The organism is Coprococcus sp. RTP21281st1_F1_RTP21281_210402, from assembly GCF_040915325.1.
Lineage (GTDB): Bacteria > Bacillota > Clostridia > Lachnospirales > Lachnospiraceae > Coprococcus > Coprococcus aceti.
On record NZ_JBCPDQ010000015.1, the window covers coordinates 1 to 43,228 of the forward strand.

Here is a 43,228-nt window from a genome sequence, read left to right on the forward strand (position 1 = left end):
ACCTGTACAATACAGGATAGCATCCATGTGTTCAGCCTAGTTCATAAATATGTGTCCAGGATTCTGGGTACATATCACAGGAAACTATCTGTTCATTGCCGTTTTTATTACGATGAAATAAGAAAAACAGTGAAGTATACAAATGAGAGTGTTATACTTAAAAATAAAATAGATGTAGTATAGAAAAAGAGGAGGAAGAATAATGGGAGATGATGCTGAACTCTATACGGATATGCAGGAGCCGTGGTTTTGGGATTGGGTAGAAGGCAGTAATGATGATTATGAAGATGATTATGAGCTTGAATTGGTATATGATCGCTATTTTTTTGTTGATTATGAAAATGTTAATCGGGAAGGACTCAATGGAATTTCAAAGCTTGAAGAGACGGATTGTGTAAGAATTTATTATAGCGATGCAGCTGATACTATGACTTTTGGATTACATAGAAGGATTAATGCATCAAAGGCACATTTTGATTATATAAAAGTTCAAATTCCGATAAAAAATGCAGTTGACTGTCAGATATTATTTGATATTAGGGATTTTGCCAAGCAGAATCGTATTGCAAAGTATTATATTATTTCAAAAGACTCTGATTTCGATCAGGCTGTTAAGTCATTTGCGTCTAACAAGATAAAAGTGCAAAAGGCAGAAGAGATATGCAAATTGACAGGGAAAAATGCCATTACACCCAATACCTCTGTTACAAAGGAAAAAGTTTCGGCAGACAAGGGTGGAAAAGAAATGCAAATAAGGTCTTTTTTGAATCAGAATTTCAAAGAAAAAGAATTTGTAGATAAGAAAGAAAATGTGGTGCAATTGTTATCAATTGCTACAACAAGGCAGCAGGTAAATAACGATTTGCAAAGAATCTTCTCTAATGATAAAGTTGGGGCGGTTTATAAGAAAATAAGGCCACTGATAAAAGACCTTCCGGGAAGATAGTATGCTACACATAGTCTGAAACTATGACGAGCCTCAAAATAATAGTATTTTTCATGGACAGTCTATCCTGCTAGAATATCCTCAAGTTAAGAAAACGAGAAAACACGACGGAGGATAAAGACATATGAGCAAATTACAGACACCTTTCAGATACGATTTTGTAGGAAGCTTTCTGAGACCACAGGCACTCAAGGATGCGAAGGCGGCATACAGGGACGGAAAGATCACCAAGGAGGAGTTCGACAAAGTTGTTAATGAGGAGATTACCAAGGTCGTTGAAAAGCAGAAGGAACTTGGATTCCATGCGATCACAGATGGCGAGTTCAGAAGAACATTCTGGCATCTTGACTTTATGTGGGGATTTGATGGAGTTGCCCATGAGAACACTGGAAATGGTGTGAAATTCGATGCAGAGCTTGCGGTTCTTGATGATACGTATCTTGTAGGTAAGATAAAGGCAAAGGCTCATCCATTTGTTGAATATTTCAAGTTCTTAAAGCAGTTCGAGGATGAGAATACTGTTGCAAAGTATACGATACCGGCTCCTGCACAGACATTTCAGCAGATGATAGTACCTGACAATATTGCAAACACAAGGAAGTTCTATCCTACAAATGAGGAGCTTATCCAGGACATTGGAAAGGCTTATCAGGATGTTATTAAGCAGTTTTACGATGCAGGCTGTCGAAATCTTCAGCTTGACGATTGTACATGGGGCGCCATAGTGGGGGATGCAGCAAAGCAGAGATATAAGTCACTTGGAATATCACTTGAGGATGTCAAGAAGGAGCTGCTTGCAGTGAACAACCTTGCTTTGGAAGGAAAGCCGGAGGATATGGTCATCACTTCACATATCTGCAGAGGAAATTACCACTCAACATTCTTCACAAGCGGTCCTTATGACACAGTTGCGGATTATGTATTTGCAAATGAGAATGTAGATGCGCTGTTCCTTGAGTATGACGATGAGAGATCAGGCGGATTTGCACCTCTTGCAAAGGTTTCAGAGAACAAGAAGGTCGTGCTCGGACTCATCACAACAAAGTTTCCGGTTCTTGAGGACAAGGAGAAGGTCATTGCAAGGATCCATGAGGCTGCAAAGTATGTACCACTTGACAGATTATGCCTGAGCCCTCAGTGTGGATTTGCATCGTGTGAGATCGGAAACAAGCTGACAGAGGAAGAGCAGTGGGCAAAGCTCAAGCTCGTTAAGGAGATAGCAGAGGAAGTCTGGTCATAAAATAGAGTATTATAGAAGTGAAGTGGCGGCGAACAGAAGCAAGAATCTGTTCGCCGCTTTTTGTGTTATGAAATCTGTTATATACAAGCCTGATCGATATATGATACTATTAAGAAACGCGGAATCCTTGCGGGAGTTATATTCCCAGTGTTTTTGCTCGTGAGGATACTTCTTCTGAGAAAGAAGAATGCTAAAGAAAATGTATGTTAAAAAGCAGAAATATAGATATAGTTAGGAGTTAGATTCATGAAAAAGATTGTAGAGATGTGGAATAGGGTGTCGCTGATCGCGAAGATATTGGTTGGAATAGTGATCGGTGCGGTGCTGGGACTTCTGGTGCCGGGGGCAACGGGAATAGGCCTGATCGGAACCATGTTCGTCAGGGCGCTCAAGGCAATTGCGCCGATACTGGTGTTTGCCCTTGTCATCAGCTCAATTGCAAATGCAGGAAAGGGAAATGGCCAGCAGTTCCGTATGGTGACGATCATGTATATGCTCAGCACGCTGTGCGCAGCGATAGTGGCGGTGAGCGCAAGTTTTATTTTCCCTGTAACCATGACACTGGACCTTGAATCATATCAGGCGGATGTCGTCCCATCGGGAATCATGGAGGTCCTCCAGAATCTTTTGCTCAACATCACCGATAATCCCGTAAATGCGATACTCAACGCAAATTATCTCTGCATACTTGCATGGGCACTTTTGTTTGGACTTGCCATGCGACGGACAAGCAAGTCTATAAAATCTGCACTTGTATCCATATCGGATGCGGTATCAACCGTCGTGAGGTGGATCATCGGGTGCGCACCATTTGGAATCATGGGACTTGTGTTCACGACAGTATCGGAGAGTGGATTGTCGATATTCAAGGAATATGGCAGATTGCTGCTTGTGCTTGTGGGCGCCATGCTTATGGTTGCATTGATCGTAGATCCGCTCCTTGCGACTATCGTCTTAAGGAGAAATGCATATCCACTTGCGTGGAGATGCCTCAGAGAGTCAGGTGTGACGGCGTTCTTCACCAGAAGTTCTGCGGCAAATATCCCAGTGAACATGTCACTTTGCAAAAGACTTGGACTTGACCCGGATGTGTATTCGGTATCCATACCGCTTGGCGCGACCATCAATATGGATGGTGCCGCCATCACTATAACTATAATGGCGCTTTCCGTTGCAAATACCATGGGAGTGTCGGTTGACGTTCCGACAGCACTCATGCTCAGTCTTATGGCAACCCTTGGCGCGTGCGGTGCCTCAGGTGTTGCGGGAGGTTCGCTGTTGCTCATTCCTATGGCGTGCTCGCTGTTTGGAATCCCACAGGATATATCCATGCAGGCTGTTGCTGTCGGAATGATCATCGGAGTGGTCCAGGATTCACTTGAGACGGCAATCAACTCATCGGGAGATGTACTCTTTGCCGCTACAGCGGAGTACAGACAGTGGCAAAAGGATGGCAGAGAGTTTAAGATAGGCGCCATCGTGAATCCAGATGAGTAGGATATTCCCATATAAAAAATAATCGGGCATGTTCAGGAAGAAACATACCCGGTTGTTTTTGTCTTTATATTCCTCGTATCCCTGATTCTACAATTCCATTTGAATCTTTAGAGATTCCCTCAAGAATATGCGGAATTACCAACATATCCGTTCCGCATTTAGGACATGCTGCAATTCCCAGCAGTTCGCTGGTGCTTTCCAGACGATATTCAGACTGATATTCTATACCATCTTTCTGCCACATAAAAATATGTCCGCATTTGTAACACTGCACTTCCCTAAATGTATTTCCCATAATAAATAATAACCTCCGTTGCTGTTTAGTCGTATTTTTAGTTTAACTCATTGCTATTAACAATGAAAGAAACAACAGGTTTATCTTCATTAAATGCAATATTAAACACAAACAGTATTCATTATTTACAGAAACTTGTCCAGCTCCGCATCCACATTCTTCCTCTTCTTGATCTTTGGGTGGTCGATGATGTTTCCCTTGGTGATGACCATCTCAAGATTCCTGAGAACGCGCAGATCGTCAAGAGGATTTCCTGCGGTGACTATCATGTCTGCATATTTGCCCTTCTCGATGGATCCGGTGAGCTGTCCAATCCCGGCAAGCTCTGCACTCCGCTTTGTCGCGGTGTACAGTGCAAATGAGTTGGATACCCCGACGTATTTGTGGAAGTAGTATAGCTCACGCCAGAAGTCATACTGTGTGATCCATGGACAGCCGACGTCATTTCCCAGTACAACAGGGATGTCATTTGCCAGGGCTGCCTTTGAACAGTCAATGATTCCCTCAAATACGACATTTCCATTGTACTGCTCGACCTCAGTCGCATTCGTGAGGGTGCGGTCAAACAGGGCATATGGAAGAGCCGGAGAGATAGTGGTGCAGAGGAATGCCCCGCGTTCCTTGAAAAGTCTGATCATGTCATCGTCCATTTTAGCGCCGTGTTCGATGGAATCAACTCCGTTTTCCAGAGCAACGCGGACACCTTCGGGAGATTCGACGTGTGCGGAAACCATGTATCCGTCTGCATGAGCCTTGTCGCAGACTGCGCTCACCATGTCAGGAGACATCTTCAGTTCTCCAGGGACTCCCTTTTCCTTTGCATCAAGCACTCCACCGGTGATCATGAGCTTGATTATGTCAACCTTTTCTTTCTCACATTTGTTCAGGTGGGCAAGGGCTTCATCTATGTTTGCAGCAGCGATAGCTACAGATCCCGCCATATGTCCCCCGGGAACTGAGATTCCCTGATTGGCGGCAAGGATACGCGGCCCCATCTTGGTGCCTGCTTCGATCTCGTCACGCAGTCTGGTGTCAAAGTTGCCAAGGTCGCCAACAGTTCTTATGGTAGTGACACCGCTTAGCAGTTCGTCCTTTGCAAAGCCCGCCACCATGTTGTATGCGATGGCTCTGGTAAGCGCCGAGCCCATGATGGTATTTACAAGTTTTTCATTGTCGCGCTGCTTCTTCTGTGGTTTTCCGCTTCCCGCAAGATGTACATGCATATTGATAAGACCCGGCAGAATGTAATGTCCTTGAAGGTCTATGATCTTATATCCGTCAAGATCAGCAGTATCCTTTATGATGTCATATATTTTGCCATCTCTGACCAGGATACAGAGCCCGGTCTGTATCTGCATATCTTTAGTTCCGTTTAATATTTTTCCATTTGTAAATGCATAATTCATAGTCATCCCTCGCTTATAAAATGTGAATTCCCATAGCTCAAATATACAATATCCTAAACATGGTTTGCAACAGATGAAGAACTTTTATATAATTGTAGATAATATGCGGAAATTAAGATAACATATGAGAACTGAAAGAAAAACGGGAAAATGAACACTATGAAGAATGAGCCATTGTCTGGCAGATCAAAGACAGAGACAGGGAATAGCAAAACTGAATACAAGGCACATTACCATCTGCCCGGACTTTTTGAATTCTACGAGCTGTACAAGGTGTTCCTGCCACTATATCGTGAGCACAGGGAATATTTTTACGACTGGTGTGATATCGGTTCAGTGTATGGCGCACCGGGTGACTGCCTCTGGGGCGGTGGCAGAGTGGGATATGGTGACAGCGGTGCCGGAGATGTGCTGGAACTTATGAGTGAGTATGGAATATCGGCGAGGCTGACCTTCAGCAACTCACTACTGAGACCGGGACACCTTGCTGATAAGCAGTGTAATGACTTGTGCAGGGCGTTTGAGGATGGCAGGGCTGTTGCAGATGACACCCGAAGCAGGAGTATCATGCTAAGATCTAACCAGGCAGAAGGCAAGGCATATGTTCAAAATGGCGTCATAGTCCATTCGGAGCTGCTGCTTGATTATCTGCAGGAGAATTATCCGGGACTATATATGGTTTCATCGACAACAAAGGTCATTACGGACTTTGATCTGTTTTCAGCAGAGCTTGACCGGGATGAATTCCGATATGTTGTGCCGGATTTTCGGCTGAACAAAGCATTTGACAGGCTGGGTGCGTTTACGCAAAAGAAGAAAGACAAGGTGGAATTCCTGTGCAACGAATGCTGTTGGTTCTCCTGTCAGGACAGGAAAGACTGCTATGAGGATGTGAGCCGTATGGCTCTCGGAGAGAAGTCCATTCACCGCTGTACATCGCCGAACGCAGCAGGTGGCTATCGTTTCTCAAAAGCGATGGAGAATCCGGGATTTATAGGTATAGATGATATAAAGAACATTTACCTGCCGCTGGGGTTTTCAAATTTCAAGATAGAGGGAAGAAGTCTTGGAAGTGCCATAGTGCTGGAATTTCTACTATACTATATGACAAAGCCAGAGTACCAGCTGAGGGTAAGAGAAGAGATATATCTTGACAATACGCTGGATTTGTTCTAGGCGTGCGCGGGCAGTAGTCAGGGGCTGCGGATAGCATGGGAGGATAATATAGGCAGTCGATATGTATTTGAAATCTGCAGAGTATGTTTCGCAGCTCGTGGAGATAACAGAAAATTCCTGATCGAAGGGGGAAATGTATATGGAGAGAATAAAGAATTTATCCAGGACGCAAAAGGTTCTGATGAGCATTATAGTGGCAATGATCATAGCATTTTCCATAATTTATCCGATTATAATGTCCATAAAGGGAATAGAATTCAGGGGTGACTTTCTGACCCGAAAAGAAGAACAGGGAAATGTGACATATACAGATGGACATACAAGTATCATAGTATATGATGACCAGAGCATAGAATTTAAGTGTTATCATCGATTTACAGGAGATGGGTATAGAGACGTAACATATGGACCATATAGCTGGATGGAGGATCATTCTGCCATACCGGCAGGGACGGAGAACGGCATGTTATCATCTGATGATTATATCGGAGTAAAGATCATGGCGGGTGATAAGGTGTTTTTTAGAGGCGCTGTCTCAAAAGATGGATACATGGTATACAATGCGGACGGCACGATGACCAACGAGTTTGATGTGGTTTTAGGAGATTATTATGCAAATCCGCCGGATATTTATGAAATAGTGAAGTTTATTAATGGTCCGCAGACAACAAACAGAGGAAATATAGTATTATATATATTCGGAATCATTATATGCATCATTGCGGTCGTAAGTATGCTGTTTCCAGATGAACTTTTCAGATTGGCCATGTGGCCCAGGGTGAGAAACCTGTATGATGTTGAGCCGTCTGACTGGGAACTTACAGTCCGTGTTATCGAGTGGTATGTGCTTACGATTGGTGCATTTGTGGTATTTGTGATCGGACTTACGATGGGCAGTGTGACGTGACGACTCCGGACGAGTGATAGACAAAAGCGCTTAGCATATAGACAAATAGATGAAAGGATAACTTGAACAATATGGCATACACACCTAATGATATATATGATTATATAATTGAGAATGACAGGGAATCAGAATTCCTGCAGGCGATAACACTCCATAAACAGAACTTTTCCATAGGAGAGATTACAGACAGGCGTTTTCTCGTAAAAGAAGACAAGACGGTAAAGTTTATATCAAAGATGTATAAGATAAATATACAGATCACGGATGACGACATCATAACAGCGGTCATGAATGGACTCTATGTGAGTGCATTTATCTCAAGACAGGGCGATGCCTACAATGTGCATTTTCTCGTACATGCGTATCCGGAAAATATGAAGTCGCAGTTTGACGAAGAGATATTAAAGGAAGTCCTGCGATACATGATCATGATGACTATTGTACGGCTGAGACTGGATACGCCGGAGAAGGTGGAAGAATATCTGGGGAGCAGGGAGTAGCACTTTATGTAAATAAAGCTTATAGTCGCACCCCCTGGCTTTTTTATGAATAATATTTGGCTGTTATAAAGTTAGTTTTGATGAAACAAAAAAGCTGTCTGAAATAATTCAGACAGCTTCTGTCACGTGCGCAAGAGGATTCGAACCCCCGACACCTTGGTCCGTAGCCAAGTGCTCTATCCAGCTGAGCTATGCACACATGTTGATTAACAACATCAGTTATAATACAACAGGTTTGAGCAAATGTCAAATAAAAAGTTGCAAATATTTCAATTTTTTCATTCTCCCTGTGGTTGAAAAAATATCAGTAGGAGAAAAATAACTGTAATTATTCTTTAGGTGATTCTCTCTTAAGTTCAGGAATATATCGCTGACCATAAATGCTGTTCTTGATGGACTGCATCTCAAGGTCTGTTGCGGATATCACATCTGCGCATTTCTTAAGTCTTGCGGATATCATGTCCACGTTCGGGATATCCTTCTTATATCTGAGCTGGTGATCCAGGCTCGCCCAGAAGTCCATCGCGATTGTTCTGATCTGTACCTCCACACGCATATTCCTTGTGTGGTCTGCGAAGAACACAGGAATCTCGACTATGACATGCAGACTGCGGTAGCCATTTGGCTTTGGATGCGATATGTAGTCTTTTGCCTCGATCAGGGTGATGTCGTCCTGACTTATGAGCTTTTCTGCCACCATATATATGTCGTCGATGAATGGGCAGATGACCCTTATTCCGGCGACATCATCCAGATTGTTCAGTATACTTGCACATGTAACCGGACAGCCCTTGCTTGCAAGCTTTTTGGCAATGCTGACAGGCTTTTTGATCCTTGACTGTATGAATTCTATAGGATTTCTCTTATATCTTACGCTGAAATCATCGTTCAGCACTTCAAATTTTGTCTTCACCTCTCTGATGGCACATGAATACATCATCATGATCTCCTCAAAACTATGCATCTCCTGCATGAAAGGATTTTCCTCCGGGCGCAGGAGTGAATTGATGTATTTGCTGTTCAGAGCGTTTGTCTGTATTGATTCCATAACTCCTCCAAAATGTAAAAAAACTGGAATGGTGTGTCCTGTTGCACAACTATGTGTATTATACTACATTCCACTTGTGCTTAAAAATAAAATTTTATAAAATACCTGTGAATGATCAATAAATACTGACAGGCATAACCATTTTGCTTTATTTGTCAGTTCACAGAGTCAGGAGAAGACAATGAGCTATTTTGATGAGATGATCGCCACGGAGCGTATACCGGATTCCTATGTGGGATGGGAACAGTACAGACGTGAGGTGACGGAATATATAGAAAATAACTGCCGGGTAAAAAAAGAATCCGGGCAGGATGCAGATGCAGCGAATTCAAAGCCTGTGCTTGCACTGTGGGGAATAGGGCCGGCCGGCGATATAGATATAGGAAGATTGGCAGATAATTACAGGCTGGTGCTCATAGACAGAGACAGGGAAGCTGTGCTTTCGGCAGTCAGGGAATATGGGCTGAAGGAACAGGATTATATAATAGCGGATATTCCATTCTGGCTTGTAGACGATGACCAGTACCGCTTGTATGAGGCGATGCTTGAGGACTGTGAGGACACCGAGCATATACTTGAGTTCCTGACAGGCATAGCGACTGCCAATTCCGGTAAATATATTGGCAGAACGGAATCTGGGGATATAGTAAATGACACCGACAGGTATCTTGATATATTTGATTACAGTGTGGCGGTCGGGCTTCACAGCCAGCTCAATTCCAGATTTGCGGCATTGCTTTACCACTACAGGGACAATTATCATGACGAGGATCTTAGACTCATAAGCAGTGCCATCTCGGGGCTGAACGAGGCGGCGGTGGAGAGACTCAATGACTACATGTACCATATGACAAAGGATGTCCTCATATATGGATATGAGGTCGCTGCATGTGAGGATCAGACATGCGCAGAGAAGCTTGCAAATGCATTTGACAGGCGGGATGTGGAGACGATGAAGTCGGTGGAGCACATAGAAGGTGTGGCACAGCTCATGAAGGATATGTCGCTTCATATGAACTACGACGTGGAGCTGGTTGACAGCCGCCATATGGTATGGCCATTTGACACGGCCGGTGGCAGGAAAAATTACGTGATGGGATTTGCCGCCATGCGGAAGATATGATGTTGTAAATAGGCGGAAAAGATTAAAAAGTTAAATGACATTCCATAAAAATCAGTTGATATAACGTATATTATCATGAGGAGGGAGCTATGACAGACAGAGAATTTGAACAGTGCATGTCTGCGATGGCGGCGGGCGACAGGGATAGCCTGCGGCACATATATGATGCGTATCTGAAGCTCATATATGCTGTGGTGTACGACACCATAGGACAGCGCGAGGAGGCTGAGGATGTGACATCGGAATTCTTCATCAAGCTGTATAGCATTGCGGGAAGCTATAAGCCGGGAAATGGACATAAGAAATGGTTGGTCACGATCGCCCGGAATATGGCGGTGGACAGGATCAGGAAGATAGACCGTGAGGCTCTGGTGGATGAGATACCGGAGACCGGGCAGAGTGGCAGCATGGAGGAACAGGTTGTGAACAGCGTGTCACTGAAGGTGGCCATGGAGTCGCTTAAGCCTGATGAGCGGGAGATAGTTGATATGAAGGTGGCTGGAGGATTTACCTTCAGAGAGATATCAGAGATAGTTGGCAAGCCGATGGGAACAGTCACGTGGCTTTACAACAGTGCGATCAAGAGACTTAGGAGGTGCAGACTATGAACAGACATGAAGATGAACTGGAAAAGGAAATAGCTGACAAATATATAGAGAATATGGATGCACCTGATCTCTGGGGAAAAATAGAGGCAGGACTTGATGCGGTGGATGCGCATCGGGTGCAGGATAAGAAATCTGGAGATAAGAAGTTTGGAGTCAAGAAAGACCGTAAAGACAGGAACAGAAGAACCATCCAGATCGTTTCCGGTCTTGTGGCAGCGGCAGTGGTGTGTGTGCTGATCGTAGCCGGACCGTTAAGGAACAGCCGTAAGAGGGCAAGCGATAAGACAGCGCAGGACAACAGTGTGAAGGTGACTTCGGATGAAAGTTATTATGCACAAGAAAGTGACGCGGCTGCGGCAGACGATATTCAAAGCGATGCTGCTGAAATGGCAGAAAACGCCACGGCGAGTTATGATGTACAGAGAAATACTGATGCTCAGAATTCTGTGAATAGTGCTGACTATATCCCCATGATCATGTTGGATGGTGTGCTCTACAGGGACACATACGACATGGTCGATGCTGACAGCGTGGATGAGAGCAAAGCGGCCTACGCTGAGAGCTACACCGATGGCGTGCCGGCAAATGACGGCGAGGTCAACTTTGACATGAACCCATCCAGAAACTCAGCCTACATTGTGTGTGATGATGGCAGCCTTGTAGTGAAGGTTGAGGGCAACTGGTACAGATTTGAGAGGGCAGAATAGCACAAACAAATCAAAAATTAAAAAAATACAGAAATTACCATAAAAAATAGTAATCCCTTCGTATATAGAATATAAAGCTTGACCGGTAGCTTGAAATTCATATTACGGAGGGATTTTTTATGATGAAATATAATTCAAAAATATTTGCAAGATCCATATGCGCAGTTATGGCAGGGATTATGATGGTAGGAGGTCTTACGGGCTGCGGTAACGATGATGCAGTAGATGGCAGGGGAATGCGCCTTGAAAAACAAAATGGGGATAAGACAGAGATAACAGGGATCGCAGAAAAGTACAGGGAAAAAGAAAGTAAGCAAAAAAAGAAGTCGCTGCAGGACAATGGCTTGAGTGGAATATTCAACAGTACGTCGAATGATGTTATGTATGCGGAGGAAGCTTGTGATGTGGCAACAGTCGCTGGAGATACAGCGATGGTGACAGATGCTTCAAATTCTATGTATACAGAGATCGCCTACGATACGAGAGAGTATGACAGCGTGGCGGAGAATGGATTTGTATCCACAGCGGACAGACCTCTCTCCACATTTGCGGCGGACAGGGATACGGCATCATACAGCAACGTCAGGTCGTATATAGAGTCAGGCTGTCTCCCACCGGACGGAGCGGTGAGAATAGAAGAGATGCTGAACTATTTTACCTATGACTACAGAAGGAAGCCTGAGGATGGAGAGAAGTTCTCCATATACACAGAATATTCGGACTGCCCGTGGAATAAGGCCACAAAGCTCATGATGGTTGGGATCAACACGGATGAAATAGATTTTGGAGACAAGAAGCCTTCAAATCTGGTGTTCCTGATCGACACCTCGGGATCCATGTATGAAGATAACAAACTCCCACTCGTGCAGCAGTCATTTGCCATGCTGGCGGAGAATCTGGATGAGAACGACAAGGTGAGCATAGTCACATATGCGGGTGAGGATACGGTGGTGCTCTCGGGCACATCCGGCTCAGAGCAGTACACGATAAATGAGGCGCTTTCGAGTATGACAGCCGAGGGCTGTACCAACGGCGGAGATGCCATCATCACAGCTTACGAGCTGGCGGAGAAGAACTTTATAGAGGGAGGCAACAACCGTGTCATACTTGCAACGGACGGGGATCTGAACGTGGGGCTTACCAGTGAGAGCGACCTTGTGGATCTGATAACCGAGGAGAAGAAGGAAAACAACATTTTTCTCAGCGTGCTTGGGTTTGGAACGGACAATTTGAAGGACAACAAGCTTGAGGCTCTTGCTGATAATGGTGATGGAAGCTATGCGTTTATAGATTCTGCGTATGAGGCAAAGAAGGTGCTGGTGGACGAGATGGGCGGAACTCTGAACACCGTTGCCAAGGATGTGAAGTTTCAGATAGAGTTCAATCCGGCAAATGTCAAGGGTTACAGGCAGATAGGTTATGAGAACCGCGCCCTTGCGGATGCGGACTTTGCAAATGACGCTGTGGACGGCGGCGAGATAGGCGCAGGACATATGGTGACGGTGCTCTATGAGATAGTGCCTGCGGGATCAGACTTCGATGTGCCTGCAGCCGAGCACAAATACGGACAGGATTCCAATCAGGCAAATACATCGGAGACTGCATCACAAGACGTTAAGGATAAGTCTGATAGCGCAGAGGACTATACCGGTGAGCTTGCGACAGTGAACGTAAGATACAAGGAGCCGGATGGGGATAAGAGCAGTCTTGTGAGCCGTGTGGTGAAGACTGACAGCTACAGCAGCGAAATGTCCGTTGACATGAGTGCGGCAAGTGCCGTGGCGGCCTATGGTATGATCCTCAAAAACAGTGAATATGTGGGTTCTGCAGATTTTGATATGGTTATGGCTCTTGTTGGCGGTAAGGTGGACAGTTCAGCCGGCAGTGGCGATATTATCGATATGCAGTGGCAGGGCTTTGCAGACATGGTACGTCAGACGCAGAATATAACTGACTAGGGAAAATGTCGATAAGAGGAGCTGTTCGATATGGCTTTGTAATCACACTTTGTAATCACATTGTATAAAACTCTTTTATTTTATTGATAATTCTTGTATAATAACAAATTAGAGTGTCAATTAAGACGAAAAAATAAAAACAAGAATATCAATATAGACAGGAAGGGTAAGATTCATGGGCGAAAAAAAGATTATGCTTGGTAACGCAGCCATCGCCAGAGGCTGTTATGAAGCGGGTGTCAAGGTATCAGCGGCATATCCTGGAACACCAAGTACAGAGATCAGTGAGAACATGGTGCAGTACAAAGGAGATATCTACTCAGAGTGGTCACCAAATGAGAAGGTAGCCACAGAGGTAGCGATCGGTGCATCATTTGCGGGAGTGAGATCAATAGTGTCGATGAAGCATGTAGGTGTGAACGTGGCATCAGATCCGCTGTTCACCGCAGCATACACAGGTGTGAATGGAGGTATGGTACTTGTTGCAGCAGATGATCCTGGAATGTACTCATCACAGAATGAGCAGGATTCAAGACTTGTAGCAAGAACAGCCATGATCCCAGTTGTTGAGCCATCAGACAGCCAGGAGGCAAAGGATTTCACAAAGTATGCATTTGAGCTGAGTGAGAAGTATGATACTCCTGTAATGCTCCGTACAACCACAAGACTCTCACACTCACAGGGCGTTGTAGAGCTCTGTGACAGACAGGAGATTCCTGACAAGCCATATGAGAGAAATATAAAGAAATATGTCATGATGCCTGGTAACGCTATACCACGTCATGTATTTGTAGAGCAGAGACTCAAGGACATGGCAGCAGACGGAGCTGACATGCCGATCAACAGAGTTGAGATGAGAGACAAGAGTGTGGGTGTCATCACCAGCGGTATCCCTTACCAGTATGTCAGAGAGGCTATGCCAAACGCATCGGTCTTAAAGCTTGGCATGGTAAATCCACTCCCAAGAAAGATGATCGAGGACTTCTGTGCACAGGTAGACAAGGTGTATGTCATCGAGGAGCTTGAGCCACATATCGAGACTCAGGTCAGATCATGGGGAATAGATGCAGTCGGCAAGGAGCTGCTTACAGTTCAGGGTGAGTACAGCGCAAATATGCTCAGAGAGAAGCTTCTCGGCGAGAAGGTAGAGACAGTCGAGGCTGCTCAGGTTCCAGCTAGACCACCTATCCTCTGTCCAGGATGTCCACACAGAAGCGTATTCTCAGTCCTCTCAGAGCTGAAGATCCACGCTGCAGGAGATATCGGATGTTACACACTCGGAGCTGTCGCACCGCTCAGTGTTATTGACACAACAGTCTGCATGGGTTCATCCATCTCTACCCTTCATGGAATGGAGAAGGCAAAGGGCAAGGATTATATCAAGAACTGGGTAGCGGTCATAGGTGATTCAACATTCCTTCACACAGGTGTGAACTCACTCATGAACATGGTATACAACCAGAGCACAGGAACAGTCATCATACTTGACAACTCGACAACAGGTATGACAGGACATCAGGATCACGCCGCAACAGGTAAGACACTGATGGGAGATTCTACATATGCCATTGATATTTACAATCTCTGCAAGGCACTGGGAATCCAGAGCGTCCATGAGATAAATGCATTTGATATAGAAGGTCTTAAGAAGCTCATCAAGGAGGAGACAGCAAAGGATGAGGTATCAGTCATCATCACAAAGTCACCTTGTGTACTCTTGAAGACGACTAAGATAACAGGAAGATGCAAGGCAATACCTGAGAAGTGCAAGAAGTGCGGTATGTGCTTAAAGCCTGGATGCCCTGCAGTTATCAGGCAGGAGGATGGAACCATCCGTATAGATGACACACTCTGTACAGGCTGTGGACTGTGCATGAAGCGTTGTAAGTTCGATGCTATAGAAAGGGAGGAGTTCTAATCATGGAGACAAAGAATATTATGATCGTCGGCGTAGGCGGACAGGGAACACTTCTCACAAGCCGTATACTCGGTGGAATCACCACGGCAGCAGGTTATGATGTAAAGCTCTCAGAGGTTCACGGAATGAGCCAGAGAGGTGGAAGTGTTGTTACATATGTAAGATATGGTGAGAAGGTAAATGAGCCTATCGTGGAAGAGGGATGTGCAGATGTCCTCATAGCATTTGAGAGACTTGAGGCGCTCAGATATGCACACTTCCTGAAGAAGGATGGAGTTATCATCGTAAATGACCAGAGAATAGATCCTATCACTGTAGTTACAGGCGCAGCACAGTATCCTGATGGAATCATCGAGGAGCTCAGCGGCAAGTACAAGGTTATCTCAGTTGATGCCATGGACGAGGCAAAGAAGCTTGGCAACAACAAGGTATTTAACACAGTCATCATAGGAATCGCGGCACAGCACATGGATTTCTCACATGATGCATGGGTTGAGGTTATCAAGAACACAGTTCCACCTAAGACAGTGGAGAAGAATCTTGAGGCATTTGAGGTTGGCTACAACCTTAAGTAATTTGACGATTTTTAGTACAAAAGACGGATTTTGGCATAAAAAAAGTCCGTCTTTTGTTGATTAATGGTGGAAAAAAGGACCCTCATATGGTAAAATCAACACATATGATGGTTTGCGGGGTGCGTACACATGAATGATATTAACAAGGATGAGATTGACGCAAGATGGCATATGCTGGTATGGCGTATGATGATAGTTATATGCAGTATTTCTTTTGTTATTTCATGGATATTATTTGGAGTATACAGAGTAGATAAGAGCATAGGAGCAGGCGCATATATAGTAAAGTATATCGTGCTGCCGATGATAGTACAGGCTATAGCAATCACAATTTGCTATTTTTATATGAAGCACGATGAGGCGGACATAAAGCACAAGAATTATGTCGTGACAGGTATGATATATGTATGTGTCGGTGTTATAGCATTTACATATTGCACCATATACCCGCTTATACTTATTCCGTGTGTCACCATAATTGCCACGGCGTTATTTGCAGATCAGGAGCTGACGGTATGGTCGGGAGTTGCGGTGCTTGCACTCATGGTCATCAATGTTGTGAGATTACATTTGAATGTCGGTGAGCTTGCCACACAGATGAACTGGGTTGGAGCACTGCTCATATACATACTGGTAGTATCTGTTATGTGTGCGATGGTTATGGTCGTCAACAAGCACACGAAGGCACTTATGGAATCGATTGCCGGAAGCTACAACAGACAGGTAACACTGATGAGTGAGCTTATGGTTGATCCGATGACAGGCCTGTACAACAGAAGATCATTTGAGGAGAGCCTTGATAAGGAGATCGAGAATGTGGAGCAGACTGGGGCGAAGTCCTATGTCACCATATTTGATATAGATCATTTCAAGGAAGTCAACGATACATATGGCCACAGCAATGGAGATATAGTTATCAAGGCGCTGTGTAAGATGATGAAGGAGAAGTCGAAGGATATGGGACTTGCCTTCAGATACGGCGGTGAGGAGTTCGTGATACTGTTCCATGATGTGGAACTGTCCAAGGTCATGAATGTTGTTGAGGACATAAGAACAGAGTTCAGATGCTACTATTTCCACTTTATGAACAAGGATGGAATAACCTGTAGCTGTGGTGTCGCTGAGTACACCAAGGGAGAGAGTTCCAAGGCATGGTTCAACAGAGCGGATTCAGCACTCTATAAGGCGAAGGAATCAGGAAGAAACAGAACAGTTATAAGTGAATAAAAAATAACACATTGGGCTGTGCTCAATGTGTTATTTTTTTATGGAATTATTCAAATGTTATGATATGTCCGGCGTTACTGGACATAATCGTTCAGCCACTGAACCACACCGTTGGATATTGCCTTGGCGTAGTTCTCAAGATTTTCATTGAAATAGTCCAGATCGTCCTGGTTGGTCATGAAGCCCATCTCAACGATCATGCTTGTCATATCGGTGTCTCTGATGACTGCATAGTCATCATCGCTGTCTCCCTGGGTTCCGATTCGCACCCCTCGGTTGGAGGTTATACCAACTTCCTCGAGATTGCTCAGAATGTCATCTGCGGCCGCATAACTGCGCTCAGATCCTGAGCTGTGTATCCATATCTCAATGCCCTTTGTGGTGTTTGGGTTGGCTGTTGAATTGCGGTGTAGCGAAACGAAGATATCAGCCTTGGCCTTGTTTGCTATCTTTGAACGGGAGTCGAGCTGTGTGTCGCTGTCGTCGGATCTGGTCATTATGACGTTGACGCCGCTCTTTTTCAGGGCTTTGGCAACCTCCTGCGCAAGACGGAGATTGTCGTCCTTCTCGTAGCTTCCGTCAAGTCCCACAGCGCCTACATCGCTTCCTCCATGACCAGCATCCACACACACCGTGTATGTGTCGTTGGCCTTCTGGAGCATGACAGTCTGTCCTTTCCCCTTGGTGATCTGTGCCTTTGCCAGAAAAAATCCCATGACAAGTATGCACAATAATAGTATGATGTTTATGGCGACCAAAAAGACGACGAGGGAACGCATCTGTTTCAGCGTCATTTTCTTTTTTCGTTTGCTCATGTTTTCTCCTTTGTGGAAATATCTTTGATAAAGATACCTCAAAATCCGATGTTTTTCAACTGGGGATATGGAGAACGTGAACAGCATGGCCGCAGCAGAGGTGTTCTGCGCTTACGCAGTATAAATGTACAGGAGGAATATTTATGATAATAGATTTTCACACACACACGTATCCCGACAGGATAGCAGCCAAGACGGTAGGGCTTCTGGAGAGCAGATCCGGTACAAGGGCACATTCGGATGGCACACTTGACGGACTGGAGAATGACATGAGGAGCAGACATGTGGATGTGTCTGTGGTACTTCCGGTGGCAACGTCTCCGAAACAATATAAGCATATAAATGAATTCGCAGTTGATGAGAATGAGCGCTTTTCAGAGACACATGTGTGGTCGTTTGGAGGGATACATCCCGACAATGACAATTACAAAGAGATACTCAGGGATATATGCGACAAAGGTCTGAAGGGGATAAAGATCCATCCTGACTACCAGGGGGCTTTTTTCAACGATATAAGATATAAAAGGATAATCAGCTATGCCACAGAGCTTGGGCTTATCGTGGTGACACATGCGGGAACAGACATAGGACTTCCTGATGTGACTCACTGCACTCCTGCAATGGCGGAGGAGGTGCTGGATGAGGTTGGGCCTGACAAGCTTGTGCTTGCCCATATGGGTGGATGGCAGATGTGGGATGACGTGCTGAACAGACTTTGCGGAAGAGATGTGTATTTTGACACGGCATTTTCCTATGGACAGATAGACTGGCGGGAGGGGGCATCGCACAGATGGCAGCTTCTTGATGGTGACATGTTTAAGAAGATAGTGGCAGCTCACGGGTCTGACAAGATCCTGTTCGGAACGGACAGCCCATGGTCTGATCAGGAACAGTCATGTGCGGACATAGAGGCCCTTGATCTGGAAGATGTGGACAAAAACAATATATTTGAGAATAATGCGCGAAAATTGCTTGGATTGAAATTGAATTTTTAGAAAAAATACGCGAAAACCTATTGATAATGTTTTAAAAATGTGTTACATTTTTGTTACGCCAATGAAATTTTTCACAGATAGTAATACACGAAAGACATGTCGGAGCCTAACGACATGTCTTTTTTATGTGCTGTGGAGCGGACTGCCCACTGTAAGTATCATTATATGAAGCGGTTTATAAAATAAAAAAGACTTGAGATAAATCTCAAGTCTTAGTAGCTGGGCTACAAGGATTCGAACCTTGAAAATGCTGGAGTCAGAGTCCAGTGCCTTACCATTTGGCGATAGCCCATTGCCTCAACAAATGGTAGTATATACTAAAGCTCAGAATAATGCAAGCACTTTTTTAAAAAAATTTCAAAAAAATTTTTCACCTTGCGATAGCCCTCTAAATAGGGTATAAAATTATAGTAAAATGAGCATCATGGAGGTGGCGTAATGTATTCATATGAAGCGATAGTCAGGTATAGTGAGACTGGTGGAAATAAGATATCCAACATGGCGACCATAGCGAACTATTTCCAGGACTGTGCTATACTGCAGTCGGAGGAGGTCGGCATAGGGCTGGATTATCTGGCAGAACACCACAGAGCATGGTTCCTGGTTTCCTGGCAGATAGAGGTGGTCAGATATCCTGCGATGGGAGAGAAGATCAAGGTCAGGACGTGGGCATATGATTTCAAGGCATCTCTGGGATTCAGAAATATAGATATACTGGACGAGAATGGAGAACGCATAGTTAAGGCGGCATCCATTTGGAGCTATATGGACACCGAGAGGCTGAGACCTGTCAAGATAGACAAAGAGGTGTCAGACGCATATCCGATGGAGCCTGCCATAGACATGGAGTATGCGCCGCGCAAGGTAAAACTGCTGGGCGATGCGGAGACTATAGATACCAGAAAGGTCATGTCTTATCAGATAGACTCCAACAATCATATGAATAATGAAGCGTATATTGCTCTTGCCCAGGAATACGTGGATGATGTTGCGGATATTATTGCAGTCAGAGCGGAATATAAGATGCAATATGTGAAAGATGATGTTATAGTAGTAAAGAGGTTTATTGACGACAGATATGTTCAGATAATCCTGGCAGATGAAGAGGACAGGACAAGGTGTGTTGTCCAGTTTGAACGGAGCAGTAAGGATATATGATATACTGTGTCGACAGAAAAAATTAAGAGGACGGTATGACGATGATAAAGATAGGCGAATGGAATGATCTTATAGTAAAGAGAGAAAAGGAATTTGGTGTGTATCTTGGATGTGCGGATTCTGACAGTGAGGTGCTTCTTCCGAGAAAGCAGGTTCCGAATGGCATAAAGACAGGCGAGCACATCAACGTGTTCATATACAGGGATTCTGACGACAGACTCATTGCAACTGTGAATGTTCCATATATAACTATGGGTAAGATGGCTGTTCTCAGGTGTGTGGGAACTACCAAGATCGGTGCATTCATGGACTGGGGACTTGAAAAGGATATTCTGCTTCCGTTTAAGGAGCAGGTTGGCCCAGTGAGAGAGAACCATGAATATCTGGTCAGAATGTACACTGACAAATCGGACAGACTGTGTGTGTCCATGAAGGTTTATGAGTATCTGAGCAGCAATTCCCCATATAAGCAGGGAGATGCTATATCGGGAATAGTTATAGAGTACAGCTCCGAGTATGGTGCATTTGTCGCTGTGGACAACAAATATTCAGCACTTATCCCGAAGAAGGAGATACACAGTGCCATATATGCCGGCGACCACGTTGAGGGCAGGGTTGCGTCAGTCAGGGAAGACGGCAAGCTGAACCTCACCATGCAGAAGCCGATAAAGATGCAGATTAGGGAGAATGCAGAGATGATATTGAATATCATCGATTCATATAATGGAGTGCTCCCGTTCAATGACAAGGCAGATTCAAAGGTGATAGAGAAGGAATTTGGAATAAGCAAGAGAGCATTTAAGACGGCGGTTGGCAAGCTCCTCAAGGACGGTAAGATAAGGATCACAGAGAAGAACATTGAGATACTGTCCGAGGAAGAGCGGGCAGAGCTTGCGAAAAAAGGAACAACCAAAGCCGATGTTGTAAAGCGTGCAAAGCCTGAGACGAAGAAGCCGGTATCCAGACGGTCACCGGAGCCCGTGCCAGACAGAAAAGGCACTGTGAAATTCACCAGAAGCAATGGCGGAAGGCGCAACAACAGAAAGGCTCTCATGGCGGAGCTGAGCGAGATGGATGAGGAGTAATAGTTCATCATATATAATAGTAAAAAACAGGAGGAACAAAACATGAAGACAATAATAAGTACACCAAAGGCACCAGCGGCAATAGGACCATATTCACAGGCGGTTCTCGTGAATGGAATGCTTTTTACATCAGGAGTTATACCTATCGATCCTGAGACAAATACACTGGTTGAGGGAGATGTCACTGTACAGGCAAGACAGGCGATCGGCAATCTCAAGAATCTCATAGAGGCATCAGGCTCATCTATGGATAAGGTAGTGAAGACAACAGTATTTATCAAGGATATGAATGATTTTGGCAAGATAAATGATATTTACAAGGACTTCTTCACAAGCGATTTCCCTGCACGTTCATGCGTGGAGGTTGCAAGACTCCCTAAGGATGTGCTTATAGAGATAGAAGCCATCGCTACAGTAGAGTAAGCGTATGAGACAGGACAATGTTCAGAGAAAGGTACACGGAGCGTCATGGTTTTTCCTGTCGCTGATATGTGTGTATCTGTGTGTTGTTATGATCCTGTGGAAGACGAATATCGGCTCACATATAACCATGGTTCAGAATCTGATCCTGAGCCAGAGCATGATATTCGTGCCGACGATCATATATATTCTTATAAGCAAATGTGATCTGCGCGAAACGCTCAGACTGAAAAAGACGCACTGGCTGGCGATAATCATCGTTCCGGCATTCGTCGTGGCTCTTGAGCCTCTTATGACACTCATAAATGCCATAAGTCTTCTGTGGGTGGAGAGTGCCACTACCGAGCTTGCAACAGGTCTTGTGTCGAATCATAAGCTGTGGGTGTCAACACTTCTCATGGCGGTCACTCCGGGAATCGTGGAGGAGCTTGCCTACAGAGGCGTCATAATGGGAAGCTACAGATATGGCAGCAGACTGGCGGCTATAATCATAGGAGGAATAATGTTCGGAGCCATGCACATGAATTTCAATCAGATGGCATATGCGATGGTTCTGGGAATGATGTTGGGATTTCTTGCCGAGGCGACAGGAAGTATATTTACGACCATGTATGCCCATTTCTGCTTTAATGAGATATCCGTCATCATCAGCTATATAGCATCACATGTCAGCGTGCTAAAGCAGATGGTGGAGAAACAGGCTTCTGAGGGAATAGCAGCAGATCAGCTCAAGCAGACGATATTGATATATATTCCATTTGCATTTATGGGATTGTGTGCGGCTGCGGCGATGATAGTGTTGTTGGCGTACCTGAATGGAAGGCATATGGATATGCTGGCGATGTTCAGAAGAAACAGGAACGCTGAGGTCAAGAGACCGAGGATCATATCTGTGCCGCTTGTTCTGGCACTGTGCGTATGCATAGGATTTATGATAATAACAGAATTTGTTTTATGATATGTAATACAATGCCTGCACTTTTATAGGTGCGGGCATTTGCATATTAATGCCGTTAATCCCTGTTGAGTAACCAGTAGAAGGAGATGGCATACAGTCCGGCAACACCCACCAGAGTATAGATTATTCTGGAAAATGCAGTTCCGGCACCGAAGATGCCGTCCACTATGTTGTAGCTGAACAGTCCTATAATGCCCCATACGATAGCACCGATTATGGTCAGTGTGAGACATATGCAATTTAATGTTTTCATTTTTGACCTCCAATATGATCGCGCCAAATGCGGCGTTTCAGTATGATGTAATTGTGTGCAGTTATCATTTGAAATATTCATGAGATTCAGGTGACTTGACACAAAAAAGTAAGTGTAGTAAATTTACATATGAATACTTGTTCAAATGGAACACGTGAGTTGCTTGTTTGGGAGCAGAAAGGACCATAGATATGGCAGAAGATAAAAATATTTTTTTTGACAGTTATGAACTGGAACAGGCGGATCTCGCAGATCTGGCAGACCTGTTCAAGGTGTTTGGCGATGCGACACGTATATCCATCATGTTCGCCCTGCTTAAGCAGGAACTGAGTGTCGGAGACATCGCAGAGCGTCTGGAGATGAATGCATCGGCTATTTCACACCAGCTCAGGGTGCTGAAGCAGGCCAAATTGATAAAAAGCAGAAGAGAGGGCAAGAATATAATATATTCCCTGGCCGATGAGCACGTTGTGACCATCATCAAACAGGGTGTTGACCATATACTTGAATAGAATATACGAGAGGTAGAATATGAAGGTAGAATCACTTATATTTGACATGGATGGAACTCTGTGGGACAGCGCGGCAAATGTTGCTGCGTCCTGGAGTGAAGTCCTCGAAAGACAGGCTGATGTGGACATGAAGGTGACAGAGGCCGATATCAAATCTGTTATGGGTATGCCTATGGATGCCATTGCCGACAAGCTGTTCGGAGCGTATTCGGAGGACAGAATGACTCAGCTTATGGATGCCTGCGGAGACTATGAGAACGAGTATCTCCGTGAACATGGCGGCGTTCTGTACGATGGTGTAGAGGATACCATTGCGAAGCTTTCGGGATCACACAGGCTGTTTATAGTCAGCAACTGCCAGAGTGGATATATAGAGGCATTTCTTGATTATTACGGGTTTGGAAAGTATTTTAAGGATATACTCTGCTGGGGAGATACAAAGGTATCAAAGGGCGAGAGTATAAAGATACTCATGGAGAAGAATGGAATAGAGGATGCTGCATATGTCGGCGACATCCAGGGAGACTGCGACAGTGCCAGATTTGCCGGGATAAAGTTTATTCACGCGGCATACGGGTTTGGCAGTGTGAAGGATAAGGATGCGGAGATCCATACATTTGCGGAACTTCTTGACGTGGTGGAGTGATCCGGAAGGTCATTTACAGACCTGCTATAAAACATAATAAACAGAAAAACAGGGAGTATATCATCAGTTGATATACTCCCTGTCTCTATATATTATTTATCCATATGCTCAAGTGCAGCTGCTACAAATCCTTTGAAAAGAGGATGTGGCTTGTTTGGTCTTGATTTGAATTCCGGATGTGCCTGTGTTCCGATGAACCAAGGATGCTCAGGAATCTCGATCATCTCGACGATATGTCCGTCAGGTGACAGTCCGACAAGCTCCATTCCGTTGTCAGTCAGAGCCTGACGATAGTCATTGTTGACCTCGTATCTGTGTCTGTGACGCTCGTGGATATATTCTGTACCGTATAACTGGTATGACTTTGAATCCTTTGCAAGCACACAAGGATATGAACCAAGTCTGAGGGTACCGCCAAGATCGGTTACATCGTGCTGGTTTGGCATGATGTGGATTACCTGGTGGAATGAGTTTGGATTGAACTCAGAGCTGTGGGCGTCTGAATATCCAAGTACATTTCTTGCAAATTCAACTATCGTGAGCTGCATTCCGAGACACAGTCCAAGGTAAGGAACCTTGTGTGTTCTGGCGTAATTGATAGAAGTGATCATTCCCTCTATACCTCTGTCGCCAAAGCCGCCCGGAACAAGGATTCCGTCTATATCGCCGAGGATCTCAGCGACATTCTCCTCTGTTACAAGCTCGGAGTCAACCCACTTGATCTCAACCTCTGCCTTGTTGGCAACGCCGGCATGCTTCAATGCCTCAACTACTGAGATATAGGCATCGTGAAGTGATACGTACTTTCCGACCAGAGCAACTCTTACATTCTTCTCAGGATGCTTCCATGCATCTATCATGCTTGTCCACTCGAGCCATGCCTGTTCTGCAGGTGGAGGACATTCCATATCCAGGCACTCACATACTACATCGGCAAGGTGCTCCTTCTCCATGGCAAGTGGAACCTCATACAGAACATCCACGTCAAGATTCTGTATAACGTTTCTGCTCGGCACGTTACAGAACAGTGCGATCTTATCCTTGATGCCCTGATCAAGAGGAAGATCGGAACGACATACGAGGATATCGGGCTGAATACCCATTCCCTGAAGATTCTTAACGCTCGCCTGGGTAGGCTTGGTCTTGATCTCACCTGAAGCCTTCAGATAAGGGATAAGAGTTACATGGATCATGATGCAGTTCTTAGGACCGACCTCATGCTGGAACTGTCTGATAGCCTCAAGGAATGGCTGGCTTTCGATATCTCCAACGGTTCCGCCGATCTCGATTATCGCTACCTCAGTATCCTTTGCATCGGGATTTCTGTAGAATCTGTCTTTTATCTCATTGGTGATATGTGGCACTACCTGTACTGTGTGTCCTCCGAAATCACCATGGCGCTCCTTCTGAAGGATGCTCCAGTATACCTTTCCGGTTGTTACATTAGAATTCTTGTTGAGACTTTCGTCTATAAAACGCTCATAGTGACCGAGATCCAGATCTGTTTCGGCGCCGTCGTCAGTGACAAAAACTTCGCCGTGCTGGATAGGGTTCATTGTTCCCGGATCAATATTGATATAAGGGTCGAACTTCTGGCTTGTGACTTTATATCCTCTCATCTTGAGAAGACGTCCAAGAGAAGCAGCAGTAATACCCTTACCGAGTCCAGATACAACACCACCAGTGACAAACACATACTTGACTGCCATAATTATATCCTCCATTAATACTTCAAAAAACTACATTAACATATTATAAGCAAGCCATATCTAAAAGTCAATTGAGAAAAACAAGCTAAAAACAAATTAAACTTGGCAAAATAATGCTCTGGCTGTTGAAATGAACGTTTTAGGGTCAGATGACATGAAATAATGAAGCACACTGATGCGTGAAGGCTGTCGCACCTGTGCACGACATACATTATGTCGTTGCACTTGCGTGTATCGACATATACTAATATAATTATAAAAGAGTATGTAAATGTGGGGCGTGCGTCATGCTCACACATAACAAATACGGATTATAATGCATTTTCATGCTTGGGATTGGAATATACAGATTGATGAAAAAGATAACGTTTATACATATATCCGATGTGCTGCTCGGCGCGCTGCCTGACAGGGAGTGTGTATGGAGCGGCGAGAGGAAAAACGAAATATACATGACATTTGAGGCTGTGGTGGCACGTGCCGGGGAGCTTGACGTGGATTTTCTTCTGGTTGCAGGCAATCTGTTTGACCATCAGCCATCTGAGGAAGAGCTTGTATGGCTTGATGAGATATTTGGAAGCTTAAAGCATACAGTGGTCATATATGCTGCTGGATTTCAGGATAATCTGGGAAGTGATGCGCCGCTTCTTGACTATGGTTTCAAATCCCGTGTGTGTGTGATCGGAAGCCCTGGAATAAGACAGATTGGAGACAAACAGACTGGAGATATGGGGTACACAGCGGTCAGGGATGAGCAGGCGACCATGGCACTGGATCATATTCATTTTCCGGACAAGGACGTTGATATATACGGCGTGAGCTATTTTGACAGGAAGATGGATGCCAGGGTGGTGGATGATGCAGAACCGCAGGATGAAGCGGTATGTAATGTGCTGATCGCATGTGGGGGTGACCGGAGACGGATGCCGGTTGACTGGAACAGGCTGCGTGCCAGTGGATTTAATTACATTGCGTTTGGCGGCCGCCAGAAGTATCAGATGAAGATTCCGGGCAAGGCTTATTATTCTGGAAGTCCGGAGGCTGTGTCGAGAGAGTCAACAGGCGCACATGGATATATCTATGGGGAAATGTCTGACGGAGTGGTTTCGACTAAGTTTGTGCCTGCTGCGGTCAGAGAATATAAAAGAATTGATTATCCGGTGGATAACGATACAAGGGACGGTGCTCTGACGGAGGCCATTCTGGGTATCCTGGAGCTTGAGGGACGTGACAATATATATTCCATATGCCTGAACCGTATGGCGGGCTGTGAGAAGAACTTCGATATATCATCCATGCTGAAGGATTACAGAATCCTGGCGGTGGAAGGTGAGAGATTTGAACGATCCGACTACAGTGAATACGCCAGAGCCAACAAAAATACAGAATTTGGCCGATTGCTCGATAAACTGAATGTTGCCGATCTTGAAAGCAGAGACGGAATAAAACTTGCGGTCGACATGATGATAGAGGTGTCGGGGCTGTATGCAAGATCGGGCAGAAAAATGGGCAGGGAGCTTTATCACGATACACTGAGACAGGTCAGACAGATACTCAGGATGAAATGTCAGACATACGAGGCGGACGCTGCGGTCAGGGAATATATGAGCCTGCAAAATGACTACGAGGTCAGCTCTGATGTTCTGGGTGAGCTTAACTCGGTATGGGCACAGGAGCGGAAAAGCGAACTTGAGATCACGACGCTCAGACGTCATCTGGAGGAGCTTCCTAAGGAGTACAGACGAAGCTGGATAAGGACTGGAGTAAGAACAGCACTTGTACCGCTCATGGTACTTGGAATATTGTCGATAGTTATAATGTATGCATTGGTCGCACGGGGTGATAATATTCTCCCGGACGGACGACTTGTGTATGCGATGCTCTTTGCTGTCGGAGCTGCGGGACTTGCATACTATATTGGATATGCGTTGTCAAAATACTGGGGACTCAGGAAGAAGAGTGGAAGAAAGAGATTGACAGCGGAGCTTGAGGAAAGCAGGGCGGAACTTGATAAGCTCTGTGCACAGCGGGATGAGATACACAGCCGCAGAACCGGGCTGCAAAGCCTTGACGGACGAAGAAGAGATATATACGAAAAACTCACACACCGGGAGAAGCTTCTTGATGAAAAGCTTCAGGAGATCCGGGTTATGAGATGTGCGATAGATGAACTGGATGGACTTTCATCATGACAGATGGGTCTGTTCAGCTTTTACTATGTGTTTTTCATTGTGAAATGTCATTATGGCAACAACCTGTATGGATCCAAGAATCAGGAGAAAACCGATCAGATCCATACGGGTGAACTGGGTTCCCAGAAAGATCCACGTCAGCAGGGCACTTGACACGGGCTCGACTGTGACAAAAAGACTCGCCTTCACGCTTCCGAGGATGCTGATGCCGAGACTGTATATTGTAAATGGGATGAGGGAGCCCACAATGGCTACCGCAAGTGAGGCTGCAATTATCCTTCCATCCATGTGAGGCAGTGAGAATGTTTTCGTGACCAGCGCAAGGAAAATGGAGGCTATGAGTGATGACCAGCCTATGATATTTACCAGACCATATTCATTGTAGAGCTTCTGAGGATAAAGGCAGTATATAGTGAAACATACCGCTGAGGTGAGTCCCCATATGAGCGCCGGCCTGGATATGGCAAGGGAATTCAGGCTGCCGTGTGTGGCGATCAGAAAGATACCTGCAAATGCACATACGACTGAGGCGGCTTCATATATATGAGGTCTCTTGTGCATGAATATTGTTGTGTACAACAGCAGCATGATTATGTATGTGAACTGGATCACTGTGCCGGTTGCGGCGTTGGAATGTTCGATGGAAGCGAAGTATGTGAACTGCACGCCCATGACACCTGAGAGTGCAAAGAACAGCATAGATATGACACTTTTAGGCTTTGACCATATGGTCAAAGCCCTTTTATCTCCCTTTACGGCGGCGATGACAAGCAGTACGACACCGGATATAAACTGTCTGATTATGGAAAGCTGTGTGGCATTTACATCTGACGACTGGAACACGTATTGTCCAAGGACTCCGCTTATGCCCCACATGATTCCGCATGACAGAACCAGTATGATTCCGAATCTCTGTGAGTGGTTGATCTGTTTTTCTGACATAACACCGCCTCTTCTCTTGTTAAAAGTGACATCATTTTACCACCGATATTTCTAATTTTCAATTATTCTTTAAACAAGGTGCCTTGGTGTCAAATGAAGGGTTGAATGCATAGAAATTCTTGTGATCGAGGGTATCTTTTACAGCCTCAAGGCATTCGCCAAATCTCTGGAAGTGCACGACCTCCCTCTCGCGCAGGAATTTGATAGGCTCATATACGTCCGGGTGATCCTTGCACAGTCTGAGAATGTTGTCGTAGGTCGACCTGGCTTTCTGCTCAGCGGCCATATCCTCAAAAAGATCTGTTATCGCGTCGCCCTTGCACTGGAATTCGCAGGCGTTAAATGGAATTCCTCCTGCCGCCTGGGGCCAGATGCCGATGGTGTGGTCGATATAATATTTGTCAAAGCCCGATGCCTTGATCTCCTCGATGCTCAGATCCCTTGTGAGCTGGTAAATGATGGTCGCAACCATCTCGAGATGGGCAAGTTCCTCGGTTCCGATGTCGGTCAGAGCCGCCTTGACCTTCTTGTCAGGCATGGAATATCTCTGCGACAGGTATCTCATCGAGGCACTCATTTCACCGTCCGGACCGCCGTATTGACTGATTATGTCCTGAGCCAGCTTTGCGTTGGTTTCCTTTATATTTATAGGAAATTGTAATCTTTTCTCATAAACCCACATTAGCAGTTACACTCTCCTTCCCATGGCCAAGGGTCATTGACCCAGTTGAAATAGTTGTTGTCAGTGACCTGATATTTGTTCAGCGGCCCATACATGTTCACGTAATCATTTATAGCCTGGGTGCGCATGCTCTGATAGTTGTCATAGCTCGAAAGTGCCTTGGTGCAGTCGGGATGAAGGTCGAGATAGAGCGCAATATCGTCAAGTGCAAAAGAGACCTCTGTGATAAAGCGCAGAAGCTGTTTTTTGTTCATTTTATTCATGGCTATTTCCCCCTTACCCCGCAGAATATCAGATTGAGATCCTTGAACATGGTGCCCTCCATCAGTCCGCATTTTGCATCGTACAGATTTTCAAAGAGCTGTTCAGGGATATAAGCCATTCCGAGCGGCCTGTCGGTTCTCACTGAAGTGGCAGTGCCGGAGTCACAGGAGCGTGGCTTGGAGCCGGATGAGGCGGTGTATTTAACAGAGGTTCCCTGGTTATAGTAGCATCGATTCTGGCCGTTACGGCAGCAGTTTCTGTTTTGTTCCACTATAAAAGCCTCCATACATAAGTTTTCTCTGTATAAACTATGCTGGAGGCTTAAATATGTTACTGTATTTTGTCGTGTGTTAAATACCCTTCATGGAGAGCTGTATGCGTTTCTTGGCGAGGTCTATGCCGATGACCTTTACCTGGACAATGTCGCCGACGCTCACCACGTCAAGAGGGTGCTTTATGAATTTGTCGGACATCTCTGAGATGTGGACAAGTCCGTCCTGATGAACACCTATATCCACAAATGCACCGAAGTCGATCACGTTTCTGACGGTTCCCTTGAGTATCATTCCCTCTGTCAGATCCTTCATCTCAAGGACATCTCCTCTGAGGATCGGCTTTGGCATCTCGTCACGGGGATCACGGGCAGGCTTTTCAAGCTCCTTTATGATGTCGTTGAGAGTTATCGTTCCTGTTCCCAGCTCCTCAGCTAGCTTTTTGATGTTGCCGGCGGCTTTTGAAAGATCCTTGAGCCTGCCGGATGCAATGTCATCGGTTGTGTAGCCGATGTGGCTCAGCAGGGCAGTGGCTATATCGTAACTCTCAGGATGTACAGATGTGGCATCCAGAGGATTTGAGCCGCCGCTTATCCTCATGAAACCTGCGCACTGTTCAAATGCCTTAGGTCCGAGCTTGGCAACCTTGAGGAGTTCCTTTCTGGTTTTGAAGCGTCCATTTGCCTCTCTGTAATCCACGATATTCTTGGCCAGCGTCTTGTTTATTCCGGAAATGTGCTCCATAAGTGGGGCAGAAGCGGTATTGAGGTCGACGCCGACTTTATTTACAGAATCCTCAACAACTGCGTCCAGGGCTTCTGTCAGCTTCTTCTGGTTCATATCGTGCTGATACTGACCGACTCCGATAGCCTTTGGATCGATCTTGACCAGCTCTGCCAGAGGATCCTGTACTCTCCTGGCGATGGAAGCCGCACTTCTCTGACCAACATCAAAATGAGGGAATTCCTCGGTTGCAAGCTTGCTGGCGGAGTAGACAGAAGCTCCTGCCTCGTTGGTTATCACGTACTGTACAGGTGTGTCAAGTTCACTGATGAGCTCGGCGATCACCATCTCTGACTCTCTGGATGCCGTACCATTTCCCACGGATATGAGAGTTATGCCGTACTTCTTTATAAGAGCATTCACAGTATTTTTAGCCTCTGCAACCTTCTTCTGAGGTGCCGTTGGGAATATGACAACGGTGTCGAGAACCTTTCCGGTCGGATCCACAACTGCGAGCTTACAGCCGGTTCTGAACGCCGGATCCCAGCCGAGCACGGTCTGTCCTGCGATAGGAGGCTGCATGAGGAGCTGCTGCAGATTCGATGCAAATACCTTGATGGCACCGTCCTCAGCGGTCTCTGTGAGGGCGTTTCTGATCTCCCTCTCGATGGCAGGGGCTATGAGCCTGTCGTAGCTGTCTGCGATCGCGTCTGAAAGTATCTGTTCGGTCTCAGGATTGTCTCTGACGATGATCTGTTTTTTCAGATATGATATTATGTCGTTGACCGGTGCCTCGATCTTTACTGTGATGAACTTTTCCTTTTCACCGCGGTTAACGGCGAGGGTTCTGTATCCGGTCATCTTGGATACAGGGGTGGAGAAGTCGTAGTACATCTCGTATACGGATTCAGCCTCCGGGTCCTTTGCTGTTGTTCTCAGCACACCGTGTCTGGTGGTGAGGTCTCTTATGTGAGTCCTGTAATCGGCGGTGTCAGATATATTTTCAGCGATTATGTCCATTGCGCCTGCGATGGCTTCGCTGGTGTCTGCAACGCCCTTCTCCTCAGACACATAAGCTTCAGCTTCCTTGACTATCGGAGTTCTGGTCATCTGCAGCATGATGATGTTTGCAAGCCCCTCCAGCCCTTTGTCCTTGGCGATGGTTGCCCTTGTCTTTCGCTTAGGCCTGTATGGTCTGTAGAGATCGTCGACCAGAACCATGGTCTCGGCCTTCTCAATGTCCGTCCTGAGCTGATCTGTAAGTTTTCCCTGCTCCTCTATACTTGCGATGACCTGAGCCTTTTTGTCCTCGAGATTTCTAAGGTATACAAGTCTTTCGTGAAGAAGACGAAGCTGTTCGTCGTTGAGGGAGCCGGTGGCTTCCTTTCTATATCTGGCAATGAATGGAATTGTGTTGCCCTCGTCGATGAGTTTTACCGCTGCTTCAACCTGGCTGTCACGACAGCCTATCTCCTGAGCAATTTTCTTGATTATGTCCATGTATATACTCCTTTTGTAAAGTGTGATGTGCAAAGTAAAAAATATTTCATTGTAAATGTAAAATTTAATAGAAGCACATTTGTTAAGTATATAAAAAATGGATAGATTATTCAAGGCTGCTATGTTATACTTTGTGTAGTTTGGGATGTACTGAAAGGGATAAGAAGATGGCTGACATGACACTGGGAAAAGGCGTTGATGATATGGTTGGACCGGATGTACAGGTTTCAGAACGCATACAGCAGGCTATGGATATGGCAAAAGCATTTCATGAAGGGCAGATGCGCCGGGGAAATGGCGGTATGAAGCCTTATTATGATGAGCATATACTTGGCGTATACAATATCCTGAGAGAAGAGTGCGGGATAACCGACGAGGATATCCTCATAACTGCACTCCTTCACGACACGGTTGAAGATACAGAATGTACACTTGACGATATAGAGAGTGCATTTGGCGCGGACATACGCGAACAGGTGAGACTTCTGACCAGGATACAGGGGGAACCGTTTTCCGTATATGCCAGGAGGTTATTTTCCCAGGGTTCGTACCAGACGGTGATCGTGAAGCTTGCGGACAGGCTTCACAATCTCAGAACGATAGTTTACATGCTTGATGTGAGGTGGATACAGAAGAAGATAAAGCAGTCGTATACAGACATTCTCAATCCCCTTCCCGAGGCTATGCGGAGAATAGACGGAAGATATAATGAACAGATATATATGCTCGCAGATAAGATAGAAGAGCAGATACTGGAAGTGCAGAGAGCACTGAACCTGAAACATTCATGATAGGTTGTATCATGGATGAAGCCGGGACAGTGCTCTTTGTTTTTATTATACTGTCTAATAGAAAATTTTTGTCTCGTCGATGATCGTATATACGTTGTCTGAGTAGTCAAGCATTATCACGTTGCAGTTCTGCTGCAGCCCGCCTGACCAGAACTCCTCGAGCGGATGCTTTTTTACATGCATCATCATTGCTTTGTTTATCGCACCGTGGGCAACGATCATGATCCTTGAATATTTTGAGGAGAGTGGCTCCACATACTCAGTCATGAATCTGGCCGCCCGCTGGCAGAGTTCCTCAAATGATTCACCGTTTCCAACCGGGTGATAGAGCTCAGGATGCTTGAAGAAATACTGAAAATCCTGATCTCCGTCTGCCAGAAGTTCTGACATATTCTGCCCTTCCCAGTCACCAAAGCACATTTCCTTTATGAGGTCATTCTTCACAATTGGAATGTCCCTGCCGCCGACAATGAGGCTGGCTGTTTCGTAAGCCCTCTTAAGCGGACTGGAAAACACCATATCAAAGTGTGTGTCTCTCAGATTTTCTCCTGTGATCCTGGCGAGCTCTCGTCCTTTGTCGCTGAGCTCAATGTCAGTCCGGCCCTGAAGCAGCTTCTTTTTATTCCATACGGTCTCACCGTGTCTTACAATATAAATCTCCATGTGTACAGTCCTCCAAAATCAAATGTCCTCGATCTGCCAGTCGATAGGCTCGACTCCGTTTGCAACCAGGAAATCGTTGGTCTTGCTGAACGGCTTGCTTCCCCAGAAGCCCCTGTATACAGACAGTGGACTTGGGTGTGCGGACTTCAGAATCAGGTGGTGTGGGTTGTTCAGAAATGCGGCCTTCTTCTGGGCGTATGCACCCCACAGGATGAACACGATAGGTCTGTCCTGCTCGTTCAGGATCCTGATCGCTGCATCGGTAAAATGTTCCCAGCCCTTTCCCTGATGGGAACCGGCTCTGTGAGCCTGAACGGTCAGCACGGCATTGAGCATGAGGACTCCCTGGTCGGCCCACTTCTCAAGATATCCGTTATTGGGGATCTTACATCCCAGATCATCGTGAAGCTCCTGATATATGTTGACGAGCGATGGTGGTATGGTGACACCTGGTTTCACACTGAAACTCAGACCGTGTGCCTGCCCTGGCTCATGATATGGATCCTGACCGATTATCACACATTTTACATGGGATAACGGCGTTGTGTGAAATGCGTTGAATATATCATCGGCTGGTGGGTAGACAGTTTCCGTTGCGTATGCCTGTCCCACAAAATCAAACAGCTTTTTATAGTAAGGTTTCTTATATTCAGGCTTAAGATATTCAGCCCAGTCATTTGTTATTGCTGGCATATTGATACTCCTTTTTGTATACAAATATAATGATCCGAAACACAGTTATTTTATCACGGGCGGGGGGCAAAGTAAAATAAACTAATTCAAGTTTTAAGTTGTAAGAAGCAATATCACATGATATACTTACCATATCTGAGAATTGATAAAGGCTTATAGAAAGGAGCATATGAGTATGGAGAAAGCATATAAGACTATGAAGCAGGTTGGAGCACTCAACATAGCACTTGGGGTTATAACGATAGTTACTGGTCTTGTAGTGGGTATACTGATGCTTACAGCAGGCGGAAGATCTCTCAAGAACAAGAGATTTATTGTCTGGTAGAACTGTTAATATATATAGGATTATAGCGAAAAGGGGTTGACATCTGACACTTGTATGTGTTAGAGTCAGCCTAGATAATGCGATGAAGAGGAGCAGTAGAATTCTGGAGATGTTCAGAGAACCGCCGGTTGGTGTGAGGCGGTGATCGATAGGGTTTGAACTCGCCTTGGAGCAGCCCGCTGAATGGCACGTCAGATGATCGTGTGAAGTAGGAAGGGACGGAGCCTGACCGTTACAGCAGGAGGGTATAAGACGGCGGTAAGTATATCGTTCATCTGTATCTGCGATGAGAGCATACATTATTGTATGAAATAGAGTGGTACCGCGTAACTTACGTCTCTATAGTGATTAGGAGATGTGAGTTTTTTTTTGCTTAAGTAGGAGGTTATATCAATGAAGAATTATCAGAATTACAAGCGTGGCTATTACATGCCGCCGGTACAGTGCACAGACTGGGTAAACAAGGAGTATATTGACAAAGCACCTATCTGGTGCAGCGTGGATCTGAGAGACGGTAATCAGGCCCTGATCGTACCTATGAGCCTTGATGAGAAGCTGGAATTTTTCAAGGAGCTTGTCAGGATCGGTTTCAAGGAGATAGAGATCGGATTCCCTGCAGCGTCCGAGACTGAGTACGAGTTCTGCCGAACACTTATAGAGCAGGATCTCATACCTGATGATGTCACGATACAGGTACTTACACAGGCAAGACCACATATCATAGAGAAGACATTTAAGGCTATAGAGGGTGCAAAGAACGTGATCGTACATCTGTACAATTCAACATCATTTGCCCAGAGACAGCAGGTGTTCAGAAAGTCAAAGGAAGAGATACTTAAGATAGCAGTGGATGGAGCAGAGCTGCTCAACAAGATGGCTGATGAGTACGGCGTTCCATATCGTTTTGAGTATTCACCGGAGAGCTTCACCGGAACAGAGGTTGACTATGCACTTGAGGTCTGCAACGCAGTTATCGATGTATGGAAGCCGACACCGGACAGAAAGGTTATAATCAACCTCCCTGCAACAGTCGAGATGTCACTTCCACATGTTTACGCAAGCCAGATAGAGTATATGAGCAAGAACCTCCACGACAGGGAGAATATTATCCTGTCACTTCATCCTCACAATGACAGAGGCTGTGGAGTGGCAGATGCAGAGCTTGGTATCCTTGCCGGCGCAGACAGAATAGAGGGAACATTATTTGGAAATGGTGAGAGAACAGGAAATGTGGACGTGATCACACTCTGCATGAACATGTTCACCCATGGAGTTGACCCTGAGATAGATCTCAGCGATATACCATCGCTCACAGAGATGTATGAGAGAGTTACAGGAATGAAGGTTTACGAGCGTTCACCATATACAGGAAAGCTTGTATTTGCCGCATTCTCAGGCTCACATCAGGATGCCATTGCCAAGGGAATGAAGTTCAGAAAAGAGCAAGGTGACGGAATGTGGACCTGTCCATATCTGCCGCTTAACCCTGAGGATATCGGAAGAAAGTATGATGGCGATGTTATTAGAATAAACAGCCAGTCAGGAAAGGGTGGAATTGGATTCATCCTCCAGACAAAGTACGGCTTTGACCTTCCTGCAAAGTTCAGAGAGGATCTGGGCTACACAGTAAAGGATGTGTCAGACAAGGAGCACAAGGAGCTCAGTCCAAAGGAAGTATTGGATATATTCCAGAATACATATGTCAATATAGATGGCCCTATCAAGATGCTTGAGAATCACTTCGTACAGGGAGATGGAATATCCACAGAAATAACTATTCTGAAGAACGGTGTGAAGAAGGTTTACCACGGCAAGGGAAATGGACGTCTGGATGCCGTGAGCAACGCTATAAAGAAGCACTTTGACATACAGTTCAAGGTCGTATGCTACGAGGAGCATTCACTCCAGAGTGGCTCAAACTCACAGGCAGTTGCCTATGTCGGAGTCGAGACTGTCGATGGTAAGGTTACATGGGGCGCAGGAATAAAGAACGATATCATAGACGCATCTGTACATGCACTCGTGAGCGCCGTCAACAGAACGGGAGATCTCAATTAGATATTAAATTAGGGATTAAGATATATTGAATTACATTAAAATACCCGGATGTGCAGGCGAAATGCTTACATATCCGGGTGTTTTTTATGATTCGCTGGTCTTAAGTTTCTTATAGCAGTAACCGATGATATCCTTTCGTGTAACTATGCCGATGAACTTGTTCTGATCGTCAACCACCGGAACAAAATTCTGGACCATGGCTCTGGCTATGAGATCCTCCATGTTGGAACTGATGGATACGGAGGCGTACTCGAATTTCTTTGGAATATCATTGAGGAAGATGCTCTCTGCGGTTTTGAGCGCGTTCATCGAATTGCGCTTGCAGTACCAGAGAATGTCGCCCTCAGTTATGGTGCCGACATATTCACCGGTGTTGGATAGTATCGGTATTGCAGAATATCTGTGTATCTCCATCTTCTCAAGTATCTGTCTGAGTGAAAAACTGTCCTCAATATATGCTACATCGCTCTTAGGTGTAAGAAAAAATAAAATGTTCATGCCGCTTCTCCTTGTCATATATAATTTGTAATTTTACAGCCCCATTCTGTAAATGATAAATACCATAAATATTGCTTATCGCCCATATGTAATAATTATAAAATATAATCAGTATGAGTTCAATTAAATTACTGTGAAATAATAGTGACCGGGTGCATGATAAGAAAGTATTTTCAGAATATAATCCGAAATGTGTCAGATATGTCAGAAATTGCAAAATTATGTTGTTAATTAGTAGGCGATTTGATATTATAAACTTGATATGCACTATTATAAGAGACATAAGGAGGACTGTATGGGATCGGAGAATGTTTTCCAGGAGAATCAGGAATATCTTATAAAGGCAAGGGAGCTGGTGGTGGCTATCGATGATGTGCAGGACAACCTTGAACAGGCGAGAACGGCACAGAGAAAGACCAGCAGGAGTATCTCACAGGAGGAAAAGGGCCTTTCTGATGAGATCAGTTCAACCTTGAAAAACAGAAAGAATGAGATAGAGGATGGATACGACCAGCAACTTTCGGCGAACGGAGCCAAGATAAGGCAGCTTCAGTCAAAAAAAGATAAGAAGAAGACGGAGCGTATGGGCAACCGAATAGAGAGCGAGACGGCCTCTCTCAACGAGAGCAACAGACAGTTCAGACTCAAGGCAAAGGAGCTGTTTAAGCAGAACAATGTATCGGGCTTCTGCAATACGGGCTTCTTCTACTGTATGTTCGCTCCGTGCGGAGCAGGCGACGTGTTTAAGCTTATACTGCTTATACTCCTGTTCTGCGGATGTATACCGGCGATTGTATGCGTGGCGCTTTCATACACCATATACCAGACCGGAGTTCACACTTTGACGTATATGGTGATCAGTCAGGCGATCGTCATAGCAGAATTTATCATATATTTCATAGTGTTCAATCTTGCCAAGGTAAAGAATCTTGAGATCGTCAATGAGGGCAGGCGGATAAGAAACAAGGTTCGCGCCAACAACAAGCAGATAAGGATCATCAGAAACTCGATAACAAGAGACAAGGATGAGAGTGTATATAATCTTGGCAAATATGATGAAAAGCTCAGCGAGCTTGAGGCGGAGCGCGAGGATATAAGCAATCGCAAGCTTGAGGCGATAAAAGTATTTGAGAATGATACAAAACAGGTTATAACTGATGATATAACAGGAAGACGGCAGCCGAAGATCGACGCACTTAAGGCGGATCTGAAGCAGCTCGAGGAAAAGATCAATGCCATGGAGTCACAGCTTGCTGATATGCAGAGTCATCTGACTGACAGCTATGTCACATTCCTTGGCAAAGATCTGCTCACAGAAGAGAAACTCTCTGATCTTATATCGATCATGGAGGAGGGCACGGCAAGCACAGTGTCAGGCGCCATAGAGGTTTATAAGGGAGAGAGCTAGTCAGTGTGTCGATGATGACAGTATGGCGTCAGAGATGAAGCATGCCATACTGCTGACGGTATACAGCCTGGTGCTCTGAAGAAGACTCATACCTGGCTTCCCAGACAGATTTACAATCCCGGTGATGGAGATATCTCCTATCGCCGGGAGTTTTTTATTTACACCGATTCCGGGGTACAGGGGGGCGTTAGAGAGCGTGATCATACCTACATCTGAAGGACGTCCAAGGGATGCGTCGACGGCGATGATGGCGGGGGAGACAAAATGGTCGTATATATGGTGTATGGTATCGCGCAGATTGAGGGCGTGGACCGGAGCTTTTAACGTTCCGTACACTTTGAAAGGACAGTTGTGCTCTGTCAGAAAGCTGCCTGTCAGAGGGCCGAGAGCATCACCGGTAGCGCGGTCGGTTCCTATGCATAAAACCACGGTGCTGTCAGAAGGCTGCCCGCTGTCTGCCAGAAAATCCGATATTCTGGTTGAAAGCGCACGGCAGGCAAGAATGTCATTTGGATTAAAATATTCTGTTTGTCGCTGCTTCTTTTTTATCATATCAATACCCTGCCTGTGTTTTATAGTATAGAGTATTTCCAAGATTATCAAAGTTTACACAATAGATTCATAAAGCGCTCATTTACGTGATCCTGTAGATATAGGTCGTAATAGGCTGGAATATAGGGCGCAGTTACACACATCAAATGACATGATTTCCTAAAAAAGCGTCTTGTCAACATGGTATTATTCATGCATCGTTGGCGGAGCTGTAAGGGCTGATGCTTAAGAGTATAGGAGGTCGGGTGAATGATAGAGATAGTATATGATGAAGCAAATGAGATGATGAGGTCAAGCGACAGGGTGAAATATGAGCTGCCCAAGAATATACGACAGGTGGGAAATGCCCCAGGAAATTACAAGATATATGTAGAAGACTATGTCATGACATATCTGAGGAGAATTGCATCGCCGGGCAATATGAACTGCCGTGGAGCCATACTTCTCGGAAAAGTATATGATGAAAATGGCACAAAGGTGATATTTGTCAGCGGCGCAGTGGATGCACAGAATCTTGAATTTGACATATCCATGATAAAATTTGGTGACAGCGAGTGGAGCGGGATATATGCGGAGATAAACAAATACTTCGATGACCTATCGATCGTGGGATGGTTCCTGTCCAGAATGGGTTTCTCTGCAGAGATAAACGATCAGATGAAAAGGCTGCACCGCGATAATTTCCCGGGTGAGGGAAAGATCCTGTTCCTTATGGATGCACTGGAGTGTGAGGAGGCATTTTATTATTACGATCACGGGACCTTTATGAGGGAAAAGGGATACTATATATATTATGTGAGAAATGAGAAAATGCAGAACTACATAATCAGCAGAAAGCGTGAGACTGCGGAATCTGCGACAGACAGTGTGGTAATAAAGGATAAGACGGTCGTTGAAAACTTCAGAGAGAGGGGGAAACAGACGGAGAACCGGAAGAAGAGGAGCTGGGGTACAACCGCGGCGTGCTTTGTTGCGGTATGTGCGGTGTCATTTGGAGCATTGTGGTACATATCCCCGGATACAGTGGGGCAGATAACGGACAGGCTGACAAAGGCAAAACACTCCGGTGAGGTTCAGGTGTTCATGAACAGTGCAGACACCATGGCCGGTGCTGAGGAAACAGTGGGAGGAGCTGCATCCGGAGATGCCTATACACAAAAAAATACGCCGGGATCACAGAACACGGAGGCAACTCAGAATGCGGAAGGTGTGCAGGATACAGAGATGGCACAGAAAGCAAATGGATCGCAGGATATATCAGCGGCGCAAGGAGCGGAGAATACAAGTGCTTCGGTGGAGGGAACTTCGGATGGCTCGGAATACACTTCGGACAGTGTTTCAGATGAAGCTGTAACATCAGAGATACCTTCTGTGCCGGAGAATACGGAGAGCATCTATGTGGTTGAACCGGGGGACACTCTTGTGAGTATATCGATAAAGATGTACGGAACGCAGGATGGCGCAGAGAGTATAGCGGCGGTAAATGGCCTGAAGATAGATGAACCTATATATGAGGGCCAGAAATTGGTTATTCCCTATACAGATTAAAAATGCTATAATTACCATGTTTTTTTATAGTGAATAAAGAACAGAAGGAATACGGATATGAAATTTTTAACAAAAAATAAAAAAACTGCGGATAAGGAAATTGCTGCGGGCAGAGACGATGAAAAACAGGAAGTTCAGAATCAGACAGAAGATGATATGGACGAGGAAAGCCTTGCAAATGGCAGGGATAATGTCATTGAAGTAAAACGTACCATGGGCAAAAAAGGCAAAATGCTCCTCGCTATCGCAGCAATTGTGGTTGTGCTAGGACTTGTCACTGCACTTTTGAGATATAATGCGATAAAGACATACACTCAGTATGATGTGGTGTCAGCGACGGAAACATCAGGTGACAATATAGCAGATTACACGGTGTTTGCGGGAAATGTGCTGAAGGTGACCAAGGACGGTGCATCTTACATAGATGAAAAAGGCGTGACAAAGTGGGATGTGAGCTATGCGATGAAGATGCCACACGCAGAGGTGTGCGGAAACTACGCGATAGTTGCGGATATGAACGGTAAAGATGTGTATGTGTTTAATGTTGACGGCGAAGTCAGCCGTCAGACTCTCGCTTACGACATCTCAAATGTTGATATTGCAGAGCAGGGAGTGTACACCCTTGTACTTGTGGGAGAAGACTGCAATTATATCAATGGATACGATAAGGACAGCAACACGATCTATGAGCTCAAGACCACGATAGATAAAAGTGGATACCCTATGGATATAGACATATCGAACGATGGACAGAAGCTGGTCACAAGTTATATGAAGATACAGGGCACAAAGGTACAGTCTGTGATAGCCATGTACAATTTTAGCTCGGTTGGACAGAATGAGAATGCTGATCGTATGATGGGAAGCTATACAGTGGATGATGCATTGTATCCTATCGTGAAATTTACAGATAATGACAATATTGCATGCTTTGGTAATAAAGATATAAGAACATACACTATGACGGAGAAACCGGAGGAGAGAGCTGTTATAGATCTCAGATCCAGGGAGATGCAGGGCGTATTCTATAATTCTTCCTGCGTGGGTTATATTGCTGTCTCGGATTCTGCCTCAAAGGCGAAATACAAAATATATATATATGACAACAAGGGTGCGCTGAAGGCTGAAGTGGACTACGACAATGCATTTGACAAAATATATGCAACTGAAGAGGAGATAATAGTCACGGGAGATATGGACTGCAGTATAATTAGGTTTAATGGAAGTATGAAATTTAATTATTCATTCACCAAGAATCTTGTAAATGTTGTGCCGGACTCAAACGAGGAGGAGTATGTGGTCATATTTGAAAATGAGACGCAGACTATTGCCCTCAAGGGCATGTAAGAGAAAGGAGAAGCGCATATGAATCTGATGTTGCTTGCGTCTGTGGCGGTTATTCTTCTGTGCGCCCTTATCGGATACAGGAGAGGTCTCATCAAAAGTGCGGTAAGTGCAGTGGGCATAGTAGGAGCGGTGATCCTGACAAATGTGCTGAATCCGTATGTAAACCAGTTCCTCTGTCAGCATACACCACTCAGAGACACCGTGAGGCAGAAGGTAGAGCAGAGCATAGGAGTGGAAGATATCAGTGAAAGTGTATCTGTCTATGAGAAAGAAGATTATCTGGAACATACAGAACTGCCGGAGATCGTGAAGAACTACATACGCAGTAACGGCGGAGACAAGATAAATGGAAAGGCGATCGGAGACTATGTGGCATATGTTGTGGATTATCTCACAGATATGGTCATGAACGGACTGTCTTATCTGTTAACCATATTTGTGGTGCTACTGCTCGTGCTGATAGCTCTTGCGTTATCGCATGTTCTGTCGGGTATCCCCGTGGTCGGTGGACTGGACAAAGCAGGAGGACTTGCTTTTGGCGTTGCACAGGCTGTGTTGTGTATATGGATCGCAATGGTTCTCATAACGTTTTTGTCAGCATTCTCAGTGGCTTCGCAGATGCTGGAAATGGTACACGACAGCAAGGCTCTCACATATCTGTACGATAAAAACATTTTTTTGAAAATAGTTATTGACATATTGGGAGATATTTAGTATAGTTTCACTTGCTGGTTGTGACCGGCACAAGTTAACATCGATTTTATTCTTCTGTCACTGGAATATGATGACAAAGAAAATGAAAAAAGTTGTTGACATACACACTTCGGTGTGGTAATATTTAGAAGTTGTCGCCGAAGAGGTCGGACATCAGCAACCGAAAAGGTCTTGAAAAAAAGATAAAAAAGTTGTTGACAAAGAACTTCAGATGTGATAGCATATAGAAGTTGTCGCTGAGAGGCGAAAATATAAAGAACCTTGAAAAATTAACAACATGACAACCCTGAAATTCCAAAAAAAGAATTTCAAGAACGTCGGATCAGAGATGATATCAAAGATCTAACAAACCAATAACAGTAAAGATGGTTAGG

The 43,228-nt window shown here is 45.1% G+C and carries 43 protein-coding genes, 2 tRNA genes and 1 other annotated feature; of the genes, 28 read left to right on the forward strand and 17 right to left on the reverse strand.

Annotated features, from left to right (window positions below):
• Window positions 1-202: 202 nt before the first annotated feature.
• From AB5150_RS14820 to sstT, 3 genes are all read left to right on the forward strand, one after another.
• Window positions 203-946, forward strand: coding sequence for a PIN domain-containing protein (locus AB5150_RS14820; protein ID WP_055274035.1), 744 nt, complete (start codon window positions 203-205; stop codon window positions 944-946).
• A 124-nt stretch (window positions 947-1,070) separates the two neighbouring features.
• Entirely contained in the window at window positions 1,071-2,186 is a 1,116-nt protein-coding gene (locus AB5150_RS14825; protein ID WP_015533447.1) for a 5-methyltetrahydropteroyltriglutamate--homocysteine S-methyltransferase, read from the forward strand.
• A gap of 246 nt (window positions 2,187-2,432) precedes the next feature.
• The gene (sstT, locus tag AB5150_RS14830; RefSeq protein WP_015533446.1) at window positions 2,433-3,683 is read left to right on the forward strand and encodes a serine/threonine transporter SstT; all 1,251 of its coding nucleotides are present in this window, start codon (window positions 2,433-2,435) and stop codon (window positions 3,681-3,683) included.
• A gap of 64 nt (window positions 3,684-3,747) precedes the next feature.
• Here the strand turns inward: sstT and AB5150_RS14835 are convergent, their stop codons facing one another.
• Entirely contained in the window at window positions 3,748-3,978 is a 231-nt protein-coding gene (locus tag AB5150_RS14835) for a hypothetical protein (RefSeq protein WP_015533445.1), read from the reverse strand.
• A gap of 125 nt (window positions 3,979-4,103) precedes the next feature.
• Window positions 4,104-5,384 carry an amidohydrolase family protein gene (locus tag AB5150_RS14840; RefSeq protein ID WP_368292132.1) on the reverse strand — a complete coding sequence of 427 codons (1,281 nt, stop codon included), beginning with the start codon at window positions 5,382-5,384 and terminating at the stop codon, window positions 4,104-4,106.
• 150 nt (window positions 5,385-5,534) lie between these two features.
• On the opposite strand from AB5150_RS14840, the gene AB5150_RS14845 reads away from it, so the two are divergent.
• The 3 genes from AB5150_RS14845 to AB5150_RS14855 all read left to right on the forward strand — a co-directional run bounded on the left by AB5150_RS14845 (window position 5,535) and on the right by AB5150_RS14855 (window position 7,967).
• The gene (locus AB5150_RS14845; RefSeq protein ID WP_242859170.1) at window positions 5,535-6,560 is read left to right on the forward strand and encodes a hypothetical protein; all 1,026 of its coding nucleotides are present in this window, start codon (window positions 5,535-5,537) and stop codon (window positions 6,558-6,560) included.
• A gap of 139 nt (window positions 6,561-6,699) precedes the next feature.
• Window positions 6,700-7,467, forward strand: a complete 768-nt coding sequence (locus AB5150_RS14850; protein WP_349818814.1) for a hypothetical protein — start codon at window positions 6,700-6,702, stop codon at window positions 7,465-7,467.
• 71 nt (window positions 7,468-7,538) lie between these two features.
• Window positions 7,539-7,967, forward strand: coding sequence for a hypothetical protein (locus AB5150_RS14855; protein WP_004853714.1), 429 nt, complete (start codon window positions 7,539-7,541; stop codon window positions 7,965-7,967).
• Window positions 7,968-8,092: 125 nt separating this feature from the next.
• Here AB5150_RS14855 and AB5150_RS14860 read toward each other — a convergent pair.
• Together AB5150_RS14860 and AB5150_RS14865 are read right to left on the reverse strand one after the other, a co-directional pair.
• Window positions 8,093-8,166, reverse strand: a tRNA-Arg gene (locus tag AB5150_RS14860).
• A 129-nt stretch (window positions 8,167-8,295) separates the two neighbouring features.
• Window positions 8,296-9,015, reverse strand: a complete 720-nt coding sequence (locus tag AB5150_RS14865; RefSeq protein ID WP_349818813.1) for a GTP pyrophosphokinase family protein — start codon at window positions 9,013-9,015, stop codon at window positions 8,296-8,298.
• Between the two features lie 181 nt (window positions 9,016-9,196).
• Here AB5150_RS14865 and AB5150_RS14870 point away from each other — a divergent pair, with 181 nt between their 5' ends.
• From AB5150_RS14870 to AB5150_RS14900, 7 genes are all read left to right on the forward strand, one after another.
• On the forward strand, window positions 9,197-10,138 hold the full coding sequence (locus AB5150_RS14870) for a hypothetical protein (RefSeq protein WP_349818812.1): 942 nt from the start codon (window positions 9,197-9,199) through the stop codon (window positions 10,136-10,138).
• An 89-nt stretch (window positions 10,139-10,227) separates the two neighbouring features.
• Window positions 10,228-10,746, forward strand: coding sequence for an RNA polymerase sigma factor (locus AB5150_RS14875; RefSeq protein WP_015533439.1), 519 nt, complete (start codon window positions 10,228-10,230; stop codon window positions 10,744-10,746).
• Window positions 10,743-11,453: a hypothetical protein gene (locus AB5150_RS14880; RefSeq protein WP_055274038.1), complete on the forward strand. Its 711-nt coding sequence runs from the start codon at window positions 10,743-10,745 to the stop codon at window positions 11,451-11,453. The genes AB5150_RS14875 and AB5150_RS14880 overlap by 4 nt, the downstream gene beginning before the upstream one ends.
• A gap of 119 nt (window positions 11,454-11,572) precedes the next feature.
• Complete coding sequence (locus tag AB5150_RS14885; RefSeq protein WP_349818811.1) at window positions 11,573-13,411, forward strand: von Willebrand factor type A domain-containing protein; 1,839 nt, start codon at window positions 11,573-11,575, stop codon at window positions 13,409-13,411.
• Between the two features lie 175 nt (window positions 13,412-13,586).
• Complete coding sequence (iorA, locus tag AB5150_RS14890) at window positions 13,587-15,329, forward strand: indolepyruvate ferredoxin oxidoreductase subunit alpha (RefSeq protein ID WP_368292134.1); 1,743 nt, start codon at window positions 13,587-13,589, stop codon at window positions 15,327-15,329.
• Between the two features lie 2 nt (window positions 15,330-15,331).
• Window positions 15,332-15,904, forward strand: a complete 573-nt coding sequence (locus tag AB5150_RS14895) for an indolepyruvate oxidoreductase subunit beta (protein ID WP_015533435.1) — start codon at window positions 15,332-15,334, stop codon at window positions 15,902-15,904.
• Window positions 15,905-16,033: 129 nt separating this feature from the next.
• Window positions 16,034-17,131: a GGDEF domain-containing protein gene (locus AB5150_RS14900; RefSeq protein ID WP_117875354.1), complete on the forward strand. Its 1,098-nt coding sequence runs from the start codon at window positions 16,034-16,036 to the stop codon at window positions 17,129-17,131.
• A gap of 74 nt (window positions 17,132-17,205) precedes the next feature.
• Here the strand turns inward: AB5150_RS14900 and AB5150_RS14905 are convergent, their stop codons facing one another.
• On the reverse strand, window positions 17,206-17,946 hold the full coding sequence (locus tag AB5150_RS14905) for an N-acetylmuramoyl-L-alanine amidase (protein ID WP_349818810.1): 741 nt from the start codon (window positions 17,944-17,946) through the stop codon (window positions 17,206-17,208).
• 143 nt (window positions 17,947-18,089) lie between these two features.
• Between AB5150_RS14905 and AB5150_RS14910 the strand changes: the two genes are divergently transcribed.
• Window positions 18,090-18,941 carry an amidohydrolase family protein gene (locus AB5150_RS14910; RefSeq protein ID WP_349818809.1) on the forward strand — a complete coding sequence of 284 codons (852 nt, stop codon included), beginning with the start codon at window positions 18,090-18,092 and terminating at the stop codon, window positions 18,939-18,941.
• Between the two features lie 219 nt (window positions 18,942-19,160).
• Here AB5150_RS14910 and AB5150_RS14915 read toward each other — a convergent pair.
• Window positions 19,161-19,233, reverse strand: a tRNA-Gln gene (locus tag AB5150_RS14915).
• Window positions 19,234-19,379: 146 nt separating this feature from the next.
• Between AB5150_RS14915 and AB5150_RS14920 the strand changes: the two genes are divergently transcribed.
• From AB5150_RS14920 to AB5150_RS14935, 4 genes are read left to right on the forward strand one after another with little or no spacing between them, the layout of a single operon-like run.
• Window positions 19,380-20,099, forward strand: coding sequence for an acyl-[acyl-carrier-protein] thioesterase (locus AB5150_RS14920; protein ID WP_015533431.1), 720 nt, complete (start codon window positions 19,380-19,382; stop codon window positions 20,097-20,099).
• A gap of 35 nt (window positions 20,100-20,134) precedes the next feature.
• Entirely contained in the window at window positions 20,135-21,184 is a 1,050-nt protein-coding gene (locus tag AB5150_RS14925; RefSeq protein ID WP_308936789.1) for a S1 RNA-binding domain-containing protein, read from the forward strand.
• 42 nt (window positions 21,185-21,226) lie between these two features.
• Window positions 21,227-21,607 (forward strand): RidA family protein, encoded by a 381-nt coding sequence (locus AB5150_RS14930; protein WP_015533429.1) that lies wholly within the window; start codon window positions 21,227-21,229, stop codon window positions 21,605-21,607.
• A 4-nt stretch (window positions 21,608-21,611) separates the two neighbouring features.
• Entirely contained in the window at window positions 21,612-22,562 is a 951-nt protein-coding gene (locus AB5150_RS14935; RefSeq protein ID WP_015533428.1) for a CPBP family intramembrane glutamic endopeptidase, read from the forward strand.
• A 55-nt stretch (window positions 22,563-22,617) separates the two neighbouring features.
• Here the strand turns inward: AB5150_RS14935 and AB5150_RS14940 are convergent, their stop codons facing one another.
• On the reverse strand, window positions 22,618-22,815 hold the full coding sequence (locus AB5150_RS14940) for a DUF378 domain-containing protein (protein ID WP_015533427.1): 198 nt from the start codon (window positions 22,813-22,815) through the stop codon (window positions 22,618-22,620).
• A 191-nt stretch (window positions 22,816-23,006) separates the two neighbouring features.
• On the opposite strand from AB5150_RS14940, the gene AB5150_RS14945 reads away from it, so the two are divergent.
• Both AB5150_RS14945 and AB5150_RS14950 read left to right on the forward strand, forming a co-directional pair.
• The gene (locus tag AB5150_RS14945; protein WP_015533426.1) at window positions 23,007-23,327 is read left to right on the forward strand and encodes a metalloregulator ArsR/SmtB family transcription factor; all 321 of its coding nucleotides are present in this window, start codon (window positions 23,007-23,009) and stop codon (window positions 23,325-23,327) included.
• Window positions 23,328-23,346: 19 nt separating this feature from the next.
• Window positions 23,347-23,973 carry an HAD family hydrolase gene (locus tag AB5150_RS14950; protein ID WP_055224256.1) on the forward strand — a complete coding sequence of 209 codons (627 nt, stop codon included), beginning with the start codon at window positions 23,347-23,349 and terminating at the stop codon, window positions 23,971-23,973.
• Between the two features lie 92 nt (window positions 23,974-24,065).
• On the opposite strand, the gene AB5150_RS14955 is transcribed toward AB5150_RS14950, so the two are convergent.
• On the reverse strand, window positions 24,066-25,682 hold the full coding sequence (locus AB5150_RS14955; protein WP_015533424.1) for a CTP synthase: 1,617 nt from the start codon (window positions 25,680-25,682) through the stop codon (window positions 24,066-24,068).
• Between the two features lie 353 nt (window positions 25,683-26,035).
• On the opposite strand from AB5150_RS14955, the gene AB5150_RS14960 reads away from it, so the two are divergent.
• Window positions 26,036-27,874, forward strand: coding sequence for a hypothetical protein (locus tag AB5150_RS14960; RefSeq protein WP_117875352.1), 1,839 nt, complete (start codon window positions 26,036-26,038; stop codon window positions 27,872-27,874).
• Here the strand turns inward: AB5150_RS14960 and AB5150_RS14965 are convergent.
• The 5 genes from AB5150_RS14965 to AB5150_RS14985 form a co-directional block, all read right to left on the reverse strand.
• Window positions 27,869-28,816 carry an EamA family transporter gene (locus AB5150_RS14965; protein ID WP_349818807.1) on the reverse strand — a complete coding sequence of 316 codons (948 nt, stop codon included), beginning with the start codon at window positions 28,814-28,816 and terminating at the stop codon, window positions 27,869-27,871. The genes AB5150_RS14960 and AB5150_RS14965 overlap by 6 nt on opposite strands.
• A 58-nt stretch (window positions 28,817-28,874) precedes the next feature.
• Window positions 28,875-29,498 (reverse strand): manganese catalase family protein, encoded by a 624-nt coding sequence (locus tag AB5150_RS14970; protein WP_015533421.1) that lies wholly within the window; start codon window positions 29,496-29,498, stop codon window positions 28,875-28,877.
• Window positions 29,498-29,761, reverse strand: coding sequence for a spore coat protein CotJB (locus AB5150_RS14975; RefSeq protein ID WP_022216733.1), 264 nt, complete (start codon window positions 29,759-29,761; stop codon window positions 29,498-29,500). Before AB5150_RS14975 ends, AB5150_RS14970 begins: the two co-directional genes overlap by 1 nt.
• Window positions 29,762-29,763: 2 nt before the next feature.
• The gene (locus AB5150_RS14980; protein WP_022216734.1) at window positions 29,764-30,033 is read right to left on the reverse strand and encodes a spore coat associated protein CotJA; all 270 of its coding nucleotides are present in this window, start codon (window positions 30,031-30,033) and stop codon (window positions 29,764-29,766) included.
• A 79-nt stretch (window positions 30,034-30,112) separates the two neighbouring features.
• Entirely contained in the window at window positions 30,113-32,257 is a 2,145-nt protein-coding gene (locus AB5150_RS14985; protein ID WP_238050900.1) for a Tex family protein, read from the reverse strand.
• Window positions 32,258-32,424: 167 nt separating this feature from the next.
• Between AB5150_RS14985 and AB5150_RS14990 the strand changes: the two genes are divergently transcribed.
• Window positions 32,425-33,048, forward strand: coding sequence for an HD domain-containing protein (locus AB5150_RS14990; RefSeq protein ID WP_349818806.1), 624 nt, complete (start codon window positions 32,425-32,427; stop codon window positions 33,046-33,048).
• Window positions 33,049-33,102: 54 nt separating this feature from the next.
• On the opposite strand, the gene AB5150_RS14995 is transcribed toward AB5150_RS14990, so the two are convergent.
• Window positions 33,103-33,711: a histidine phosphatase family protein gene (locus AB5150_RS14995; RefSeq protein WP_368292137.1), complete on the reverse strand. Its 609-nt coding sequence runs from the start codon at window positions 33,709-33,711 to the stop codon at window positions 33,103-33,105.
• Window positions 33,712-33,729: 18 nt separating this feature from the next.
• Complete coding sequence (locus tag AB5150_RS15000; protein WP_015533416.1) at window positions 33,730-34,404, reverse strand: uracil-DNA glycosylase; 675 nt, start codon at window positions 34,402-34,404, stop codon at window positions 33,730-33,732.
• 175 nt (window positions 34,405-34,579) lie between these two features.
• Here AB5150_RS15000 and AB5150_RS15005 point away from each other — a divergent pair, with 175 nt between their 5' ends.
• Both AB5150_RS15005 and AB5150_RS15010 read left to right on the forward strand, forming a co-directional pair.
• Window positions 34,580-34,729, forward strand: coding sequence for a hypothetical protein (locus AB5150_RS15005; protein ID WP_015533415.1), 150 nt, complete (start codon window positions 34,580-34,582; stop codon window positions 34,727-34,729).
• Between the two features lie 73 nt (window positions 34,730-34,802).
• Window positions 34,803-35,073, forward strand: a binding site (T-box leader).
• Window positions 35,074-35,122: 49 nt separating this feature from the next.
• On the forward strand, window positions 35,123-36,787 hold the full coding sequence (locus tag AB5150_RS15010) for a 2-isopropylmalate synthase (RefSeq protein ID WP_368292138.1): 1,665 nt from the start codon (window positions 35,123-35,125) through the stop codon (window positions 36,785-36,787).
• An 84-nt stretch (window positions 36,788-36,871) separates the two neighbouring features.
• Here AB5150_RS15010 and AB5150_RS15015 read toward each other — a convergent pair whose 3' ends face one another.
• Window positions 36,872-37,285 carry a CBS domain-containing protein gene (locus AB5150_RS15015; RefSeq protein ID WP_015533413.1) on the reverse strand — a complete coding sequence of 138 codons (414 nt, stop codon included), beginning with the start codon at window positions 37,283-37,285 and terminating at the stop codon, window positions 36,872-36,874.
• A gap of 295 nt (window positions 37,286-37,580) precedes the next feature.
• Here AB5150_RS15015 and AB5150_RS15020 point away from each other — a divergent pair, with 295 nt between their 5' ends.
• On the forward strand, window positions 37,581-38,693 hold the full coding sequence (locus AB5150_RS15020; RefSeq protein ID WP_368292139.1) for a hypothetical protein: 1,113 nt from the start codon (window positions 37,581-37,583) through the stop codon (window positions 38,691-38,693).
• Here the strand turns inward: AB5150_RS15020 and yyaC are convergent, their stop codons facing one another.
• Window positions 38,694-39,245: a spore protease YyaC gene (yyaC, locus tag AB5150_RS15025; RefSeq protein WP_368292140.1), complete on the reverse strand. Its 552-nt coding sequence runs from the start codon at window positions 39,243-39,245 to the stop codon at window positions 38,694-38,696.
• A gap of 249 nt (window positions 39,246-39,494) precedes the next feature.
• Between yyaC and AB5150_RS15030 the strand changes: the two genes are divergently transcribed.
• Genes AB5150_RS15030 through AB5150_RS15040 form a run of 3 tightly spaced genes read left to right on the forward strand, consistent with a single transcriptional unit; the run spans window position 39,495 to window position 42,854 of the window.
• On the forward strand, window positions 39,495-40,793 hold the full coding sequence (locus AB5150_RS15030; RefSeq protein WP_368292141.1) for a LysM peptidoglycan-binding domain-containing protein: 1,299 nt from the start codon (window positions 39,495-39,497) through the stop codon (window positions 40,791-40,793).
• 57 nt (window positions 40,794-40,850) lie between these two features.
• A complete protein-coding gene (locus tag AB5150_RS15035; protein WP_015533409.1) occupies window positions 40,851-42,140 on the forward strand; it encodes a DUF5711 family protein in 1,290 nt (429 codons plus the stop codon).
• Window positions 42,141-42,158: 18 nt separating this feature from the next.
• Complete coding sequence (locus AB5150_RS15040; protein ID WP_055224240.1) at window positions 42,159-42,854, forward strand: CvpA family protein; 696 nt, start codon at window positions 42,159-42,161, stop codon at window positions 42,852-42,854.
• Window positions 42,855-43,228: the final 374 nt, after the last annotated feature.

Coding starts and splice junctions, on each gene's coding strand:
- AB5150_RS14820 (WP_055274035.1), top strand. CDS start 203: ATGGGAGATGATGCTGAACTCTATACGGATATGCAGGAGCCGTGGTTT.
- AB5150_RS14825 (WP_015533447.1), top strand. CDS start 1,071: ATGAGCAAATTACAGACACCTTTCAGATACGATTTTGTAGGAAGCTTT.
- sstT (WP_015533446.1), top strand. CDS start 2,433: ATGAAAAAGATTGTAGAGATGTGGAATAGGGTGTCGCTGATCGCGAAG.
- AB5150_RS14835 (WP_015533445.1), bottom strand. CDS start 3,978: ATGGGAAATACATTTAGGGAAGTGCAGTGTTACAAATGCGGACATATT.
- AB5150_RS14840 (WP_368292132.1), bottom strand. CDS start 5,384: ATGAATTATGCATTTACAAATGGAAAAATATTAAACGGAACTAAAGAT.
- AB5150_RS14845 (WP_242859170.1), top strand. CDS start 5,535: ATGAACACTATGAAGAATGAGCCATTGTCTGGCAGATCAAAGACAGAG.
- AB5150_RS14850 (WP_349818814.1), top strand. CDS start 6,700: ATGGAGAGAATAAAGAATTTATCCAGGACGCAAAAGGTTCTGATGAGC.
- AB5150_RS14855 (WP_004853714.1), top strand. CDS start 7,539: ATGGCATACACACCTAATGATATATATGATTATATAATTGAGAATGAC.
- AB5150_RS14865 (WP_349818813.1), bottom strand. CDS start 9,015: ATGGAATCAATACAGACAAACGCTCTGAACAGCAAATACATCAATTCA.
- AB5150_RS14870 (WP_349818812.1), top strand. CDS start 9,197: ATGAGCTATTTTGATGAGATGATCGCCACGGAGCGTATACCGGATTCC.
- AB5150_RS14875 (WP_015533439.1), top strand. CDS start 10,228: ATGACAGACAGAGAATTTGAACAGTGCATGTCTGCGATGGCGGCGGGC.
- AB5150_RS14880 (WP_055274038.1), top strand. CDS start 10,743: ATGAACAGACATGAAGATGAACTGGAAAAGGAAATAGCTGACAAATAT.
- AB5150_RS14885 (WP_349818811.1), top strand. CDS start 11,573: ATGATGAAATATAATTCAAAAATATTTGCAAGATCCATATGCGCAGTT.
- iorA (WP_368292134.1), top strand. CDS start 13,587: ATGGGCGAAAAAAAGATTATGCTTGGTAACGCAGCCATCGCCAGAGGC.
- AB5150_RS14895 (WP_015533435.1), top strand. CDS start 15,332: ATGGAGACAAAGAATATTATGATCGTCGGCGTAGGCGGACAGGGAACA.
- AB5150_RS14900 (WP_117875354.1), top strand. CDS start 16,034: ATGAATGATATTAACAAGGATGAGATTGACGCAAGATGGCATATGCTG.
- AB5150_RS14905 (WP_349818810.1), bottom strand. CDS start 17,946: ATGAGCAAACGAAAAAAGAAAATGACGCTGAAACAGATGCGTTCCCTC.
- AB5150_RS14910 (WP_349818809.1), top strand. CDS start 18,090: ATGATAATAGATTTTCACACACACACGTATCCCGACAGGATAGCAGCC.
- AB5150_RS14920 (WP_015533431.1), top strand. CDS start 19,380: ATGTATTCATATGAAGCGATAGTCAGGTATAGTGAGACTGGTGGAAAT.
- AB5150_RS14925 (WP_308936789.1), top strand. CDS start 20,135: ATGACGATGATAAAGATAGGCGAATGGAATGATCTTATAGTAAAGAGA.
- AB5150_RS14930 (WP_015533429.1), top strand. CDS start 21,227: ATGAAGACAATAATAAGTACACCAAAGGCACCAGCGGCAATAGGACCA.
- AB5150_RS14935 (WP_015533428.1), top strand. CDS start 21,612: ATGAGACAGGACAATGTTCAGAGAAAGGTACACGGAGCGTCATGGTTT.
- AB5150_RS14940 (WP_015533427.1), bottom strand. CDS start 22,815: ATGAAAACATTAAATTGCATATGTCTCACACTGACCATAATCGGTGCT.
- AB5150_RS14945 (WP_015533426.1), top strand. CDS start 23,007: ATGGCAGAAGATAAAAATATTTTTTTTGACAGTTATGAACTGGAACAG.
- AB5150_RS14950 (WP_055224256.1), top strand. CDS start 23,347: ATGAAGGTAGAATCACTTATATTTGACATGGATGGAACTCTGTGGGAC.
- AB5150_RS14955 (WP_015533424.1), bottom strand. CDS start 25,682: ATGGCAGTCAAGTATGTGTTTGTCACTGGTGGTGTTGTATCTGGACTC.
- AB5150_RS14960 (WP_117875352.1), top strand. CDS start 26,036: ATGAAAAAGATAACGTTTATACATATATCCGATGTGCTGCTCGGCGCG.
- AB5150_RS14965 (WP_349818807.1), bottom strand. CDS start 28,816: ATGTCAGAAAAACAGATCAACCACTCACAGAGATTCGGAATCATACTG.
- AB5150_RS14970 (WP_015533421.1), bottom strand. CDS start 29,498: ATGTGGGTTTATGAGAAAAGATTACAATTTCCTATAAATATAAAGGAA.
- AB5150_RS14975 (WP_022216733.1), bottom strand. CDS start 29,761: ATGAATAAAATGAACAAAAAACAGCTTCTGCGCTTTATCACAGAGGTC.
- AB5150_RS14985 (WP_238050900.1), bottom strand. CDS start 32,257: ATGGACATAATCAAGAAAATTGCTCAGGAGATAGGCTGTCGTGACAGC.
- AB5150_RS14990 (WP_349818806.1), top strand. CDS start 32,425: ATGGCTGACATGACACTGGGAAAAGGCGTTGATGATATGGTTGGACCG.
- AB5150_RS14995 (WP_368292137.1), bottom strand. CDS start 33,711: ATGGAGATTTATATTGTAAGACACGGTGAGACCGTATGGAATAAAAAG.
- AB5150_RS15000 (WP_015533416.1), bottom strand. CDS start 34,404: ATGCCAGCAATAACAAATGACTGGGCTGAATATCTTAAGCCTGAATAT.
- AB5150_RS15005 (WP_015533415.1), top strand. CDS start 34,580: ATGGAGAAAGCATATAAGACTATGAAGCAGGTTGGAGCACTCAACATA.
- AB5150_RS15010 (WP_368292138.1), top strand. CDS start 35,123: ATGAAGAATTATCAGAATTACAAGCGTGGCTATTACATGCCGCCGGTA.
- AB5150_RS15015 (WP_015533413.1), bottom strand. CDS start 37,285: ATGAACATTTTATTTTTTCTTACACCTAAGAGCGATGTAGCATATATT.
- AB5150_RS15020 (WP_368292139.1), top strand. CDS start 37,581: ATGGGATCGGAGAATGTTTTCCAGGAGAATCAGGAATATCTTATAAAG.
- yyaC (WP_368292140.1), bottom strand. CDS start 39,245: ATGATAAAAAAGAAGCAGCGACAAACAGAATATTTTAATCCAAATGAC.
- AB5150_RS15030 (WP_368292141.1), top strand. CDS start 39,495: ATGATAGAGATAGTATATGATGAAGCAAATGAGATGATGAGGTCAAGC.
- AB5150_RS15035 (WP_015533409.1), top strand. CDS start 40,851: ATGAAATTTTTAACAAAAAATAAAAAAACTGCGGATAAGGAAATTGCT.
- AB5150_RS15040 (WP_055224240.1), top strand. CDS start 42,159: ATGAATCTGATGTTGCTTGCGTCTGTGGCGGTTATTCTTCTGTGCGCC.